This window comes from Rhodococcus aetherivorans (assembly GCF_025722975.1).
GTDB classification, from domain to species: domain Bacteria; phylum Actinomycetota; class Actinomycetes; order Mycobacteriales; family Mycobacteriaceae; genus Rhodococcus; species Rhodococcus aetherivorans.
On the sequence record NZ_CP106982.1, the window covers coordinates 2,344,326 to 2,400,426 of the forward strand.

Below are 56,101 nucleotides of genomic sequence, written 5' to 3' on the forward strand. Positions count from 1 at the left end.
GTCGGGTCGGAAATCCGCCGTGCAGACAGAAAAGGGTGCGCGCACCCGGATCTGTCGAATTCAGCCAGGTCAAGGAGAAGTAAGTGATCCAGCAGGAGTCGCGACTGCGCGTCGCCGACAACACGGGTGCCAAGGAGATTCTCTGCATCCGCGTTCTCGGTGGCTCGTCCCGTCGCTACGCCGGTATCGGTGACATCATCGTCGCCACCGTGAAGGACGCGATCCCCGGTGGCAACGTCAAGCGTGGTGACGTCGTCAAGGCTGTCGTCGTGCGCACCTCCAAGGAGCGCCGCCGGCCGGACGGCTCGTACATCAAGTTCGACGAGAACGCCGCCGTCATCATCAAGGGTGACAACGACCCGCGCGGCACCCGCATCTTCGGCCCCGTCGGCCGTGAGCTGCGCGACAAGCGGTTCATGAAGATCGTCTCGCTCGCTCCGGAGGTGCTGTGATGAAGGTGCACAAGGGCGACACCGTGCTCGTCATCTCGGGCAAGGACAAGGGTGCCAAGGGCAAGGTCATCGCGGCCTACCCGAAGGAGAACCGGGTCCTCGTCGAGGGCGTGAACCGGATCAAGAAGCACACGGCGGTCTCGGCCAACGAGCGCGGCGCCTCTTCCGGGGGCATCGTGACGCAGGAGGCCCCGATCCACGTTTCCAACGTCGCTGTCATCGACTCGGACGGCAACCCCACCCGGGTGGGCTACCGGACCGACGAGGAAACCGGCAAGCGCGTTCGGATTTCCCGGAAGAACGGGAAGGACATCTGACATGACCACCACCGAGAACAAGACCGCACCGCGTCTGAAGACCCGGTACCGCGAGGAGATCCGCGACGCGCTGAACGCGGAGTTCGACTACGCGAACGTCATGCAGATCCCCGGCGTCGTGAAGGTCGTCGTCAACATGGGTGTCGGTGACGCCGCCCGCGACGCGAAGCTGATCAACGGCGCCGTCGCCGACCTGGCCCTGATCACCGGCCAGAAGCCGGAGATCCGCAAGGCCCGCAAGTCGATCGCGCAGTTCAAGCTCCGTGAGGGCATGCCGATCGGTGCGCGCGTCACGCTGCGCGGCGACCGCATGTGGGAGTTCCTGGACCGCCTGGTCTCCATCGCGCTGCCCCGTATCCGGGACTTCCGTGGCCTCAACGGCAACCAGTTCGACGGCAACGGCAACTACACGTTCGGCCTGAACGAGCAGTCGATGTTCCACGAGATCGACGTGGACAAGATCGATCGCCCGCGCGGCATGGACATCACCGTCGTCACGACCGCCACCAACAACGAAGAAGGCCGTGCCCTGCTGAAGCACCTCGGCTTCCCGTTCAAGGAGAACTGAGCCCATGGCTAAGAAGGCACTGGTCAACAAGGCCAACAAGAAGCCGAAGTTCGCGGTGCGCGCCTACACCCGCTGCCAGCGTTGCGGGCGCCCCCACGCGGTGTTCCGCAAGTTCGGTCTCTGCCGCGTCTGCCTCCGTGAGATGGCACACCGCGGTGAGCTTCCCGGAGTTCACAAGAGCTCCTGGTGACGTGAACGGTGGGTGACCGCAGGGTCACCCACCGTCACTACTGTCAGGGGCCGGTCGCATCCGCGTCCGGTCCGCATGAAACCAAGTTCGTCGTAGGCCCACGGCCGGCGCACCGGTGATTCGTCACCACTGCCGGTGTTGCATGGGAACCGCAACGAGAAAGGTGAACAGGTCAGCCATGACCATGACCGACCCCATCGCAGACTTCTTGACGCGTCTGCGCAACGCCAACACGGCGTACCACGACGAGGTGAAGCTTCCCCACTCGAAGATCAAGGCGAACATCGCCGAGATCCTCAAGCGTGAGGGCTACATCGCCGACTTCCGCACCGAGGATGCCGAGGTGGGCAAGACCCTCGTCGTCGACCTCAAGTACGGCCCTTCCCGTGAGCGCAGCCTCGCCGGTGTGCGCCGCGTGTCGAAGCCCGGCCTGCGCGTGTACGCGAAATCCACCAACCTGCCCAAGGTCCTGGGCGGCCTCGGCGTGGCGATCATCTCCACGTCCTCCGGCCTGCTCACCGATCGCCAGGCGGCCAAGCAGGGAGTGGGCGGGGAAGTCCTCGCCTACGTCTGGTAAGGGAGGCCACCACAATGTCGCGTATTGGAAAGCTTCCGGTCACCGTCCCCTCGGGTGTCGAGGTGACCATCGACGGCCAGGACGTCGCAGTGAAGGGCCCCAAGGGCAACCTCTCGCTGACCATCGCCGAGCCGATCACCATCGCCAAGGGTGAGGACGGCGCGCTCAACGTGAGCCGTCCGAACGACGAGCGCCGCAGCCGTGCGCTGCACGGCCTGTCGCGCACCCTCGTGCAGAACCTCATCGACGGTGTCACCCAGGGGTACACCACGAAGATGGAGATCCACGGCGTCGGTTACCGCGTCGCGCTCAAGGGCAAGGACCTCGAGTTCTCGCTCGGCTACAGCCACCCGGTCCCGATCGAGGCCCCCGAGGGCATCACGTTCGCGGTCGAGTCGCCGACGAAGTTCTCGATCTCGGGCATCGACAAGCAGAAGGTCGGCCAGATCGCGGCCAACATCCGCCGGCTGCGCAAGTCCGACCCGTACAAGGGCAAGGGCATCCGCTACGAGGGCGAGCAGGTGCGCCGCAAGGTCGGAAAGACGGGTAAGTGATCATGAGCCAGACCGAGAACCAGAAGGCCAAGCGGATTCCGCTCGGCAAGGACGCGTCCACCCGGCGTCGGCTGTCGAAGCAGCGTCGGCACTTCCGTCTGCGCAAGAAGGTCGCCGGCACCGCCGAGCGTCCCCGTCTCGTCGTGAACCGGTCCTCGCGCCACATCCACGCCCAGCTGGTGGACGACCTGACGGGCACCACCCTGGCGGCGGCCTCGACCGTCGAGCCGGACGTGCGTGCGGTCGAGGGCGACAAGAAGGCGCGCGGCGCCAAGGTCGGTCAGCTGCTCGCCGAGCGTGCCAAGGCTGCCGGCGTGGAGGCCGTGGTCTTCGACCGCGGCGGCCACACCTACAGCGGCCGGATCGCGGCCCTCGCAGACGCGGCTCGCGAAAGCGGGTTGAAGTTCTGATGACCATCTCTTCGAACGGAAGGAACGCCTGATGCCGGGACGTCAGCGGCGTGACGGCGGCAACGGCCCCGCCGGACAGAATGGCCCCAACACCGGGGACCAGCGTGGTGGTCGCGACCGCCGCGATCGTGACTCGCGTGGCGGCGGTGCCGCCGAGAAGTCGAACTACATCGAGCGTGTCGTCTCGATCAACCGTGTGTCGAAGGTCGTCAAGGGCGGCCGTCGCTTCAGCTTCACCGCGCTGGTGATCGTGGGCGACGGCAACGGCCTGGTCGGCGTCGGCTACGGCAAGGCCAAGGAAGTTCCCGCGGCCATCCAGAAGGGTGTCGAGGAAGCGCGCAAGGGCTTCTTCCGCGTCCCGCTCATCGGCTCCACCGTCACCCACCCGGTGCAGGGTGAGGCCGCGGCGGGTGTCGTCATGCTGCGTCCGGCCTCGCCGGGTACCGGTGTGATCGCCGGTGGCGCGGTGCGTGCCGTGCTCGAATGCGCGGGCATCCACGACATCCTGTCGAAGTCGCTCGGTAGCGACAACGCCATCAACGTCGTGCACGCCACCGTGGCCGCCCTCAAGCAGCTGCAGCGCCCCGAGGAAGTCGCGGCTCGCCGCGGTCTGCCCCTCGAGGACGTCGCACCTGCGGGCATGCTGCGCGCCCGGGCACAGGCTGCTGGGAGCGTGAAGTAATGGCAGAGCTGAAGATCACGCAGGTCAAGAGCACCATCGGCGCCAAGTCGAACCAGCGCGACAGCCTGCGCACCCTCGGTCTGCGGAAGATCCGCCAGTCCGTGGTCCGCGAGGACAACGCGCAGAACCGCGGCTTGATCAACGTGGTGCGTCACCTCGTCGTTGTCGAGGAAGTCACTGCTGAGGAGGCCTCCAAGTGACCATCAAGCTGCACCACCTGCGCCCGGCCCCGGGCGCGAAGACGGACAAGACCCGCGTCGGCCGCGGTGAGGGTTCGAAGGGCAAGACCGCCGGTCGCGGTACGAAGGGCACCAAGGCGCGCAAGAACGTCTCGGCGGCCTTCGAGGGTGGCCAGATGCCGCTGCACATGCGGCTGCCGAAGCTCAAGGGCTTCAAGAACGCCTTCCGCACCGAATACCAGGTCGTCAATGTCGGCGACATCGCCCGCCTGTTCCCCGAGGGTGGCCAGGTCGGCGTCGACGAGCTCGTCGCCAAGGGCGCGGTTCGCAAGAACCAGCTCGTGAAGGTCCTCGGCGAGGGCGAGCTCACGGTTGCCGTGCAGGTGACCGCGAACAAGTTCTCCGGTTCCGCCAAGGAGAAGATCGCCGCTGCCGGCGGCACCGCGACCGAACTGGCCTGACCGGTTCGCTCGTGCGTGACGCACAGCTCGAGAACGGCCGCACTGCAGCACGTCCCGCAGTGCGGCCGTTCGGCGTTCGCACCCCACCGCATGCCGCGCGGCGGAGCACATCCGCCGCGCGTGCGAGCCGCCCCGACCCGGCGCCACGGCACCGGTCCGGGGCGCGCTGCTAGAGTTCAAGAGTTGTCGACCGTCGGACCCCGCGCGTCGATCCACAGTCTCCCGTTTCGCCCTGCCAGGAGGATCTTTGCTTTCCGCCTTCGTCTCGGCCCTCAGGACCCCGGACCTGAGGCGGAAGATCCTCGTCGCGCTCGGGTTGGTGGCCCTGTACCGCCTCGGCGCGACGTTGCCGTCTCCGGGCGTCGACTACGGCAATGTGCGCGCCTGCATCGATCAGCTCAGCGGCGGCGACTCCGCCGGGATCTACTCGCTGATCAATCTGTTCTCCGGTGGCGCGCTGCTACAGCTGTCGGTGTTCGCGATCGGCATCATGCCGTTCATAACCGCGAGCATCATCGTCCAGCTGCTGACGGTGGTCATTCCTCGATTCGAGGAACTCCGCAAGGAGGGCCAGGCCGGCCAGGCCAAGATGACGCAGTACACGCGGTACCTCGCGGTGGCGCTCGCCGTGCTGCAGTCCACCGGCATCGTCGCCCTCGCGGCCCGCGGTCAGCTGCTGCAGGGCTGTACCGAACCGATCCTGGCCGACGACAGCATCTTCGGCATGGTCGTGATCGTGCTGGTCATGACGGCCGGTGCGGCACTCGTCATGTGGTTCGGTGAGCTCATCACCGAGCGCGGCGTCGGCAACGGCATGTCGATCCTGATCTTCTCCGGCATCGCCTCGCGGCTGCCGGCCGAGGGCCGCACCATCCTCGAGTCCCGCGGTGGCCTGGTCTTCGCCATCGTCCTCGTCGTCGCGCTGGTGGTCATCACCGGCGTGGTGTTCGTCGAGCAGGGCCAGCGCCGGATCCCGGTGCAGTACGCCAAGCGCATGGTGGGCCGGCGCATGTACGGCGGTTCCTCGACCTACCTGCCCCTGAAGGTCAACCAGGCCGGCATCATCCCGGTGATCTTCGCGTCGTCGTTGCTGTACCTGCCGAACCTCATCGCCCAGCTGACCGGAGCCACCTCGGCCACCGACCCGAGCTGGTGGCAGCGGATCATCAACGAATACCTGGTGAATCCGAACAACCCCGTTTACATCGCGATCTACTTCTCGCTGATCGTCTTCTTCGTCTTCTTCTACGTCGCCATCACCTTCAACCCGGAGGAACGGGCCGACGAGATGAAGAAGTACGGCGGATTCATCCCCGGCATCCGGCCGGGACGCCCCACTGCCGAGTACCTCAGCTACGTCCTCAACCGCATCACGGTTCCAGGTTCGCTGTACCTGGGTCTCATCGCGACGCTGCCCAACTTCTTCCTCTCGGGCAGCCAGACCGCCACCAGCATCTTCGGCGGCGCCGCGGTGCTCATTCTCGTCAGTGTCGCGCTGGACACTGTCAAGCAGATCGAAAGTCAACTCATGCAGCGCAACTACGAAGGGTTCCTCAAGTGAGACTTGTACTCCTCGGTCCGCCCGGTGCCGGCAAGGGCACGCAGGCCGCCATCCTGTCGGAGAAGCTCGGCGTCCCCGCAATCTCCACCGGGGATCTGTTCCGGGCCAACATCGGGCAGGGCACCCCGCTCGGCCTCGAAGCCAAGAAGTACATCGACGCCGGGGAGCTCGTGCCCGCCGAGATCACCAACAACATGGTGCGCGCCCGCCTCGCCGAGCCCGACGCCGCCAACGGCTTCCTGCTCGACGGCTTCCCCCGCAGCGTGGAGCAGGCCCGCGAACTCGAGGCCATCCTGAAGGATCTCGACACCCAACTCGACGGGGTCCTGTCCTTCGACATCGACGAGGACGTGGTGGTGGAGCGGATGCTCGCCCGCGGCCGCGCCGACGACACCGAGGACGTCATCCGCAACCGGCTCCGGGTCTACCGCGAGGAGACCGCGCCGCTGCTCGACTACTACGCCGATTCGCTCGTCACGGTCGACGCCGTCGGCGAGGTCGACGAGATCAACGCGCGCGCCCTCGCGGCCCTCGGCAAGTAAGGACGCAGGAGCAAGAAGATGGGTTTCGGGCGCAAGCGCAAGGTGGTTCCGTTCCGCACCGCCGGCGAACTCGATGCGATGGCGGCGGCGGGTGCCGTCGTCGGCGCCGCTCTCGTGGCGGTACGGAAGGCGGCGAAGCCGGGCGTGAGCACCCTGGAACTGGACCAGGTGGCGGAGGCGGTCATCCGCGACGCGGGGGCCGTCCCCTCCTTCCTGGGCTACCACGGGTTCACCGGCTCGATCTGTTCGTCGGTGAACGACCGCGTGGTGCACGGCATCCCCTCGGCGACGGAGATCCTCGCCGAGGGCGATCTCGTGTCGATCGACTGCGGCGCGATTCTCGACGGCTGGCACGGCGACTCGGCGTGGACCTTCGGAGTCGGTGAGCTCTCCGCCGCCGACGCCGACCTCAGCGATGCGACGCGGCTGTCGATGGAGGCGGGGATTGCGGCGATGCTGCCGGACAACCGGCTCACCGACGTCTCGCACGCCATCGAGCTGGGTACCCGCGCCGCGGAGTCGGCGCACGGCCGGAGCTACGGCATCGTCGACGGCTACGGCGGCCACGCCATCGGCCGCGAGATGCACATGGACCCGTTCCTGCCGAACGAGGGCGCGCCCGGCAAGGGCCCCCGTCTCGTGGTGGGATCGGTGCTCGCCATCGAGCCGATGCTGACCCTCGGCACCTACGAGACCGAGGTGCTCGGCGACAAGTGGACCGTCGTCACGACCGACGGCAGCCGCGCCGCGCACTGGGAGCACACCGTCGCGGTGACCGAGGACGGTCCGCGCATCCTGACCCCGCGCCCGGAGTAGCGGCGGTGGCGGCGAGCGAATGTATCGCTCGCTGCCGTGAAGGAGCTGAACGATACATTCGCTCGGGCCGCGGGCGCCGCCGGTTCACGCCTCGAGCAGGAGGGTGACCGGGCCGTCGTTCACCAGGCTCACCTCCATGTGCTCCCCGAAGACGCCGGTCTGCACGTCGGCGCCCAGGCCGCGCAGCGCCGTCGTGAACTCGTCCACCAGGGGCTCGGCCACCGCGCGTGGCGCGGCCGCCGACCACGACGGACGGCGGCTCCTGCGGGTGTCGGCCATGAGCGTGAACTGGCTGACGACGAGGATCGGTGCGGCCAGATCGGACGCGGACTTCTCGTCCTCGAGGATCCGCAACGTCCACACCTTCCGGGCGAGCGTGGCGGCCTTCGCCGCGTCGTCGTCGTGGGTCACGCCGACGAGCACGAGCAGCCCGTGACCGCCGGCCCGGGGCGAGATGCGGGCGACCTCGCGCCCGTCGACCGCGACCGCGGCACCCGTCACCCGCTGAACCAACGCCCGCACGGCCGTCCTCCTCGCATCTCGGCATTTGGCCCCGGTGGGAAAGTTCCCGTAACATAGATCGATGGTGCGCCCTGCGCGCCGGCCCGCGGTTGTCCGCAGGCCGGTCACGTCGAGCGTCACGGTAACGGAAACCGATGCAACCACACGCCGAACAACACGGATCGCGGAGGATATGGCCAAGAAAGACGGAGCCATCGAGGTCGAGGGTCGCGTGATCGAGCCGCTGCCCAATGCGATGTTTCGCATTGAGCTCGAGAACGGTCACAAGGTCCTGGCTCACATCAGCGGCAAGATGCGTCAGCACTACATTCGCATCCTGCCCGAGGACCGGGTTGTCGTGGAGCTCTCGCCCTACGACCTGTCGCGTGGGCGCATCGTCTACCGCTACAAGTAAGAGCTTCCCCGGCCGCACGGTCGGGGAGAACCATGTCTGCGGCATGCCTCGTGCTCTGCCGCAGGCGTACACACAGGAGATCAGACGCACCGTGAAGGTTCAGCCGAGCGTCAAGAAGATCTGCGAGAAGTGCAAGGTGATCCGCCGTAACGGCCGGGTCATGGTGATCTGCGAGAACCTGCGCCACAAGCAGCGCCAGGGCTAGACCACCCGCTCTTCGAAAGATCGGCTTGGCAACAAGCTAGAGAAGACCTTCCAGCACCAGTCGTTCGGTCACGATTCCCGATTCGTCGGGGAGCCGCGCGATACACCCCCGGTTCGGAGGCCGGGGCCCCACTGTGTTTCGGACTACCGGCGTTCCGGCTTCGGCCGGGCCGCGGGACCACACAGTTTCACGACGCAGGGGACGGGCTGGGAGCAGACCTCCGCACACCGAATAGGAATGCCACATGGCACGTCTCGCAGGTGTCGATCTTCCCCGCGAAAAGCGGATGGAGATCGCACTGACCTACATCTACGGCATCGGCCGTACCCGCTCGAAGGAGATCCTCGAGGCCACCGGCGTGAGCCCGGATCTGCGCAGCAAGGACCTCTCCGACGAGGATCTCGCCAAGCTGCGCGAGTTCATCGAGGAGACCTACAAGGTCGAGGGTGACCTCCGCCGCGAGGTCCAGGCGGACATCCGCCGCAAGATCGAGATCGGCTGCTACCAGGGCCTGCGACACCGTCGTGGTCTGCCCGTGCGTGGACAGCGCACCAAGACCAACGCCCGCACCCGCAAGGGTCCGAAGCGCACCGTCGCAGGAAAGAAGAAGTAATGCCTCCCAAGTCACGCAGCACCGGTCCGAAGAAGACCCAGAAGGCGCGCCGCAGGGACAAGAAGAACGTCCCGCACGGTGCCGCTCACATCAAGAGCACCTTCAACAACACGATCGTGTCCATCACGGACCCGAACGGCAACGTCATCTCCTGGGCGTCCTCCGGCCACGTCGGCTTCAAGGGTTCGCGCAAGTCGACCCCGTTCGCCGCGCAGCTCGCCGCCGAGAACGCTGCCCGCAAGGCGCAGGAGCACGGTGTCAAGAAGGTCGACGTCTTCGTGAAGGGCCCGGGCTCGGGCCGCGAGACGGCGATCCGCTCCCTCCAGGCCGCGGGCCTCGAGGTCGGCACCATCTCCGACGTCACCCCCCAGCCGCACAACGGCTGCCGTCCGCCCAAGCGGCGTCGCGTCTAACGGGAAAGGAAGGTTTGAATCATGGCTCGCTATACCGGTCCCGTTACCCGTAAGTCGCGTCGTCTGCGCGTCGACCTCGTCGGAGGCGACCAGGCGTTCGAGCGTCGCCCCTACCCGCCCGGCCAGCACGGCCGCGCGCGGATCAAGGAGAGCGAATACCTGCTCCAGCTGCAGGAGAAGCAGAAGGCCCGCTTCTCCTACGGCGTGATGGAGAAGCAGTTCCGTCGTTACTACGAGGAGGCCGCCGGCCGGCCCGGCAAGACCGGTGAGGTCCTGCTGGTCATCCTCGAGTCGCGTCTGGACAACGTCGTCTACCGCGCCGGTCTCGCCCGGACCCGCCGTCAGGCCCGCCAGCTGGTGAGCCACGGCCACTTCCTGGTGAACGGCAAGAAGGTCGACATCCCGAGCTACCGCGTCTCGCAGTACGACATCATCGACGTCCGCGAGAAGTCGCTGGGCACGCTGCCCTTCCAGGTGGCCCGTGAGACCCAGGGTGACCGCCCGATCCCGGGTTGGCTGCAGGTCGTCGGCCCGCGTCTGCGGGTGCTGGTCCACCAGCTCCCCGAGCGCGCGCAGATCGACATCCCGCTGCAGGAACAGCTGATCGTCGAGTACTACTCGAAGTAAGGCGCTTCGCGCCGTGGTGTCCTTCCGGTCCTCCCGAGGTCCGGGGGGACACCACACCCCGACCAGGGCGTCATATGGCGGACGCCCACAAGGAGGCACTCCATGCTCATCTCGCAGCGACCCACCCTCAGCGAAGAGGTCATCGCCGACGACCGCTCGAAGTTCGTCATCGAACCCCTCGAGCCCGGTTTCGGGTACACCCTCGGCAACTCGCTTCGTCGCACCCTGCTGTCCTCGATTCCGGGCGCGGCCGTCACCAGCATTCGCATCGACGGCGTGCTCCACGAGTTCACCACGGTCCCCGGGGTCAAGGAGGATGTCACCGACATCATCCTGAACCTCAAGGGCCTCGTGGTCAGCTCGGAAGAGGACGAGCCGGTCACCATGTACGTCCGCAAGCAGGGCCCCGGCACCGTGACCGCGGGCGACATCGTGCCCCCGGCCGGTGTCACCGTCCACAACCCGGACCTGCACATCGCCACCCTGAACGACAAGGGCAAGCTGGAGATCGAGCTCGTCGTCGAGCGCGGCCGCGGCTACGTCCCCGCTGTTCAGAACAAGGCATCCGGCGCCGAGATCGGCCGCATCCCGGTCGACTCGATCTATTCGCCGGTGCTCAAGGTGACCTACAAGGTGGAGGCGACCCGCGTCGAGCAGCGCACCGACTTCGATCGGTTGATTCTCGACGTGGAGACCAAGAACTCGATCACCGCGCGGGACGCGCTCGCCTCGGCGGGCAAGACCCTGGTGGAGCTCTTCGGTCTGGCCCGTGAGCTGAACGTCGAAGCAGAAGGCATCGAGATCGGTCCCTCGCCCGCCGAGGCCGACCACATCGCCTCCTTCGGACTCCCCATCGAGGACCTCGACCTGACGGTCCGGTCCTACAACTGCCTCAAGCGCGAGGGTGTGCACACCGTCGGTGAGCTCGTGGCACGCACGGAGTCCGATCTGCTCGACATCCGCAACTTCGGTCAGAAGTCCATCGACGAGGTGAAGGTCAAGCTGCACTCGCTCGGCCTCTCCCTCAAGGACAGCCCCGCGTCCTTCGACCCGAGCACCGTCGCCGGCTACGACGCCGCGACCGGTACCTGGAGCGACACGGACGCCGGTTCCTTCGGCGACGCCGAGGGGAACGAGGACTACGCCGAGACCGAGCAGCTGTAGCAGCTCACGGTCCGTTACTAGGAGATTCATCATGCCCAAGCCCAAGAAGGGTGCCCGCTTCGGCGGGTCGGCCTCGCACCAGAAGGCGCTGATGGCCAACCTGGCCACCGCGCTCTTCGAGCACGGCCGCATCACCACCACCGAGGCCAAGGCCAAGGCCCTGCGGCCCTACGCCGAGAAGCTCGTCACGCACGCGAAGGCCGGCACGCTGGCCAACCGTCGTGAGGTGCTGAAGGTCATCCGCAACAAGGACGTCGTCCACACGCTGTTCGCGGAGATCGGCCCGTTCTACGAGGACCGCAACGGCGGCTACACCCGCATCGTCAAGACGATGCCGCGCAAGGGTGACAACGCTCCCATGGCGATCATCGAGCTCGTCAAGGAGAAGACGGTCACGTCCGAGGCCGACCGCGCCCGGCGCGTCGCCGCCTCGCAGAGCGCGCCGGCCACCGAGGCCCCGGCCGAGGAGAATGTGGTCGAGGCCGTCGAGGCCGACGCCACCGACGCGCAGGTCGAGAACGCGGACGCCGTCGTCGACGCGATCGAGGACGAGAACGCCACCGCGGCCGACGCCAAGGACGCCGACGAGGCCAAGAAGGACTAGTCCACTTGGTTTCGGCATCCGCTGAAGCGAACGAGCCCGTCGCCCCCCACGGAGGCGGCGGGCCCGTTGCTTTCGAGAACCCTTCCGCCGCCGCCGTGGACACCACCCGGCTGCGGCTCGACATCGCCTACGACGGCACCGACTTCTCCGGCTGGGCGCGTCAGCCCGGACGGCGGACGGTGTGCGGGGAGATCGAGGAGAAGCTCGGTGCGATCGTGCGCGCGCCGGTGCAGCTCACCGTCGCCGGCCGCACCGACGCCGGGGTGCACGCCTCCGGTCAGGTCGCGCACGTCGACGTCCCCACCGCCGCGATTCCGGACGACCTCGTCCGCCTGGTGCGCCGTCTCGCCCGGTTCCTGCCCCGCGACGTCCGCATCACCGGCATCTCCGTCGCCCCGCCGCACTTCGACGCCCGCTTCTCGGCGATCCGCCGGCACTACGAGTACCGGCTCACCACCGCCGTGTACGGGGCGGACCCCCTGCGGGCCCGCGACACCGTCGCCTGGCCCAAGCCGGTGGACGTGGACGCGATGCGCGCGGCGTCGACCTCGCTGCTGGGCCTGCACGACTTCGCGGCCTTCTGCAAGCGGCGCGACGGGGCGACGACGGTCCGCGAACTGCAGCGCTTCGACTGGACGGTGTCCGGCGGTCGCGCGGCGGGCGCCGGTCCGGACGTCGGCGTGATCCTCACCGCGCACGTGAGCGCGGACGCGTTCTGCTGGTCGATGGTGCGCAGCCTCGTCGGCGCGGCGCTGGCCGTGGGGGAGGGGCGGCGCAGTGTCGACTGGATGACCGCACTGCTCGACGAACGGGAGCGTGCCGCGGCGGTGGCCGTGGCCCCGGCGCACGGGCTCAGTCTCGTCGGCGTCGACTATCCCGCCGACGACGACCTCGCGGCGCGCAACGCGGCCACCCGCGAGATGCGCGGGCCCATCAGCCCCGGCTGCTGCTGACCTGCGGCCGGGCCGGCCGGTGATATGTTCCGACGAGCACGTCCCCCGGCCGGCCCGGCCGGGGGATCGGCGTGTGAGAGGGAGGCACCCATTGCTGGACTTGCCCGCGATCCGGCGACGGGGTGCGACGGTGGCGGTGGCACTGCTCGCCGCGACGTCGCTGCTGACGGCACCGGCGCTCGCCCAGCCGGCTGCGGATGCGGACCCGGCCGGTGCCTACGTCGATCACGTGGAGGAGCGGACCGCGCGCGACTGGGTGCTGCACGTGTACTCGCCGTCCATGGACCGGGTGATCCCGGTCGAGGTGATCCGGCCCGCGGACACCTCCGCGGCGCGACCGACGTTCTACCTGCTCAACGGCGCCGGTGGGGGTGAGGACGCCGCCAACTGGCGGGACCAGACGGACGTCCGCGAGTTCTTCGACGGCAAGAACGTCAACGTCGTCACTCCCGTGGGCGGCGCCTTCGCGTACTACACGGACTGGATCCGCGACGACCCGAAGCTCGGCCGGCACCGGTGGGCGACGTTCCTGACGTCGGAGTTGCCGCCGGTCGTCGACGCGGTGCTGGGCGCCGACGGCCGCAACGCCGTCGCGGGGATGTCGATGTCGGGCAGCTCGGTGCTGGCCCTCGCCCAGCAGTCGCCGGGGCTGTACGAGGCGGTGGCGTCCTACAGCGGGTGTGCACAGACGAGCAGCGACCCGGGGCGCAGCTACGTGGAGGCCGTCGTCACCCTCGGCGGCGGCGACGTCGAGAACATGTGGGGGCCGATCGGCGGACCGGGGTGGATCGCCAACGATGCGGCGCTGAACGCGGAGAAGTTGCGCGGCACGACGCTGTACATCTCGTCCGGCGGCGGTCTGCCCGGCCCGCACGAGGCGGCGTTGGGCGGGCAGGTGGATCCGGTCGACCTGGTCGTCCTCGGATCCATCGAGGCGGCCACGGCCCAGTGCACCGAGCGGCTGCGGCGGACCTTCGACGAACTCGGGATCGAGGCGACCTTCAGCACGGGCGCGCAGGGCACGCACTCGTGGGGTTACTGGCAGGACGCGCTGCACGAGTCCTGGCCGATCCTCGCGGAGGCGATCGGCGCGTAGCGCGGCCCGGCACGCGTGACGGAAACAGCAAGGGGGCGAGGTCGGATGACCTCGCCCCCTTCGCTACGCGTCGAGGCGTCTCTCAGATCAGCCAGCTGAGGAAGGAGAGCACGTGGTCGATCAGGGAGCCGAGCGAGCCGAGCAGCATGGGAATTACCTCCGATGTCGATGTACAAATCCTGGACGTACGTCCAACAAGATCTAAGTACAGGCTGTCCGCTTTGCCCAGAAAATGTGACGCAGGATACCGAGGGGAACGGCGAGGGGTCGGAGGTCAGTCCGCGATCATCCGGAGCAGCGCCGCCACCGCGCGGAACGGCAGCGACAGGAGCCGCAGGAACAGGACGCCGAGCTCGGCGAGTGTCGCCACCGTGTCGGCGGCGTCGGCCGCCCACTCCATCCGGTCCGCGGCTCTGCGGCCACGCCTACGGCGTCTGTCCACCGGCGCACGGTAGCAGGTGGTTCGCGAAATCTGACAGGAGGATGTTTCAGATTCCACGGCAGGAGTTATCCGGGCGGTGTCGGGGTGCGCGAGCCGCCGGGGAGGACGGCCGCGCGCCCCGACGCCGCCGGGAGTGCGCGCCCCGGGGCTGCCGGGAGTTCACACCGTCAGCCGGCCAGGTGCCGCGCGATGACCAGCCGCTGGATCTGGTTCGTGCCCTCGAAGATCTGGGTGATCTTCGCGTCCCGCATGAAACGTTCGACGGGGAAGTCGCGGGTGTAGCCGTAGCCGCCGAGCACCTGCACGGCGTCGGTGGTCACCTTCATCGCCGCATCGGTCGCGACGAGCTTGGCGACCGACGCCTGCCGCGAGTAGGGCAGGCCGGCATCCTTGCGGCGCGCGGCGTCGATGTACGTCGCGCGGGCCGAGTCCACCGCGGCGGCCATGTCGGCGAGGACGAACCCGAGTCCCTGGTGGTCGATGATCTTCTTGCCGAAGGCCTTGCGCTCCTTGGCGTATGCGGTGGCCTCGTCGAGCGCGGCCTGCGCGAGACCCACCGCGACGGCCGCGATGCCGAGCCGGCCCGAGTCGAGCGCGCTGAACGCGATCGGCAGGCCCTGGCCCTCGGCGCCGATGCGGCGCTCGCCGGGCACGAACGCGTCGTCGTAGTGGGCGGTGGTGGTCGGGATGGCGTGCAGACCCATCTTCTCCTCGGGCTTCCCGAAGCTCAGGCCCTCGGTTCCGGCCGGCACGAGGAAGCAGGAGATGCCCTTCGAGCCGGCGTCGGAGGTCCGGGCGAACAGCGTGTAGAAGTCTGCCTTGCCGCCGTTGGTGATCCACGCCTTCGATCCGGAGATCCGGTAGCCGCCGTCCACGGCCGTCGCGCGGCAGGCCAGGGCCGCGGCATCGGACCCGGCCTGCGGCTCGGAGAGGCTGTAGGCGCCGATCGTGTCGCCGCCGAGCATGTCCGGCAGCCACTTGTTCTTCTGCTCGTCGGTGCCGTGGGTGGCCAGCGCGAAGCACGACAGCCCGTGCACGCTCACCGCGACGGCAACCGCCGCCCAGCGGGCGCCGAGCTCCTCGAGCACCTGCAGGTACACCTCGTACGGCTGGTTGCCGCCGCCGAATTCCTCCGGGTACGGCAGGCTCAGCAACCCCGCCGCGCCGAGGGCCGGGAAGACCCCCTCGGGGAACGTCTCGGTGCGCTCGTGTTCGACGACCCGCGGGGCGAGAACCTTGTCCGCGACGTCGCGGGTCAGTTCGATGAGGTCGTAGGCCTCGGGGGTGGGCAGCAGGCGCTCGACAGGCACGGCAGACTCCTCGATCGGAAATAGTACTGAGAACGATACTGCAGTACTGTATGAAGTATGACAAGAGCGGGGATCCGACGCGGCACGGCACGTCAGGCGCAGCTGTTCGACCAGCTCGTCGCCCTGTTCCTCGCCGCGGGCTTCGCCCACTTCACCCTCGACGACATCGCCGCCCGCCTGCACTGCTCGAAGTCGACGCTCTACACCCTCGCCGAGAGCAAGGACCGCCTCGTCCGCGCGGCCACCGTGCACTTCTTCCGTGGCGCCACCGAACGCGTCGAGGCCGAACTCGACGGCCACACCGGCGCCGCCGACCGCATCCGCGCCTACCTCGAAGCCGTCGGCCGGCAACTCGAACCCGCCTCCGCGCAGTTCATGGAGGACATGGCCGCCGCCCCCACCGCCCGCGAGGTCTACGAACGCAACACCCGCCTCGCCGCCGAACGCGTCCGCGACCTCATCGCCGACGGCGTCGCCGCCGGCGAACTGCGCGACGTGCACGCCGCGTTCGTCGCCGACGTCGTCGCCGCTGTCATGGTCCGCATCCAGCAGCGCCACGTCGCCGAGGCCACCGGCCTGCCGGACGCCCAGGCCTACCGCGAACTCGCCGCCCTCCTGACCCACGGCCTCACCGCCTGAGCCGCCTACCATCGGCCCATGGACGCCGAAGCCCCGATTCGTCTCGAGATCGTCGTCGCCAGCGTGCGCGCCGGACGGATCGCCCCCGTCGTCGCCGACTGGTTCGCCGCCACCGCACGGCAGCGCCCCGAGTTCGGCGTCGGCGTGCTCGACCTCGCCGACACCCCGCTGCCGCAGGATCTCTCCGGCGGCCCTGAGGCCGAGGCGTTCACCCGGCGGATCGAGGCGGCCGACGCATTCGCCGTCGTCACCTCCGAGTACAACCACGGGTACCCGGCCGCCCTCAAGACCGCCATCGACACCGTCAAACGCGAATGGCGCACCAAGCCGATCGGATTCGTCTCCTACGGCGGGCTCTCCGGCGGGTTGCGCGCCGTCGAGCAACTCCGGCAGGTCGTCGTCGAGGTGCACATGGTCCCGGTCCGCGAATCGGTCAGCTTCCACCGCGTCAAGCACGCCTTCGCCGCCGACGGCACCACCACCGACGGCGCCGCGATCGACGCCGCGCAGCGCATGTTGAACCAGCTCGCCTGGTGGGCGCGGACCGTGCGCGCCGGGCGGGCCGCCCAGCCCTACCCCGGCTGAGGGACCCGGCTCAGCGTGCGGGCGCCGGCTGCGCGGCACGCGGACGGCCGATGTACGCGGCCTCGGCGTCGATGCTCACCAACGACAGCGACAGCCGTCGGCCACCCACCGCCAGCACCACCCGATCGCCGGCCGCTCCGGGCTGCAGGATCGACACGTCCGGGCGCTCGCGCGGCCACCGATCCGGGTGTGCGTGCACGTGGATCGCGGTCGTCCCGGCCGGGACCGTCGCCGGCCGCACGCCGTCGTACACGATCGTGTCGAAGCCCCGATCGTCGCCGGCCAACCGCAACCGGTCCGGACCCGCCGCGGCCAGCAGGGGACGCCAGGCCAGGGCGCGATCGGTGTGGATCACCACGCGGGCGCCCGTCGCCACCGCCCGGAACACCACCTGCTGCGCCAGATACAGCTCCCCGGCGACATACACGGTGCGCACCCCCCGGCCGGTCAGGCGGACGGACACGGCCGCACCGGACTCGTCCGCGCCGAGCAGCTGCCCGCATCCCGTCACCGGCAGCGCCAGGGCGTCGACGTCGGCGAGGTGCATGGTGCGCAGCGGGATCAGATCCTCGAGCCCCACCTCGGCCGTCGGGATCGACGCCAGCAACCCGTCCAGTTCGCGGCTCCACAGCCGTCGGGTGCCCGGCATCCGGATCCTCGGCTCGGGCGTGCGGCTCGTGCCGCGCACCGACGCTCCCACCCGCACGGCTCCCGGCTCGGCGCCGGGGCGCAGCCGAACCGCGATCGTCGCCGACGACAGTGACTCGGACCAGACCCGGGTCATGATCGCCCGGTCGAGGTGCCCCGGCTCCACCACCGTGGCGCGACTGTAGCCGCCGGGAAGCCGTACTGCGCCCCGATCCTCCTCGAGCAACGCCGGATCCGCGCACCCGGCGACGGACTCCACCGCCCCGGCGATCTCTCCCGCGCCGAGGATCCTCGCGGTGTGATGCTGCTCCGCCAACGCGCGCACGACGCGCCGCGCCGCGGCGGTCACCGCGCGCGCCGCGCCCTCCGAGCCGCCGCCACGGCGGGCCACCGCGGCCGGGCAGGCGACGGAGTCGAACCGCAGCGCGAGCCACACGGTGCGCGTCGCGGCGGCGGGCAGCGGCCCGATCAGGCGCTCGTACGCCGCACCGGCGGCGGTCTCGTCGCACACCCGGCTGCCGTGCACGATGACGTCGATTCCGTCGAGGCCGACGTCGTGCGTGGCGAGGCACGCGGCGATCGCGGCCAGCGGAAGCCGGCGCAGCGGTTCGGCCCGATCTCGTGTCAGCCGGGTGAGCTCGCCGGCCGTCGGTACCAGCTCGACCACCGCCACGACGGCGGTGCCGTCCCAGCACACCCCGACCGGTCGATCGTCGCCCGCCGCGACGTCGACGATCACCGGGCCGGACCGCAGCGAACGGCGCCGGAACCGCCACCACAGCCGCCCCCATTCGACGGCGTCGAGTCCGTGGACAGGCACCGCCACCGCCAGCGCGGCCAGTACCGCCACGGTCACCGCAGCGGGAAGCGGAGCGCCCGTCGCCGCCGCCGTCGTCGCGCCGATCACCGCCGCGCACTGCGCCCGCACCACCGTCACCACGCAGCGGCGCCGCGGCCGCCGGAAGATCCCATCCTGCACGACGATTCCCCCGTTCCCACCCGAGCGACGGCCCGGCCCCCCCGACGTTCCCGGGCGGAACTGTACTGTGTTGCGGCGGAGGGGGCGTCGTACGGGGGAGGATCGATGGGAGCGCAGCCGACCACGCGCTGGCAGGTCAACGGCTACCGATTTCTGGTGCGCCGCATGGAACATGCACTGGTGCGGCGAGACGTGCGGATGATCCACGACCCGATGCGGTCGCAGTCGCGTGCCCTGGCGGTGGGCGCCGTCCTCGCCTGTGTCGGCCTCGCCGGCTGCGCCGCGCTCGCTCTGCTCCGCCCGCAGGACAGGATCGGTGACGCGGCGATCGTGGTGGGACGCGATTCCGGCGCGATGCTGGTCGCGATCGACGGCGCCTTCCACCCGGTACTCAACCTGGCCTCCGCCCGTTTGGTGCTCGGGCGGCCCGAGGCCCCCGCCGTCGTCGCCGACGGCGAATTCGAAACCCGGCCCCGGGGGCCCCTCGTCGGTATCCCCGGTGCGCCGTCCGCGCTGGCACACGTCGCGGCACCGCTGCCGTGGACGGTGTGCGACACCGTGACGACCGACGGAAGTCGTTCCGTCACAACGACCGTCACCGGGGGAGAGCCGGCCTACGGCGAGCGCGTGCGGCCTCTCGCCGACGACGAGGCCCTGCTCGTCGCGGCCGACGGCAGGCACCATCTGGTCTACCGAGGCTCCCGCGCCGAGGTGGATCTGGCGGACCAGGCGCTCACCCGCGTCCTCGGCATCGATGCCGGCATGGCACGTCCCGTCGGGCCGGGCCTGCTCGCCGCGATCCCGGAGGTGCCGCGGCTCGAGGCCCCGCGGATCCCCGGTGCTGGCGGCGAACCCGGCTATCCGATCGGATCGCTGACCGTCGGTTCGGTGGTCCGCGTCGCGGTGCCCGACGGGAAGAGGTTCTACGTCGTGCTGCGCGACGGCGTGCAGGAGGTGTCCGAGGCGACAGCGCAGATCGTCCACTTCACCGACTCGCAGGGCGCCGCGGAGATCCCGGCCGTCGCGCCGGACGTGCTGCGCGATGCTCCGACCGTGCGGGGTCTCGCGGTGGACACCTTTCCCGCCACCGTGCCCACCGTCGTCGATGCCCGCGACCGTCCCGTCGCCTGCCTGACGTGGATCCCGGGGGTCGGCGCGGCCGAACGGTCGCGGTCCGTCGTCGAGGTGTCGGCGGGGTCCGCGCTGCCGCTGCCCGACGGCGCGGTGCCCGTGTCCCTGGCCCAGGCGGACGGCGCCGGGCCCGAGGCCGACAGCGCCTACCTCGCGCCCGGCCGGGGGGCGTTCGTGCAGACCACCTCCGTCGCGCCGGACAGCGCGCGGCGCGGCGCCCTCTTCTACGTGGCCGACACCGGCGTGCGCTACGGGATCGTCGACGCGGAAGCCGCGACCGCCCTGGGATTCTCCGAACCGGTGCCCGCGCCGTGGCAGATCGTCGAACTGTTCGCGCCGGGACCTGCACTCGGGCGGGCGGAGGCACTCGTCGCCCACGACGGTGTCGCGCCGGATCACGACCCGGCGCCGGTCGGCGCCGGCCGCTGACGACGGCGCCGCAGCGGCGCGGTCGCCGACGCCGCCACCCCCAGGACCGCGAGCACCACCGCCGCCACGACGACCGCGACGTCCCTGGGCCGGTGATCCGGCGGCGTCCGCGGTATCGGCGCCGCGACGGCCACCGAGGCCGGCGCCTGCGGACGCCGCTCCCTCGGCGGGGCGGTCACCGCCGCGACGGGGTCGATCACGCCGTGGCCCACCCGCGGATTCCAGCCCTCCGCCGGTGCGTGCGCCGTGGCCTCGATCCGCATCGCCACGGTGCGGGCATCGAGGTGCGGAAACCGCGCCCGTACCAGCGCGACGGTCGCGGCCACCAGCGGCGCGGCGAAGCTCGTGCCGGACACCGGCACCGGGCCCTCGGCTCCCCGGTAGGCGTCGACGAGGCCATCGGCGGTGGGATGCAGGGAAACCACCCCGCTGCCGGGCGCGGCGACGTCCACCCACGGCCCCGGCAGGCTGTAGCTCGACGGTGACCCGTCCGGCTCGACCGAGCCGACCGTGAGTACGTAGTCGTCGTACCAGGCCGGCGAGGCCACGGTCGTGACCGCGCGCCACGGATCGTCTCCCGGCCGGAGAGGATCGAGCCCCTGCGGGTTCGACCCCTGGCAGCGGTCCTCCACGTTGCCGGCTGCGGCCACGACGACGGCGTCCTTCACCTCGGTCGCGTACCGCACCGCCGCCCCGAGTTCGGGGTCGTCGATGCCCTCCGCGGCCGGCGCGCAGGCGACCTCGGAGATGTTGATGACGGTGGCGCCGAGGTCCGCGGCGCGGCGCACCGCCATCGCCATCGTGCGCACGTTGCCGTAGCCGGGCGACGTGCGCGCATCGTGGTCGGCGGGATCCGACCGTCGCGCCGAGAAGTGGCGGCTGGACTGGCGCACGGTGAGGATCCGCGCATCCGGGGCGCCACCGGCGAACCCCGACCCGGGGACCGGCTGCGCCGCGACGAGCCCCGCCACCAGGGTCCCATGGGCGTCGCAGTCCTGCGTCCCATCGCCCGAGGAGACATAGTCGCCCCCCGGTACCAACCCGGGCAGCCGCGCATTGCGGCCCACCCCGGTGTCGATCACCGCCACGAGCTGCCCCGCCCCGCGACTCAGCGGCCACACGGCCGGAAAGTTCAGCACGCGCTGTGGTTCCGGGATCGAGGCGCTGTCGCCGGCGACGTCGACCGTGGTACACGGCGAACGCTGCCCGGTGTCGTCGACGGGCCCGGGTTCCCCGGGCGGGGGCAGGCGCCCGGCATCGACGGGCGGAGGTTCCGCCGCGGCGGACGGGGCCGTTCCGAAGGACGAGGCCGTCAGAACCAGGGCGACGACAACGAGGCGTGCGCCGCGGGCCACGTCAGAACCCGCGGACGGCGGCGTAGAGCCCGGTGACCCAGCAGGCCAACGGCACGATCGTCGCGATCACCGCGTACTCGACCACTTCGGCGGCGCGGCGCTGCACCGGCGTGAACGATCGTCGCGGCGCGACCACGCCGAACACCAGCGCTGCGGTCGCGACGGCAAGGGCGAGGGCGAACACGACGACGGGCGGCGCGGATCCGCCGACCGCGGCCGCGCCGAGCAGGCCCACCGGCACGGTTGCGCCGCCTGCCACCAGCAACGTCGCCTGGCGCGCATCGGTGTAGGTGCGGCCGCGCAGCATGATCACCGCCGCCGCGGCGACGGCGAGGGCGGTGCCGGGCAAGCGGAGACCGTCGCCGGACAGCGGCGCCGCGGCACACCACGCGCCCGCGACGACGAGAACGGCTCCCGCACCGATCAGCCCGGTGAGGTGGTCGCGTGCCCGCGCGGCGGCCGCCGCCAGCTCGCTGGGATCGGGCAGTGACCGGTCCCCGCCGTCCGGGGAGTCCGGTCCGTCCCTGCCGTCTTCGGTCTGCGGCGCGGGGGTCCCGGTCCCGGTCCCGGGACCGGGCACCGGCGGCAACGGCAGGTCGGCGAATTTCATGGCGAGGCGGGGTGCGAATGTCACCGTCAGCAGGGCCGTGACGACGACACCGGCGCCGACCGCGGAGGCGGAGATCCCGGTCGAGGCGGCGACGAGAAATGCGGCCGCGGCGGTCGCGGCGACGGCGGCGACCGCGGCGAAGGGCGCCCTTCCGACGGCGGTCAGCAGCAGGACCAGGGTCGCCACCGCCCCCGACAGGACCGCCCCGAGCATGGGGTGCGCCGGTCCGAAAGAGCCGGGCACCACGAGAATTCCGGTGACGAAGGCGGCCGGGACCGCGCAGGCGCACAGGAGCGCCGCGGTGCGGTGGTCGTCGCGGGCCCGCCCGAGCAGGATCCCGGCGAGCAGGAGCAGGGCGGCGAGCGCGGCGCAGCCGGCACCGGCGGCCGTCCGGCCGTCCGGGGAGGCAAGTCGCAGCAGGGCCCCCACCCCGACGACCGTCGCGGACAGGGCGACGACCGCCGCGACCGCGGCCGCCGCACGCGGCGACCAGCGGCCCGCGCCGGCCTCGTCCGCCGTCGCGACGCTGTGGGTCACGTCGTCGAACAGCGGGGGTGGCGCAGGTGCCGACGCGTGCTCGAGCACCAGCAGGTCCCCGTCCCGGACGCCGTGCTCGTGCAGGCTCAGCGCGGCGGCGAGACGCGACGATCCGAGACGGGCCAGCGCCCACGCCTCGGGCTCGACCCGCTCGGAGGAGGCGTCGAAGTCGTTGTGGGACCGGTGGGCGGTGATGAGATCGACGACCCCCGGCACGAGCAGCGCGACAGGGACGTCCGCGGGTAACGCGAGGTCGACCTGTGTGTGCTGGGCCAGCACGGTCACGCGGCAGAGTTCGGGCGCGCCGATCCGCCCCGGTTCGGTGTGCGCAGCCGTCATCGTCCATCCCCCCGTCGTCCCCCGACCGTGCTGCGGTCCGGGCCGGGCTCGCCCGCCCGGTGTCGCCCGGACCTCGCGGAGACGATACGACATCGCTTCGCGCAGGCCGTCTTCGCGCCCGCCTGCGTGCCGATGTCGCAGGGGTGCGTTACCCTTCGTCGACCGTGGGGGGACGGCCGTCGTGAGGACGGCCGGCACGGTGCGGGTCGGGGGTGGGGTGTGAGCGCGGTGCGGGTCGGGGGTGGGGTGTGAGCACGGTGCGGTTCGTGCGCAGGCCGCGGCGCGAGGTGCCACGCGTGCCGGCGGGTGAGGTGAGAATGCAGGCCCCGCCGGAGATTCCGCGTTCGACGCCGGGAAATCTCCTGGCGAAGCTGCTGCCCGTCGTGATGGTCGCCGCGATGATCGGCATGGTGGCGCTGATGTTCGGTTCGGGGATGGCGCGAAGTCCGATGTCGCTCGTCTTCCCGCTCATGATGATCGTCTCGATGGTGGGCATGCTCGCCGGCGGCGGCCGCGGAGGCGGGGCGAAAGCGGCCGAGGCCGACGAGGACCGCAAGGACTACCTGCGGTATCTCGATCAGCTCCGGCGGGAGGTCCACGACACCGCAGACCGGCAGCGGAGGGCCCTGGAGTGGACGCACCCCGACCCGGCCGTGCTGTGGACGCTCGCGGGAACGGTGCGCATGTGGGAACGCGACGGAGCCGACGCCGACTTCTGCCACGTGCGGGTCGGGCTCAGCGGCCAGCGCCTCGCAACCCGGCTGATCGCCCCCGACACGGGTCCCGTCGAGGACCTCGAACCGGTGGCGGCCGTGTCGCTGCGCCGGTTCGTGCGCGCGCACTCGGTCGTACCGGCCCTGCCGACCGCGGTGTCGTTGCGGGGGTTCGCGGCGGTGTCGCTCGGCGGCGATCGCCCCGCGGCCCGTGATCTGGTGCGGGCGATGCTGCTGCAACTGTGCACCTTCCACAGCACGGACGTGCTGCGGATCGCCGTGGTGTGCGGTCCGGACACCGCCCCGGAGTGGGAGTGGGTCAAGTGGCTGCCGCACGCCCAGAACCCCGAGATCGCCGACGGTGCGGGCAGCGCCCGCACCGTGTTCGGCTCGGTCCGGGATCTCGAGACCGCGTTCGCCGACCGCCTGACGGGCCGCGGCCGGTTCGTCCGCAACACCCCACCGGTCGACGGTGTGCCCCAACTGGTGATCGTGATCGACGGTGGCGTACCCGGCCCCGGGTCGGGGATCCTCGACGACGGGCTCGACTCCGTCACGGTCCTGGACCTGTCCGCGTCGATGCCCCGGCTGTCGGCCACCCGCGGGCTCGAACTCGTCGTCGGTGAGGGCCGATTGGGTGCGCGCGCCGGCGAACGCGTGGAGACCTTCGCGGTCCCGGACGGAGCGAGCGTCGCGCAGGCGCAGACGGCGGCGCGGCGCCTGGCACCGTACCGCGCCGCCCAGCGGGTCGCCGAGTCCGGCAACGGGGAGAATCGTTCGGCGCCATGGGAAGACCTGCTCGGTCTCGGTGACGTCGCACAGTTCGATCCGGAGCGGGCGTGGTCGCCGCGGCGGGGCCGCGACCGGCTGCGCGTGCCGATCGGAATCGGAACCGACGGTGCACCGGTCGAACTGGATCTGAAGGAGGCTGCCGAGGGCGGGATGGGGCCGCACGGACTCTGTATCGGCGCCACCGGGTCCGGGAAGTCCGAACTGCTGCGGACCCTGGTGCTCGGTCTGATCGCGACGCATCCCCCCGATGCACTGAATCTCGTCCTCGTCGACTTCAAGGGCGGCGCAACCTTCCTCGGGCTCGAGTCGGCCGCGCACGTCGCGGCGGTGATCACCAACCTCGCCGACGAACTGGCCATGGTCGACCGGATGAAGGACGCCCTCGAGGGCGAGATGAACCGAAGGCAGGAACTGCTGCGCGCGGCAGGGAACTTCGCGAATGTGGGCGACTACGAGCGCGCCCGGGCCGGCGGTGCCGCGCTGGCTCCGTTGCCGGCGTTGTTCGTCGTCGTGGACGAGTTCTCCGAGCTGCTCACGCAACAACCGGAATTCGCGGAACTCTTCGCCGCGATCGGACGGCTGGGACGATCCCTGCACATGCATCTGCTGCTGGCCAGTCAGCGGATCGACGAGGGCCGGCTGCGCGGACTCGACAGTCACCTCTCCTACCGAATCGGCTTGAAGACCTTCTCGGCCAACGAGTCCCGAAGCGTTCTCGGAGTCCCCGACGCCTACCATCTGCCGCCGTCGCCGGGCACCGGGTACCTCAAGTGCGACTCGGCGGAGATCGTGCGGTTCGCGGCTGCCTACGTGTCGGGTCCCTACGAGCCCCGCCGCTCGGGCCGGTCGGTGATCAGGCCGGGCACGGCGACCTCCCGGCCGCGGCTGTTCACCACGGCCGAAGTACCCCTCGCGCACCTCGAACCGGGTCCCGGGCCGGCCGAGCCCGGCGTGGATCCGGTCCCGGCGGAGGAGAGCCGTTCCGTGCTCGATGTCCTGATCGGCCGGGTGCGGGGTCACGGCACCCCCGCGCACGAGGTCTGGCTGCCGCCCCTCGACGCGGCGCCGAGCCTGGACCGACTGGTCCCGCGGTCTCTGCTCACCGGCGACGTGCTGCCGCGGAGCACCCTGCGCACGCCGATCGGCATCGTGGACCGCCCGTTCGAGCAACGGCGGGATCCGCTGCTGGTGGATCTCGCCGGCTCGGCGGGCAACGTGGTCGTCGTCGGAGGGCCGCGCTCCGGTAAGTCGACGGTGCTCCGCAGCCTCGTCCTGTCGATGGCGATGACGCACACTCCCGAGCAGGTCCAGTTCTACTGCCTGGACTTCGGGGGCGGATCCCTCGCCGGGCTCGCGGGCCTTCCGCACGTCGGGTCGGTCGCCAACCGGCTCGACGCCGACCGGGTGCGCCGGACGATCGCCGAACTGACTGCCCTGCTGCGGCGCCGGGAGGGTCGTTTCGGCGCGCTGGGCCTGGAGTCGATGGCCGAACTGCGCCGCCGCCGGGAGGGCGGCGGTCCGGCCGCGGACGTCGATGCCTTCGGCGACGTGTTCCTCGTGATCGACGGCTGGCCCAGCATCCGGCAGGATTTCGAGGCGCTGGAGCCGCAGGTCGGCGTGCTGGCGGCGCAGGGGTTGTCCTTCGGCATCCACGTGGTGCTCACCGCACCGCGGTGGGGCGACGTGCGGCCGGCGATGCGGGACCATCTCGGGACCCGCCTCGAGCTGCGCCTCGGCGACCCCGCCGATTCCGAGTACGGCCGCAAGAAGGCGGCGGCGGTGCCGGAGGGCCGCCCGGGCCGGGGCATCGACCGCCACGGACTGCACGTGCTGTCCGCGCTGCCGCGTGTGGACGGCAGCTCCGAGGTCGTCGACCTCGCGGCGGGACTGGCCGACGCGGTGGCCGCCGTCGCCGCGGCCGCACCGGGCCGCCCCGCCCCGCCCGTGCGCATGCTTCCCGATCGCGTCGATCGGGCCGGGGTGCTCGCGGCGCTCGCGGACCGATCGGCTGCCGGTGGCGCGCCCGGGGAGCGGCGGTTGTTCGTGCCCGTCGGCATCGACGAAGCCGAACTGGCCCCCGTGGGGATCGACTTCTCCGAGCAGCCTCACCTGCTCGTTTTCGGTGACTCGGGTTGCGGCAAGACGACCGTGCTGCGCGGCATCTGCCGCAGCCTCGTGGAGTCCCACACCGGCGCACAGGCCCGCATCATCGTCGGGGACTATCGGCGTACCCTGCTCGGCGTCGTCGAGGGTGAGCATCTCGGCGGATACGCGCCGTCCGCGGTGACGTTGTCGGCGATGGCCCGCGACCTCGCGGCGGTGTTCGAGCGGCGGATGCCCGGTCCCGACGTCACCCAGCAGCAACTGCGTGAGCGCTCCTGGTGGTCGGGACCCGAGGTGTTCGTCGTCGTCGACGACTACGACCTCGTCTCCGCGGCGAGCCAGTCGCCGCTGACGCCCCTGCTGGAGTATCTGCCCCAGGCCAAGGACGTCGGGCTGCACCTCGTCCTGGCGCGCCGCTCCGGGGGAGCCGGGCGGGCTCTCTTCGAGCCGGTCATCGCGCGGCTGCGGGAATTGTCGGCGGCCGGCCTCGTGATGAGCGGCAATCGAGAGGAGGGAGCGCTCGTGGGCACCGCGCGTCCGCGCCCGATGCCGCCCGGACGGGGCATCCTCGTGCAACGCGACGGGGAGACGCTCGTGCAGACGGCGTGGCTGCCGCCGCAATGAGCGACGTCCACGCGCTGCACCTGCAGGTCGTCCCGGGTCGGGTGTACGCGCGGCGGTCCGATCGGACCGTGACGATTCCCGCATCGGCTCCCGGCCGTGTCCCCACGGACGACGATGCGCCGCTGGCGACCCTGCTCGGGTACGTCGCGGCGACGGCAGGCGCGCCGGCCGGCCTCGACACGGTGGTGGTGGTCCATCCCACCGAGTGGGGCGAACGTCGGCGGGAGGAGTTGCACACGGCCGCCCGGCAGGTCGCGCGAAATGCCGTCCTCCTGACCGCCGCGGTGGCCGCGCGCCGCGCCGCGCCTGTGGGCGACGGCGAGCGATGCGCGGTCGCGGAGGTCGACGGCGCCGGCGTGACAATGGCGGTGCTGAGCGCCCCCGACGGCGGCGACGTCGACCGCATCGCGCGGGACCCCGACCTCGACGAGGGACTGCTCGACTCGCCGGCGGGAGCCGAGCGGCTGGACCGGCTGATGCGAAACGTGTGCGGTTCCGTCGATCCGGATGTCGTCCTCGTGACGGGGATTCCGGGCGAGCCGCCCGGAATTCCGCTGTGCGAGCGGATCGCCGAGCGGCTCGGCCGCGGCATCCGGGTGATACCGGTCGCCGCGTCCGAGGTGCTGGCCGCGGTGCCGGAACCCCCGGCCGTCCCGTCGGGGGACACGGAGCCGCTCCCACAGTGGCTGCACACCGTGCCGGCCTCCCGGTCGACCCGGCCCGTCCGCCGGATCCGTTGGGCCGTCGTGGCCGTCGTGGCCGTCGTGGCCGCGACGGCCGGCTGGGTGTGGACTGCAGGACAGGGCGCGGACATGCCCGCGGTGGGCGCGGAGGTTCCCGTCGCCGGCGACTCGGCCGATGAGTCCTCGGCGACGAGACAGCCCATGCCGCGCCCACCTTCGGTTCGTCACGAACTCGGGCCCGTCCGGCTGGAACTGCCGGGGGACTGGAGGGTCCGCGACCCTGTGCCTGCCGGGGCCGAGCGCGTCGAACTCGTCCCCGCCGGCGGGAGGGATCGGCGAATAGTGCTGGTGCACAGTCTTCTTCGTGAAGATATGGACTTGGCCGGCGTGGGGGAGGTGCTGGCCCGGCGCGCGGACGAACGTTCCCCGGTGATCCGTGACCTCGACCCCGACACCACCTTCGCGGACCGCCCGGTGATCGCCTACGTGGAGGCGCCGGACGAATTCTCGCTCGTGCGTTGGTTCGTCGTGGTCGAGTCCGGCATGCAGGTGGCGGTCGGATGCCAATTCCTCGTCGACGAATGGGCGGGAATCAAGAACGAATGCGAGCAGGCCGTCCACACTGTGACGGTGGAGTAGCGGATCGCCTCGTTCGCCGAGCAGGGGAACCCGGCGGACAGGCGCTGCGTCCAATCGGATGTAGGCGCGAACCGGCTTCGGCCACGGTGGGCCGGAGGGATACGGGACGCGGGACGACGGAGGAGACAGGCGTGACGCAACCAGGGCAGGGCAGTTCGAATCGGGTGGCGACCGACGTCGCGACCATGGAGACGGCGGCGCGGCAGATCGAGGACTCCCACGGAGAACTCGAGCAACTGCTCGGTGCGCTGCGCACCACCGTGTCGTCGTCGCCGGACGTATGGCAGGGCCGGTCGGGGATGGCGTTCACCGACGTGATGTCGCGATGGGACCGCAGCGCCCTCCAGCTCAACGAGGCACTGGCCGCGATCGTCGCCGGCATCCGTACCAACGGCCGGGCGTACGAGGACACCGTCCAGGCCCAGGCGCAGTCGCTGGACGTCCTCGGCGACAGCCTCCACGGCAGCTACTGACGCCGCTGCGGGCGGGCCGGTGCGGAACCGCGCATCGGCCCGTGCACACAACACGACTCACGACTCGAGGAGAACGAACGAATGAGTGGACCCGATGTGATCCGGCAGGACTTCGGTGGCATCGACGACCTGCACACCCGCGTCGTCGGACTGCAGCGCGGCATGAACGACACGCTCGACCGGATCAGGTCACAGGTCGAGCCGCTGGTGCAGACCTGGGACGGGCAGGCCCGGTCCGAATACCACGTCACCCAGCAGAAGTGGGATCGGGCATCCGCCGAGCTGAATCTGCTGCTCGACCAGATCGCCGTCGCCGTGGCGCGGGGCAACGACGAGATGCGCAGCGTCGAATCCGAGCTGGCACGGAGGTGGCAGGCCTGAAGCGACACGAGTAGCGAGCGACGTCCCGGTGGTGGAGAGGCCGCCGGGACGTCGTGCTGTTTTGACCGTGCACACACCTCCCCGGTATCGTGTGCCGTTGGCGTGTCGTCCGTCGTCGTTGCCTCGTGCGCGGCGAACGTCGCTTCTCGGGTCCCAACTGGCCGCCGGAAGCGATCATCGGCGGCGCGCGGGCCAGCAGCGAAACGATAGACGAGGAAGATCTGTGTCTACGTACACACCGAAGGCCGGCGACGTGACCCGCCAGTGGCACGTCATCGACGCCACCGACGTGGTGCTCGGCCGCCTCGCGGTGCAGGCGGCGAACCTGCTCCGCGGCAAGCACAAGCCCACTTTTGCCCCCCACGTGGACGGTGGCGACTTCGTCGTCATCATCAACGCGGACAAGGTTGCCATCTCCGGCAACAAGAAGCAGGACAAGCTCCTGTACAACCACTCCGGCTACCCGGGCGGCCTCCGGTCCCGCACCGTCGGTGAGGTTCTGGAGAAGAACCCGGACCGTCTGGTGGAGAAGGCCGTCACCGGCATGCTCCCGAAGAACAAGCTCGGTCGCGCGATCGCGAAGAAGCTGAAGGTCTACGCGGGCCCGAACCACCCGCACACCGCGCAGCAGCCGGTGCCGTTCGAAATCAAGCAGGTGGCGCAGTGACCGAGAACGTGAACGAGAACTACAGCGACGAGTACACCGACGCCGAGAACGTCGAGGTCGCCGCGGACGAGTACGTGGCCGAGGAGGCCGCTCCGGCTCCCGCGCCGATCGTGTTCGACCGCCCGGTGCAGACCGTCGGCCGCCGCAAGGAGGCCGTCGTCCGCGTCCGCCTCGTGCCCGGCACCGGCAACTTCGTGCTCAACGGCCGCACCATCGAGGACTACTTCCCGAACAAGGTGCACCAGCAGCTCGTCAAGTCGCCGCTGGTCACGGTCGAGCGCACCGAGCAGTTCGACGTGCATGCCCGCCTGCACGGCGGCGGCCCGTCGGGTCAGGCCGGCGCCCTGCGCCTGGCCATCGCCCGCGCGCTGATCGAGGTCACCGCCGAGGATCGCCCCGCGCTCAAGCGCGCCGGCTTCCTCACGCGTGACCCGCGTGCCACCGAGCGCAAGAAGTACGGCCTGAAGAAGGCCCGTAAGGCACCGCAGTACTCCAAGCGCTGATGTGCCGCCGACGCTGACCTCGTCAGCCTCGGCTCCTGTTCGACCACGAGAGCAGGCGCCGGTAGAGAATTCCCTACCGGACGCCTGCTCTCGTGCATCGACGTACTTTTTGCGACAGCAGGCGGCGCCCGCGGACGGCGGAGACCGCATTTCTCGACGTGGAGGACTTTGCTCGATGGGTCGGATGTTCGGCACCGATGGCGTGCGAGGCTTGGCGAACGCCGAGCTCACGGTCGAACTGGCGGTACGGCTCGCCGGGGCGGCCGCGACCGTGCTGGCAGGCGGTGCCGAGGGCCGGCGCCCCGTCGCGGTGGTGGGCCGCGACCCCCGTGCCAGCGGGGAGATGCTCGAGGCCGCCGTGACCGCGGGCCTGACCGCGGCCGGCGTCGACGTGTTGTCCGTCGGGGTGCTGCCCACCCCGGCTGTCGCGTTCCTGACCGGGGCCTACGACGCCGACCTCGGCGTGATGATCTCCGCGTCGCACAACCCCATGCCGGACAACGGCATCAAGATCTTCGCGGCCGGCGGTCACAAGCTCGACGACGCCGTCGAGGACCGTATCGAGGCCATGCTGCACGGTGCGGGCGGGGTCGCCCGCCCCACCGGCGCGGGCATCGGCCGGGTGCGGACCGCCGACGACGCCGCCGACCGCTACCTCGCCCACCTCGCGACGGCGGTGCGCATGCCGCTGACGGGCCTGACGGTCGTGGTGGACTGCGCCAACGGCGCCGCGTCGCGCGTCGGGCCGGCCGCGTACGCCGCGGCCGGGGCCACGGTCGTCGCGCTGCACGCCGACCCGGACGGGCTCAACATCAACGACGGCTGCGGTTCGACGCATCTCGACGGCCTCCGGGCCGCGGTCGTCGAGCACGGCGCCGACCTCGGTCTCGCGCACGACGGCGACGCCGACCGGTGCCTCGCGGTCGATGCGACGGGCACCGTGGTGGACGGCGACGCGATCATGGCGATCCTCGCCCTCGGGATGCGCGAGGCCGGCGAGCTGCACGCCGACACGCTCGTCGCCACTGTGATGAGCAACCTCGGCCTGCACCTGGCGATGCGCGAGGCCGGGATCACGGTCGTGACCGCCGGCGTCGGCGACCGATACGTGCTCGAGGAGCTGCGCCGCGGCTCGTTCAGCCTCGGCGGCGAACAGTCCGGCCACATCGTGCTGCCGGCCCTGGGAACCACCGGCGACGGGGTGCTCACCGGCCTGCGCCTCATGGAACGGATGGTCGCGACCGCTTCGCCCCTCGCGGAGCTCGCCGCGGTCATGCGCACCCTGCCGCAGGTGCTGGTGAACGTGCCCGTGTCGGACAAGGCCGCGGTGGCCAAGGCTTCCGTCGTCGCGGACGCCGTTGCCGCCGTGGAGCGGGAACTGGGGGAGACCGGGCGGGTGCTGCTGCGTCCGTCGGGCACCGAACAACTGGTCCGGGTGATGGTCGAGGCCGCCGACGACGCGGTGGCCCGTGCTCTCGCCGATCGTCTCGCGGGAGCGGTCGCCTCCGTCTGACGGCACCGATCCGACGGCCTCCATCTGTCGGCCTCCATCTGTCGGCCTCCATCTGTCGGCCTCCATCTGTCGGCCTCCATCTGTCGGCCTCCATCTGTCGGCTCTGCCCCGCCGGGGAACCGATCCGCCTCCCGCTGCGTCGAACCACCCGGGGGGACGAGGGAGGGGGCGGCGCGGTGCGTGACGGGGTGGGGCTCGACGGTGCGGCGGTCCGGGTGATCGCCGAGGGCCTGGCGGACTCGGCCGCCGAGATCGACTGGCATGCGCGTGCGTGCCGCGCCGTCGGCTTCGGTCCGGACGCGGCCGGCGACCGCTACCGGTCCGAGGCCGAGGTCGTGCGAGCGCGCTACGACGGGCTGCATCGGGCGGTCGCGGAGTGGTCGGCGGCGACGGCCGCCCGCGCGGAGGCGCTGCGGCGCGCGGCCGGGGGGTACGCGTGGCTGGAGCGGGAGTCCGAGTCGGTCCTGCGGGCCGTCGACCTGCCGCCGACGGGGCACCGGTGACCGGAGGAGGCCGGTGACCGGGGGCGGGCAGCGGCTCGACCTGGTGCTCGACGGGGGCCGCGTCGGGTTGCGCTTCTTCGCCGAGCATCTTCCCCGCGCCGAGCGCTGCGCCCCCGGCCTGCCGTCCTGTGCGCAGTTGCGGGAACGCTACGACGAGCAGCGCGGCACGGATCCGGCCGTCCTGCTCGCGGACGCCGACGTGTTCGCCCGGCTCGAGGGTGCCCTGGGTGCCGAGGTCGCGCGGCAGCGCTCCTACGTCGACGCCTTGGCGGCGGCCTGGACCGGAGGCGGGGCGGTGGGTGCGGCCGACGCGCTCGCCCGTCATGTGGCGGTCGGCGAGGACCTGCAGGCACGGCTCGGCGCCGCACGTCGCGCGCTGACCGACGCGGCGGCCGCGGTGCTCGCAATCGTCGAGGAGAAGTCCCGGGCGGCCGCCGAGTTCGCCGACACGACCGTCGGCGGGCGCACCGTCGAGGAGATCGACGCGATTCTGGCCGGCGCCGCGGGCGGCGACGGCCCGACGACAGCCCAGCTCGCCGCCTGGGATTCGGCGCTGGGCCCGGCCCCCGAACGCGCGGCTGTCACGCAATGGTGCGGGCGGTGGCGCGACGAGGTGTTCCGGCCCGGGGTGGAGACGGCCGTCGAGTCGTTCCTCGACCTGTGCGACGACACCGACCGAGCGGTGCGGGCGGTACTCGCCGAACTCGCCGCGACGCTGGCGCCGCCGGATCCCGGCCCGCGGAGCGTGGCTCCGGTGACCGATCCGTGGTCGCCGTGTGGGGCGGCGACGGACCTGGTGGCCGCGGGGCTGCGGCTGGCGACGGCCGTGGGCGAACTCACAGGCGCGGTCCTCGGTCTGGCCACGACCGTGGTGGAAGAGGTTTCCGAGGCCGTCGAGCCGGCCGGCCCGCCGCAACCGCAGCCGGAGCGTCCGCTGTCGTCGCCGCCGCCGGATCCGGCACACCCGCCGTCGCGCACACCCGCCCCCGAGACCCCGGCCCCCGCCGCCGGAGGGACGGGAACGGACCCCGACACACCCGGCGCCGGTGTGGGCGACGACACGCCGCCCACACCGCCCGACGAGCCGCGGCGACCGGACGAACCAGGTCACGGCGGAGCGCTCGGTCCCGCACCGCCCGACGAGCCGCGGCGACCGGACGAACCAGGTGACGGCGGAGCGCTCGGTCCCGCGCCGGCCGGGATGCCCGGCACGCGGGCGGACACCCCCGCGCGGCGGCCCGCGTCGGCGGAACCTGCTGGTGAGAGCGTCGAAGCGGGCCCCGAGGAGGAGCCTGCCGACGGCGTGGTCCTGGCGGAGGCGGGGCCGCTGTGACCGGACGGTTCGAACACATCGTCGCCGAGCACCGGGACGCGGTCGAGCGCCGGCTCGAGAACCTGCGGCGCCTCCGGGAACCCCGTGAACTCGCCGCCGGCGCGACGCGCGGGCCGGCGCCGGCCGTCGAAGAGGAGTTCTATCGCCCGAGCAGCTGGTTGATCTGAGTGCCGAGCTCGCGGTCGATCGCGTCGGGCTCGGTGAGCACCTCCGAGCCGGGAAGCTCGGCCTCGGGGTCGGCGAACGGCGCGTAGGTCTTGTCGCCGGCGAGCCGGTACAGCAGATATCCGGTGAGCAGCGCGCGGGTGACCTTCTGGGTGTTGCGCTGGGCGCCGCCGACGCCGAGGAAGGCGAGCAGGCGGCGGCCCTCGATCATGCCGTCGTCGGTGGCCTTGTGGACGGACCGCATCAGCATCTCGCCGCCCCAGGCCTGGGCGACGGCGACGGCATCACTGCCCATCGAGCCGAGGTCCTTCTCGGCGGCGAGCACGAGCCCGGGCGCGTGCACACGCGCGGCCAGGACCGAGGCCGGCGGCGACGTCGGGGCCGGGTAGAGCGCGGCGACGGCGGCCACGTCGCGCCGGGACGCCGCAAGTACCGCAGCTCCCGCGCCCATGCCGTGGCCGATCAGGCCGAGACGGTCGGGGTGCACGCTGATCCGTCCGGTGCCCAGGCGCACGCCCACGCAGATGTCGAGGGTGGTGCCGAGGTCGGCGGCCAGGCCCAGGTGCGACGGGATCGGCCCGCGTTCGGTGCTCGGGGCGGCCACGACGATGCCCCACGAGGCGAGGTGTTCGAACAGCGCCGAGTACTTGTCGAGACCGGTCATCCAGCCGTGGCCGAACGCGACGGCGGGCAGGCCGAAGCCCTCGGCGGGGGTGTAGACGATGCCCGGCTGACCTGCGAGAGCGAGGTTGCCGCGCAGCACCGTGTGCGGTCCGCGCTTCGAGAGCCGCTGGGCCAGGGATTTCGGTTTCGCCGCCACGGCGTGAACGTTAGCCGATGATCAGCTTCGAGCGTGCCACCCGCCGGGACGTGGACGAGTTGTTACCGGCGGGTCGCGGACCAGTACCCTGCTAACCATGTGCGGAATCGTGGGGTACGTCGGGCATCGCCCGGCTCTCGATGTCGTGGTGGAGGCACTGCGGCGGATGGAGTACCGGGGCTACGACTCGGCCGGTGTGGCGGTCCTGGACGGTGCGGGCGGCCTGGCCGTCGAGCGCAAGGCGGGCCGGCTGGCCAATCTCGAGGCCGAGCTCGACGAGGTGGGGGTGGAGCACTTCGCCGGCACCACCGGCATGGGGCACACCCGGTGGGCCACGCACGGTCGTCCCACCGACCGCAATGCGCATCCGCACCGGGACGGGTCGGGGAAGGTGGCGGTGGTGCACAACGGCATCATCGAGAACTTCGCGCCGCTGCGGGTGGAGCTCGAGAAGGCCGGGGTGGAGTTCGCCAGCGACACCGACACCGAGGTGGCGGTGCATCTGGTGGCCCGGGCGTATGCGGACGGGCCGACCGCGGGGGACTTCGAGGCCAGTGCGCTGTCGGTGCTGCGCCGGCTCGAGGGGGCCTTCACGCTGGTGTTCACCCATGCCGACCATCCGGACACGATCGTCGCGGCGCGCCGGTCGACGCCGCTGGTCGTCGGGGTCGGCGACGGCGAGACGTTCGTGGCCTCGGACGTGGCCGCGTTCATCGAGCACACCCGGCACGCGGTGGAGCTGGGCCAGGACCAGGTGGTGGTGATCACCGCCGACGGGTATCAGGTGTCCGATTTCGACGGCGGCACCGACGTGGTGACCCGCCCGTTCGAGATCGACTGGGATCTGGCGGCCGCCGAGAAGGGCGGCCACGACTATTTCATGCTCAAGGAGATCGAGGAGCAGCCCGCCGCGGTGGCCGACACGCTGCTCGGGCACTTCGCCGGGGGCCGCATCGTGCTCGACGAGCAGCGGCTGTCGGATCAGGAGCTGCGCGACGTGGACAAGGTGTTCGTCGTCGCGTGTGGCAGCGCCTACCACTCGGGTCTGGTGGCCAAGTACGCGATCGAGCACTGGACGCGGTTGCCGGTGGAGGTCGAGCTCGCCAGCGAGTTCCGGTACCGGGATCCGGTGCTGGACCGGTCGACGCTGGTGGTGGCGATCTCGCAGTCCGGGGAAACCGCCGACACCCTCGAGGCGGTGCGGCACGCGAAGGATCAGAAGGCACGGGTGCTGGCGGTGTGCAACACCAACGGCGCGCAGATCCCCCGGGAGGCCGACGCGGTGCTCTACACCCGGGCCGGCCCGGAGATCGGGGTGGCCTCGACCAAGGCGTTCCTGGCGCAGGTCGCCGCGAACTACCTGGTGGGGTTGGCGCTGGCGCAGGCCCGCGGCACCAAGTACCCGGACGAGGTGGCCCGCGAATACGCCGATCTGGCCGCGATGCCGCACCTGATCGCGCGGGTGCTCGAGACGGTCGAGCCGGTGCGGCGCCTGGCGCGGGAGCTGGCGGCGTCGTCGACGGTGCTGTTCCTGGGCCGGCACGTGGGGTATCCGGTGGCGCTCGAGGGTGCGCTCAAGCTCAAGGAGCTGGCGTACATGCACGCCGAGGGCTTCGCCGCCGGCGAGCTCAAGCACGGTCCGATCGCGCTGATCGAGGACGGGCTGCCGGTGATCGTGGTGATGCCGTCGCCGAAGGGCCGGGCGGTGCTGCACTCGAAGCTGCTGAGCAACATCCGGGAGATCCAGGCCCGCGGTGCCCGCACCGTGGTGATCGCGGAGGAGGGCGACGAGGCGGTGCGGCCGTTCGCCGACCACCTCATCGAGATCCCCGCCGCGCCGACGTTGCTGCAGCCGCTGCTGTCGACCGTGCCGCTGCAGGTCTTCGCCGCCGAGGTCGCCCAGGCGCGCGGCTACGACGTCGACAAGCCACGCAACCTCGCCAAGTCCGTGACGGTGGAATAGCGACCCCGGCGGGAGGCCCGATGCGCAGCTACTACCCGTGCGAGCAGGTGCGGGCGGCGGAGGCGCCGCTGCTCGCCGCCCTGCCCGAGGGCACGCTGATGCGCCGCGCCGCGTTCGGGCTCGCCCGGGTCGCGGCGGCGGAACTGCGCTCGCGCACCGGCGCCGTCGCCGGTCGTCGCGTGACCCTGCTCGTCGGATCGGGCGACAACGGCGGCGACGCCCTGTGGGCGGGCGCGTTCCTGCGCCGCCGCGGGGTCGCGGTCACGGCGCTGCTCCTCGACCCCGAGCGGGCGCACCGGGCGGGACTGGCGGCGCTGCGCGCCGCCGGCGGGCGCGCCGTACCGGCGGATCCGGACCGGATCGGTGACCCGGACCTCGTGCTCGACGGCGTTGTCGGCATCTCCGGCCGGGGCCCGCTGCGCCCGGCCGCGGCCGCGGTGGTCGAGCAGATCACCGCCCCGATCGTGGCCGTGGACACCCCGAGCGGCGTCGACCCGGACACCGGCGCCGTCGACGGGCCGGCCGTGACCGCGGCCGTGACCGTCACATTCGGCGCCTACAAGCCGGTCCACGCCCTCGCGCCCACCCGGTGCGGGCGGGTCGAGCTCGTCGACATCGGTCTCGAGCTGCCGCCGCCGTGCATGGTGGCGGCCGAGCCCGCCGAGATCGGAGCAATCTGGCCGGTCCCGGGCGCCGACGACGACAAGTACAGCCAGGGCGTCGTGGGCATCGTCGCGGGTAGCGCCCGGTTCCCGGGCGCCGGCGTGCTCTGCGCCGGCGCAGCGGTGGCCGCGACGTCCGGCATGGTCCGCTACGCCGGCAGCGCCGCCCCCGTCGTGCTGGCCCGGTTCCCCGAGGTGGTGGCCGCGCCGTCGTTCGCCGAGGCGGGCCGCGTCCAGGCATGGGTGATCGGGCCGGGCGGCGGCACCGATCACCAGGCGGCCGACACGTTGCGCGACGTGCTGGCCACCGATCTTCCCGTCCTCGTCGACGCCGACGGGCTGACGCTGCTGTCGCGGCAGCCGGACCTGGTCCGCGGCCGGCGGGCTCCGACCCTGCTGACACCGCATGCCGGGGAGTTCGCGCGGCTCACCGGACGCCGGCCCGAGCCGGACCGGGTGGCGGCGGTGCGGGCACTGGCCGCCGACTGGCGGGTTCACGTACTGCTCAAGGGCCGGTCGACGCTGATCGCGAACCCGGACGGGCACGTGTTCGTCAACGAGGCGGGCGGGTCGTGGGCGGCCACCGCCGGCGCGGGCGACGTGCTGTCCGGGATGATCGGGGCACTGATGTCCGCGGGGATGGCTCCGGATCTCGCGGCCGCGGCGGGCGCGCGCGCCCACTCCACCGCCGCGGATCTCGCCGCTCGCGGCGGGCACGATCTCGCCGCTCGCGGCGGTCGCGATCTCGCCGCTCGCGGCGGTGAACCCGGTTGGGCCGCCCCCACTTCGGCGAGCGCGATCCTGGATCGGGTGCCCGCGGCGGTGCGGAGCCTGCGGGGCATGGCCGAATCGTGATCCCGACACCTGCCACCGTGCTGCGGGCCACTTCGTCCGCAGTGGCAGGATCGAGATTCATGACCACGGCCGAACCCCGACCCCGCAACCACCTCCACCACGACCTGCCGCAGGCCGAGGCGTTGATCGACCTCGACGCCGTGGCCGAGAACGTGCGGCGGCTGCGGGAGTACGCAGGGGAGGCGGCGGTGATGGCCGTGGTCAAGGCCGACGCGTACAACCACGGTGCCGTCCCGGTGGCCCGGGCCGCGCTCGCCGCCGGCGCGCGGGAGCTGGGGGTGACGACCCTGACCGAGGCGCTCGAGCTGCGCCGCGCGGGGATCGACGCGCCCGTGCTGTCGTGGCTGCACACCGTCGACGCCGACTTCGCCCCCGCCATCGCCGCCGGCGTCGAGCTGGGGGTGTCGTCGACGCGGCATCTCGCGTCGATCGTCGCCGCGGCTCGGGAGACGGGTGTGACCGCGGTGCTCACCGCGAAGATCGACACCGGCCTCAACCGCAACGGCGTGGCACGGGACGAGTGGCCGGCGTTCCTGCGGGATCTGGGCCGGGCCCGGGCGGAGGGGGCGATCCGGCTGCGCGGCGCCTTCTCCCATCTCGCACACGCGGACGAACTCGACCACCCCGAGATCGACTGCCAGCGGGACCGGCTGCGCGAGGCCGTCGCCGACCTGAGCCGCCACGGCATGAAGCCCGAGGTGGTGCACCTGTCGAACTCGGCAGCGACCGTTACCCGCCCCGACCTGCGTTTTGACATGGTCAGACCGGGTATAGCGATGTACGGGTTGTCCCCGATCCCCGAGGTCGGGGACTTCGGGTTCCGGCCCGCGATGACGTTGCGAACGAGGGTGGCGCTGGTGAAGAAGGTGACTGCAGGGTCCGGAGTGTCCTACGGGCATCGCTGGGTGGCGCCCGCCGACACCACCGTGGCCCTGCTGCCGATGGGATACGCCGACGGAATCCGGCGTAATCTCAGCGGCCGGTTCGAGGTGCAGCTCGGCGGACGCCGCCGACCGCAGCTCGGCCGCGTGTGCATGGACCAGGTCGTGGTCGATCTCGGACCGGACGGGGACGGAGTAAAAGAAGGCGATACCGCGTTCTTCTTCGGTGACGGTAGCCATGGCGAGCCCGCCGCGCAGGACTGGGCCGACCTACTGGACACCATCAATTACGAGGTGGTCACCGGCGTGGGCGGGCGCACCGTCCGCACCTACGTCGGTGGCGGAGGAGGCGAGCAGCGATGACGCTGTTGGGCAGTTTGGGGCTGTTGGGTGCGAGCCTGGCCACGCTCGGCTCGAACGCGGGGCTGTACGCGGTGCGCACCGCGGGCCTGCCCGCGCACGAGATCTACGGCGAGGAAGACTTCGACGCGATGCTCGCGCTGCCCAAGCGCACCGTGCGTACCGAGGACGGCGTCGACCTCGCCGTCCGGGAGGTGGGTTCGGCCCTGGCGCCGCTGACGATCGTGTTCGTGCACGGGTACTGCCTGCGCATGCAGTCCTGGCATCTGCAGATGCGCCACCTGCAGGAGCGGTGGGGCAAGGACGTGCGGATGGTCTTCTACGACCAGCGCGGCCACGGGGAATCCGCCGTGTCGACGTCGAAGTCCTGCACCATCGCTCAGCTCGGCCGCGATCTGGGCACCGTCATCGACACCGTCGTCCCCACCGGCCCGGTGGTCGTGGTCGGGCACTCGATGGGCGGGATGACGACCATCGCCCTGGCCGCCCAGCGCCCGGAGTTGTTCGACGAACGCATCGTCGGGGTGGGCCTGCTCGCCACCACCGCCGCCGGGCTGACCAAGACCGGCATCGGCCGTAACCTCGAGAACCCGGTGATCGACGCGTTCCGGCATCTGGCCCGCACCGCGCCGGGGTTCGTGCAGTACGCCCGTGGGGCCGCCAAGGCGATCATCGCGCCGATCCTGCGCGCCGCGTCCTACGGGACGGTGGTCAGCCCGAAGCTGGTGGAGTTCTCCGACCGGATGCTGGCGGAAACCTCGGTGCTGACCATCGTGAACTTCCTGCGCACCCTCGAACTGCACGACGAGTCGGCGGCGTTGCCGGTGCTCGGACAGGTGCCCGTGCTGGTGCTGTGCGGGGACGCCGACATGATCATCCCGTTCTCCGGCTCCGAAGAGCTCGCGGCGGCGTTGCCGGACGTCGAGCTCAAGCGGGTCCGCGGGGCCGGGCACCTGGTCCAGCTCGAGTTCCCCGAGGTCGTCGTCGGTGCGCTGGACCGGCTCATCCAGCGCGGGTTCGCCCACGACGCCGGCAGGAGGCGCGCCGCAATTGGGTGACGATCGCTCCACCGGCACACGCACCGAGCAGTATGCCGAGCTGCCCACGGTCGAGGACACCGAGGCGTTGGGCCGCCGCCTGGCACGCGAACTGCACGCGGGTGATCTCGTCGTCCTGGACGGTCCGCTCGGTGCCGGGAAGACCGCCCTGACCCGCGGAATCGCCGCGGGCCTGGGGGTGCAGGGCCGGGTCACCTCGCCGACCTTCGTCATCGCGCGCGAGCATCGCCCCGGCGATCGCGCCGGTGGCGAACCCGTGGGGATGATCCACGTCGACGCCTACCGCCTCGGGGACGGTCCGAACGCCCTCGACGAACTCGATGCCCTGGACCTCGACACCGACCTGACCGCCGCCGTGGTCGTCGTGGAATGGGGTGAGGGGCTGGTCGAGACACTGACCGAGCGGCACCTGCGGGTGCGGCTGCGCCGCGAACCGGACTCGGACGTGCGCACCGCCACCTGGTCCTGGGTGGGGTGACCGTCGCGCTCGGCGGTACTCTGGATACTCGTGCTCGTTCTCGCCGTGGATACCGCCACCCCCGCTGTCACCGCAGGTCTCGTCCGGGTAGACGACGGCGGTGAACGCGGGGGCGTCGACATCGAGACGTTGGCCGTGCGGGTCACGGACAATCCACGCGCCCACGCCGAGGTGCTGACTCCGCAGATCCTCGACTGCCTGTCGTCCACCGGCCACACGCCGGCCGACCTCGACGCCGTCGTCGTCGGTGTCGGCCCCGGCCCGTTCACGGGCCTGCGTGTCGGTATGGCGACCGCCGCGGCCTTCGGCGACGCCCTCGGCGTGCCGGTGCACGGCGTGTGCAGCCTCGACGCGATCGCGGCCGACGTCCACGGCACGGACGGCGACGGTGATCTGCTCGTCGTCACCGACGCCCGTCGCCGCGAGGTGTACTGGGCGCGGTACTCCGGTGGCCACCGCGTCGAGGGGCCGGGCGTGTGCAAGCCGGCGGAGCTGAAGGCGGAGCCGTCGCTGCGGATCGCCGGGTCCCGCCCGCACACCGACCTGTTCGCGCTGCCCGCACATCCGGTGGCCACACCGTCTCCGGCGGGCCTGGTCGCCGTCGCCGTCGCGGACCTGCTCGCCGGGGTGGAGCCCGAGCCCCTGGTGCCCCTCTACCTGCGCCGGCCCGATGCGGTGGAGACGGCGGACCGGAAGAAGAAATGAGCCCCCACGACCCGCTTCCCCTCGTCGACGCGCTGCAGCCGTCCGACGTCGCACGGTGCGCCGAGCTGGAACGGATCCTGTTCCCCGGCGACGACCCGTGGAGCGCCGGCGCCTTCCGCGCCGAGCTGGCGGCGCCGCAGAACCACTACGTCGCCGCCCGCGACGACGAAGGCCGGCTGATCGGCTACGCCGGTCTCGCCCGTCTCGGCACCGGAATCCATCCGGAGTCCGAGGTCCACACCATCGGTGTGGACCCGCAGCAGCGGCGCCGCGGCGTCGGTGGCGCGCTGCTCGCCGAGCTGTTGCGGGCGGCCGACGCCTGGGGCGGCCCCGTGTTCCTGGAGGTGCGCACCGACAACGACGCGGCGATCGCGCTGTACCGCCGGGAGGGTTTCGAGATCGTCGGGACCAGAAAGCGGTACTACCAGCCGAGCGGCGCCGACGCGTACACCATGTGCCGGCCGGACCGGCGGAAGGAGTCACAGTCGTGATCGTGATGGGCATCGAGAGCTCGTGCGACGAGACGGGCGTCGGCATCGTCCGGTGGGTCGGCGACGGCACCCTCGAACTGCTCGCCGACGAGGTGGCCTCCAGCGTCGACGAACACGCCCGGTTCGGCGGCGTCGTCCCGGAGATCGCGTCCCGCGCACACCTCGAGGCGATCGTCCCGACCATGCGACGGGCGCTCGCCGCGGCCGGGATCGCCAAGCCCGACGCCGTGTGCGTGACGATCGGTCCCGGCCTCGCCGGTGCGCTGCTCGTCGGTGTCGCCGCAGCCAAGGCCTACGCGGCGGCGTGGGACGTGCCGTTCTACGCGATCAACCACCTCGGCGGGCACGTCGCGGTGGACACGATCGAGCACGGGCCGATGCCGCCGTGCGTGGCGCTGCTGGTCTCCGGCGGGCACACGCACCTGCTACACGTCGAGGACCTCGGCCGCACGCCGATCGTCGAGCTCGGCACCACGGTCGACGACGCGGCCGGGGAGGCCTTCGACAAGGTGGCGCGTTTGCTCGGGCTGGGTTTTCCGGGCGGTCCGGCGCTGGACCGGGCCGCGCAGGACGGCGACCGCACCGCGGTGGTGTTCCCGCGGGGGATGACGGGGCCGCGCGACGCCCGGCACGACTTCTCCTTCTCCGGGCTCAAGACGGCCGTCGCGCGGTTCGTCGAGGCGCGCGAGCGCGCCGGCGAGCCCGTCCCGCTCGCGGACGTGGCGGCCGGTTTCCAGGAGTCGGTGGCCGACGTGCTGACGATGAAGGCGGTGCGGGCCGCGCAGGATGTGGGCGTGGACACCCTGGTCCTCGGGGGTGGGGCCACCGCCAATTCCCGCTTGCGGGAACTCGCCGAGGAGCGCTGCGCCGCCGCGGGGATCACGCTGCGGGTGCCGCGGCCGCGGTTGTGCACCGACAACGGGGTGATGATCGCGGCGCTGGGGGCGCACCTGATCGCCGGAGGTGCGCAGCCGTCCGCGCTCACCGTCGGGACCGACCCCGGGCTGCCGGTCGAGATCGCCCAGGTGCCGGCCTGACCGTCCGCTGCGGGGGATCGGCCGGTGCGGCTCAGCCGACCGGCGACGGTTCGATGCGCAACGGGGACGAACTCGTCGTTCCCTCCGCCGGGGCGGCGGTCGAGGAGGTGTCGGTCGTCGTCTCGGCGGGTGCGGACTCGGTCGTCGGCGCGGACGTCGTCGGGCTCGGTGTCGTGCTCTCGGGCGGTGTCGTACCGGGCGGTGTCGGCAGCGGGACGGTCGGCAACGAAACGCTCGGCAGGGTTCCCGGGAACTGCCACGGCCGGTCGGTGCCCGGGGCCTCCGGGGGCGACTCGGGCCGGTCGGTGGTGGTCGACTCCGGCGTGCTGGGCGGCGTGGTCGTCGCCGAGGTGCTCGTCGGGGGTAGCGACCCGGTGGGGTAGGGGTCCGGCGCGGGCGTGCGTGCGTAACCGTTGTCCGGAGCCGTCGTGGTGACGGTGGCGTGAGGATCCTCGGAGGGGATCTGCGTGTGTCCGGTGTCGGGAACCGCCGCCGCAGGCTGGGTGGTGGCCTGGTCGCTGGTGCCGGCGGGGGAGACGGGCGTGTCGTCGGACGCGATCCGGTCGGTCGCGTAGCCGGCGACGAGCGCACCGACGACCAGCGCCCCGGCGAGTGCGCCGGATACCTTGCCCCCGGGGGTGCTCGGCGTCGGCGCCGAGGCGCCCACCGGCGGATACGACGCGAGGCGTGACGACGCGGCGAGCAGCGCGGCACCGTGGGCCGCTGCCGTGGCCGGTTCCGGCACCGTCACGGCGGTCCCCGCGAACGCGGAGGTCACGGCTCCGGCGAGAGCCGGCATGGCCGCGGCGCCGCCGACGAGGGCGAGCATCTGCGGCCGCGGCTCGGTGCCGCCGCAGATCCGTCGCGTGAACGCCGCGGCGGTGTCGGCGAGATCGGCCACCATCTCGTCGAGTTCGGCGCGGGTCAGGGGCACCGCGGGGCCGGCGTCACCGAGTTCGACCCTGGTGGCCGACGCGGAGCCGAGGGCCTCGAGGGCGCCCTGGCAGCGCACCGTCAACAGGGCGGTGTCGATCGGAATGCGGCCGCGGGTGCGGCCGATCTGGCGGCGCACGTGGTCGTAGACGCGGCCACGGACGGCGTCGCCCCCGACGTCCCCGGTCCGGGCCGAGCGCAGCACCGATCCGGACCGTCGGTCGAAAACGGAGACGGTGAATCCCGATGCCCCGAGGTCGGCGACGGCGAGGGTGTCGGCGGTGTCGACGAGGCCGGTGCCGTGCAGGTAGGCGAAGACGGCGGTCGTCTCCGGAACCAGGTGGACGATGTGGCCGTCGCGCACCGCCGCGGAGCGGATCGCCTCCGCGTGCTCGGGCGTGCGGTAGGCCACCGCCACGGCGTCGGGGACGGCGTGGCCGTCGATCTGGGTGCTCATGAGGGAGAGGGCATCGATGACGAGGTCGCCCAGATCCCCGGCTGCGTCGGGATCGGCGGCGAGAAATCGGTACTCGGTGGTGCGATCCCCGGACCCCTCGACGACGAGGGCTGAGCCCACTCCGGAAGCGCCGGTGGAAATCCCCAGCGACGTGCGCATAGTTCCCCTCCCGTGCGTGACCGGCGGACAGTGACGCGGACGAGGCCGCAATGTCACCGAATGGTCACGCGTTCGGTCTCCGTTATCCGAACGTAACAGACGGGTGGCCGCGAGCGCTCGTCGAAAACCGGCGATCCCCGTCCGTCCGGCCGCGCCGCAGGCCCGGCTACCCCGCCCGTGGACAGGCCGCCGGACGTCGGTGGCGGAGGCGGGCCGAGTCCGGCAGCTCCGCTGTTGTGCCAGCTCGGAGGCGTTCTTCCGGCTCGCAGGGCGAGCACAGTGGCGGGGGAGTGGGCTGTGAGGGGACCGCTGCCCGGCGGGGTGGCCGACCGGGCATCTCCCGGATACGAATGGTCACGATTCGGTCTCCTCGGTTGCGGACGGGCCCGGCTCATGGGCGGACGGGGGCCGGCCTCCGGCCGTCGTTGCCGGGCGGGCGCGGTCGACCGGAGGGCCGCCCGGGGCCGAGGGGCCTTCGATGGCAGCATGGGGCGCCCGGGGCGACACGGGGACATTCAGCACCCGCTGCCCTTGAGCGCTGGCACTCGCGTGTATAGAGTGCTAGTCGACGCCGAGCGAGTTCCGGCACCCGCGACGACGGGACTGCGCGCGGAGTCACCGTGGTGACTGAACAAACCCTGTCCGAGGACGACAAGAGGCCTCGGACCATCGAACCCCTGAAAGTGGAGGGCTCATCGTGGCGAGCGTGAACATCAAGCCGCTCGAGGACAAGATCCTCGTCCAGGCCAACGAGGCCGAGACGACGACTGCCTCCGGCCTGGTCATCCCGGACACGGCGAAGGAGAAGCCCCAGGAGGGCACCGTCGTCGCCGTCGGCCCCGGCCGCTGGGACGACGAGGGTGAGAAGCGCATCCCCCTCGATGTCAAGGAAGGCGACGTCGTCATCTACAGCAAGTACGGCGGAACCGAGATCAAGTACGCCGGCCAGGAGTACCTGATCCTGTCGGCTCGCGACGTGCTGGCCGTCGTCGCCAAGTAAGCCGCACGCATTCCGCCCCGGAGTTCCGTCTCGGACCCGGGGCGGAATCCGTTCCGGATCCTTCGTTCCAGGAGTAGTCGGAGAACATGTCCAAGCAAATCGAGTTCAACGAGACCGCGCGGCGGGCACTCGAGCGTGGCGTCGATCAGCTCGCCGACGCCGTCAAGGTCACCCTCGGCCCGCGTGGGCGGCACGTGGTGCTCGCCAAGGCGTTCGGCGGTCCGACCGTCACCAACGACGGTGTCAGCATCGCCCGGGAGATCGAGCTGGAGGACCCGTTCGAGAACCTCGGCGCCCAGCTGGTCAAGAGCGTTGCCACCAAGACCAACGATGTCGCCGGTGACGGCACCACCACCGCCACGGTGCTCGCTCAGGCCATCATCAAGGCCGGCCTGAAGAACGTCGCGGCCGGCGCCAACCCCATCGCGCTCGGCAGCGGCATCGCCCAGGCCGCCGAGAAGGTGTCGGAGGCGCTCCTCGCCGCCGCCACCCCGGTCGAGGGCAAGGAAGCCATCGCCCAGGTCGCCACCGTCTCCTCGCGCGACGAGGAGATCGGCACCATGGTCGGCGAGGCCCTGAGCACCGTCGGCAAGGACGGCGTCGTCACCGTCGAGGAGTCCTCGACGCTGCAGACCGAGCTTGTCGTCACCGAGGGCGTCCAGTTCGACAAGGGTTTCCTCTCGCCGTACTTCATCACCGACATCGACGCACAGCAGGCGGTGCTCGAGGATGCCGTCATCCTGATCTACCGCGACAAGATCGGCTCCCTGCCCGACTTCCTGCCGCTGCTCGAGAAGATCGCCGAGAACGGCAAGCCGGTCCTGATCATCGCCGAGGACGTCGAGGGCGAGGTGCTGTCCACCCTGGTGGTCAACTCCATCCGCAAGACCCTCAAGGCCGTCGCGGTCAAGGCGCCGTTCTTCGGTGACCGCCGCAAGGCGTTCCTCGACGATCTCGCCGTCGTCACCGCCGGCACCGTCATCAACGCCGACATCGGGTTGACCCTGAAGGATGCCGGTCTCGACCTGCTCGGTTCGGCCCGACGCGTGGTGGTCACCAAGGACAGCACCACCATCGTGGACGGTGCCGGCACGCAGGAGGACATCCAGAACCGCGTCGCGCAGCTGCGCCGCGAGATCGAGGCCACCGATTCCGACTGGGATCGCGAGAAGCTCGAGGAGCGGCTCGCCAAGCTCTCCGGCGGCATCGCGGTGATCAAGGTCGGCGCTGCCACCGAGACCGACCTCAAGGAGCGCAAGTTCCGTGTCGAGGACGCCGTCAACGCGGCCAAGGCAGCGGTCGAGGAGGGCATCGTGCCCGGCGGCGGTTCGGCGCTGGTGCAGGCCGCCCGTGAGCTGGACGCGCTCGAGAACTCGCTCTCGGGCGACGAGGCCACCGGTGTCGCCGTGCTGCGCGCGGCCCTCACGGCCCCGCTGTACTGGATCGCCAGCAACGCCGGCCTCGACGGGGCGGTCGTGGTGAACAAGGTCGGCGAGGCTCCGGCCGGATCCGGCTTCAACGCGGCCACCCTCACCTACGGCGACCTGATCGCCGACGGTGTCGTGGACCCGGTGAAGGTGACCCGGTCCGCGGTCGTCAACGCCTCCTCGGTGGCACGGATGGTGCTGACCACCGAGAGCGCGGTCGTCGAGAAGCCGGAGGAGGAGGCCGAGGCCGGTCACGGCCACGGCCACGCGCACTAGGGATCCGAACGCCCGGGCCGGCCGCGCGTAACGGTGGCCCGGGTGGCACGAAGCCCCGCACGGAACTTCCCGTGCGGGGCTTCGTCGTCCCGGGGGTCGCGGCCGGTCAGACCGCGACCCTCCGTCGTCGGTGCCGCGCGTACATCTCCCGCTCCGTCTCGGACATGCCGCCCCAGATGCCGTACGGCTCGGACACGGCCAGAGCGTGTTCCCGGCACTGCACGATCACCGGGCACTGCCGGCACATCTCCTTGGCCCGGCTCTCGCGCTGCGCCCTGGCCCGGCCACGCTCCCCGTCCGGGTGGAAGAACATCGAGGAGTCCACCCCACGGCACAGTCCGTGCATCTGCCAATCCCAGACGTCCGCGTTGGGTCCGGGCAAGTGGTTCGGTGCAGGCATGGGGCACTCCTTTGCAGCGTGCTCGCCTGGGGCGAGCGGACCGTGGGCGGAAGGTCTTTCCCCCCAAAGCAATTATTCAGGCTTCGTAACCGTAAAGGGGCCGCCGAAATGGAGTCAACAGTTTCGCGGAGTGGCAATTTCCATATCCCGATCCGCGAGAATTAACCACCGAAATATTTACATCGGGGTCGATTCGTGATTGTGTCTTGATGTTGTGCGCCTCGACCGCTCGAGGCTCCGTCCGGTGCCCGGAACAGCCCGGATCAGGGACTATATGCCCTGCAGTCGGCGCGGAAGGGCACCCGTCCGGGCCTCGGGGGCAAGAATGCCGGGGTCGGCGGGCCCGGCGTGCGCGGGTTTGCGTACAGGCGCCATGTCCGCAATTAACAGGCCGTAAACCCAATGTTCAACCGGATGCAGCACAAGTGTCGTGCGGAGTAATTCATGCGCCCCCGGTGCATATTTCCCGGAATGCGGACCACCTCCGCGTCGGGAGGGGGAGATGCGGTGCGATCATGAGCGCGTGCCCGACATCGCCCTTCCGTCCGACGCGTCCGCACTCGCCTCGGCGGCATTCGGCGCCCGGCCCGGCCTGTTCCCCCTGCCCCTCACCGGCGATCCCGTCGCGTCGTGGCACCGGGCCGTCGCGCTGGGCGGGCAGGGCCGCTACAGCGCGGCCCGGGCGGAACTGACCCGGCTCCGCCGCGCCACGGGCCCCGGCGGAGCGCTCGCGTCCCTCGCGACGAGCACCGAGGCGTCGCTGTTGCGTCAGCTCGGCCGGCATCGTGAGGCATCCGTCCTCGACGGCCGGGCGGTCGCGGCGCTCGCCGGCGCGCCGGCGGACTGCCCGTGGGCCGTCGAGGCTCACTGCGACGCCCTCACGGGCCTGGCGGCGGACGCGCTCGGGTGCGGCCGGCTCCGGCTCGCCGCCCGGCTGCTGGACCGCTGCGCCGCACGTCTCGACGAAGCGGGGGGCGTCCACCCCGAGGCGTTCCGGCGCCAGCGCGTGCGCCTGCACTGGGTCACCGCCGAGACCGCGCTCGCCTCCGGGGACTTCGCCACCGCCCGCCGTCATTCCGCTGCCGCAGCGGCAGGTGCCGAGCGCAGCGGTTCGGTCCGGCACCTGATCAAGTCCGACCTGTTGCAGGCCGCCTCGTGGACCGGCGAGTCCGATCCGACCCCCGCCCGCGACCTGTGCCTGGACGTGCTCGATCGCAGCACCGCGCACGGTCTGGTCCCGCTCCGCTGGGCTGCTTCGATGCTGTGGGACGGACTGGGGGGCGGTGATGCGGCCCGGCGCGTGCGCGACGAGTCGGCCGCCCTCATCGTCCGGCGCGGCGGGAGATTCGCAACGATCCGGGCCTAGAAGTCATCCGTGCGTCCGTTCCGTCCGGTCGTGTCGTTAGTCTGGGGGTGTTCCACTGCGAGTGGAAGCACACCCGGCCGGGGGGTCGTGTCACTTTGTAACGCCAGGACTTGCGCAATCGATGACTGTCATGGGTGAGGAGTTGGACTCCGCTGTCGCTGCGGCTGCGCAGGGGGATCGGACGGCTCTCGCTCAGGTTCTGAGGACCATCCGGCCCTTGGTCGTCCGGTACTGCCGGGCGCGGGTCGGATCCGCGGAGCGTGGCCAGCTCTCCGCGGACGACGTAGCGCAGGAGGTGTGCCTGGCCGTGATGACGGCGTTGCCGCGGTATCAGGACCAGGGACGCCCCTTCATGGCATTCGTGTACGGGATCGCGGCACACAAGGTCGCCGACGCGCACCGCAGCGCCGCCCGCAACCGGGCGGACCCGGTCGCGGAGGTACCCGAGTCGATGTCGCTGGACGACAGTCCGGAGGAGCAGGCACTCAACTCGGAGACGAGCCGGCAGATGAAGAAGCTGCTGGGCACGCTTCCGGAGAAGCAGCGGGAGATCTTGATCCTGCGGCTCGTGATGGGCCTGTCCGCGGAAGAAACGGCAGCAGCGGTGGGAAGTACGGCAGGGGCCATTCGAGTGGCGCAGCACCGTGCCATCGCCCGACTGAAGAAGGAAGTGACGAGAGCAGGTGAGAGAAATGGGTAGGAAGCACGGCGCGGATGACGATTTCTTCGCCGATCTCGCCGACGACGGCACCCCCGTGGACATTGCGGCAGTGCGCCGTGACGATGCCCTCATCGACGCGATCTCCGGGGACGGACCGGTGCCCACCGAGACGACCGAGGAATACGAGCTGGCCACGCTCCTCGCGGGCTGGCGTGCCGAGATCCTCGCCGACCCTCTTCCTTCCGAACCGGACCTGGACGAGATCGTCGCCGCGGTCAACCGAGAGATCGGTGCCCGCGACGCGCTCGCCGAGCGCCGGTCCCGCTCCCGCACCCAGCTTCGCCTGATCCGTCCCATCGCCGGTGCCGCCGCCCTGATCGCCATCGCCGTGGGCGGCGCGACCGCCGTCTCCTACCAGGCCGAACCCGGCGACCCGCTGTGGAGCGTCAAGCAGGTCGTCTTCAGCGAGCAGGCAGAGTCGACGGTCGCCCGGATCGACACCGCCTCGACACTGCAGGAGGCCGAGCAGCGGCTCGCCGTCGGCGACACCGAAGGCGCCCAGGAACTGCTCCAGTCGGCACAGGAGCGTTCCGGGTCGGTCACCGACGCCGGCCAGCGGGACCAGCTGGGCGACTGGATGCAGCGGCTCACCACCGAGCTGAGCCAGCTCCTTCCGCCGCCGCCCCCGCCCGTGCTGCCCATCCCCCCGGCCCAGTCGGCGCCGGTGGTTCCCGCGCCGGTGCCGACCACTGCGACCACCCCGTCGACGGTGGATCCCACGATCGCCGGCACGACGCCCGGGACGGGAACCGTGCCGCCGACGTCCACCGAGGAGCCCAGCGTCGATCTCCTGCCGCCGCCGACGTCGTCGCAGCCGGTGCCCACCCAGGAACCGCTGCCGGTCACGACAGAGCCGACAACCGGACCGACGAGCGCTCCGGTGACGACGGAGCCGACCACCGTGCCGACGGCCTCGCCGACGACGACCGCGTCGGCCTCGGCGCCGGCGCCGTCGAGTTCACTCGAACAGCAGTCGATCAGCCAGACGATCACCGTCGTTCCCCCGCCTTCCACGGTCGTTCCCCCGCCCTCCACCGTCGTTCCCCCGCCTTCGCCGTAGGCACGACGGGAAGGGCCCGCCAGGACATTCGTCCCGGCGGGCCCTTCCCGTCGTGCGGAGGCTTCTTCTAGGAGTCGAGGCCGTATGGGTCGACCGGCAGCGCCTCGTTCATCGAGGCGTCCGCGTAGCCGCGGCAGTAGTCCCACGTCACGTAGGCGTCGGGGGAGGGATCGTAGGCCGGCTCGTGCGGCCGGACCGTACCGTCGACGAGCAGCTGCAGCAGGTTCGCCCGCAGCATGTCCCAGTCGTGGTAGTGGTCCTGGTGGCAGTCCTCGCAGCACACCACCAGACCGCGGATGCCGCGCGGCGACAGCAGCGCTTCGTAGACCGCGAGGTCGGCGAGATCCTCCTCGACGGCCAGCCGTTCGGCAGGGTCGAGTGGCTGACCCGGCTCGATCGCGTCCAGTGCGGCGGACGGATCGTCGGGATCTCCAGCGAATGGGTCCGGTGGCAGACCGGGAGGCAACTGATCACGCACGACTCCACGGTACGCAGTCCGACGGGGTCTGCGCCAGCCGTCACACCGTGGACTTCCCGCGGGGCTTCGTGTACGCGGGCGGATCCACGCGTGCGGATGCGCGTGTGTGCCTGTTCCGGTAAACCGATACGATAGTCCACGAGCAGGGCATCGTTGCTCGGAGCGTCCGGGGAATGTGCGCACCGCTCACGCCATTGTCTTTCACGACATTGTGTTCCGTAATCACCGTTGCCGGGCCGGGGCCCACCCGCCCGCACCGTATCGACGCGTCATGGAGGGTCCGAACCGCATGAGTAGTACCGGAGGGCACGTGCATACCGGCGGTGACGACCCCAACAAGGTCGCCATGCTGGGTCTGACCTTCGACGACGTGCTGCTGCTTCCGGCCGCGTCGGACGTGATCCCGAGCCAGGTGGACACGTCGAGCCAGCTGACCCGGGACATCCGCCTCCGCGTTCCGCTGGTCAGTTCCGCGATGGACACCGTCACCGAGTCGCGCATGGCCATCGCCATGGCCCGCGTCGGCGGCATGGGCGTCCTGCACCGCAATCTCTCCGCCGAGGCGCAGGCCGCGCAGGTCGAGACCGTCAAGAGGTCCGAGGCCGGCATGGTCACCGATCCGGTCACCTGCAAGCCGACCGCCACGCTCGCCGAGGTCGACGCCATGTGCGCGCGCTTCCGCATCTCGGGGCTGCCCGTCACCGACGACGACGGCCAGCTCGTCGGCATCATCACCAACCGGGACATGCGCTTCGAGGTCGACCAGAACCGCCCGGTCTCGGAGGTCATGACCAAGGCGCCGCTGGTGACCGCGCAGGAGGGGGTCACCGCCGAGGCCGCCCTCGGGCTGCTGCGCCGCCACAAGATCGAGAAGCTGCCGATCGTCGACGGACAGGGCCGCCTGACCGGCCTGATCACCGTCAAGGACTTCGTCAAGACCGAGCAGCACCCCAACGCCACTAAGGACCGTGACGGTCGCCTGCTCGTCGGCGCCGCGGTCGGCGTGGGCGACGACGCGTGGACCCGTGGCATGACCTTGGCCGACGCCGGGGTGGACGTGCTCGTGGTCGACAGCGCCCACGGTCACTCGGCGGGTGTGCTCGGCATGATCGCCAAGCTCAAGGCCGAGGTCGGCGACCGAGTCCAGATCATCGGCGGCAACGTCGCGACCCGGGCGGGCGCCGCGGCGCTCATCGAGGCCGGCGTGGACGCCGTGAAGGTGGGCGTCGGACCCGGCTCCATCTGCACCACCCGCGTCATCGCGGGTGTCGGCGCCCCGCAGATCACCGCCATCCTCGAGGCCGTCGCGGTCGCCAAGCCCGCGGGCGTCCCGGTCATCGCCGACGGCGGCCTGCAGTTCTCCGGCGACGTCGCCAAGGCTCTCGCCGCCGGCGCCTCCACGGCCATGCTCGGCTCCCTGCTGGCCGGCACCGCCGAGTCGCCCGGCGAGTTGATCCTCGTCAACGGCAAGCAGTTCAAGAGCTACCGCGGGATGGGTTCGCTCGGCGCGATGCAGAGCCGGGGCGCGGCCAAGTCGTACTCGAAGGACCGCTACTTCCAGGACGACGTGCTCTCCGAGGACAAGCTGGTGCCCGAGGGCATCGAGGGCCGCGTGCCGTTCCGCGGTCCGCTGCAGCAGGTGACGCACCAGCTGATCGGTGGTCTGCGCGCCGCGATGGGCTACGCCGGTGCCGCCAGCATCGAACAGCTGCAGGAGGCACAGTTCGTGCAGATCACGGCGGCGGGTCTCAAGGAGAGCCACCCGCACGACATCACGATCACGGCCGAAGCACCGAACTACGTGGTTCGCTAGAGCACCGAGTCCGCGATCGGGCCCCCGCCGGAGTGTCCGGCGGGGGCATCTACCTGAGAAGAAAGGGACGCGCGTGCGCGACCTGGTTGAAATCGGCATGGGGCGGACCGCCCGACGCACCTACGAGCTGGACGACATCAACATCGTGCCGTCCCGCCGGACGCGCTCCTCGAAGGAGGTGTCGACGGCCTGGCAGCTCGACGCGTACCGATTCGACATCCCGCTGCTCGCCCATCCCACCGACGCGCTGGTCTCGCCGTCCTTCGCGGTGCAGCTGGGCAGGGCCGGCGGTCTCGGCGTCATCAACGGTGAGGGCCTGTGGGGCCGGCACGCCGACGTCGACGCCGAGATCGAGAGGCTCGTCGGCATCGCCGAGTCCGACGCGGACCCGGCTGCGGCGATCGCCCACCTGCAGAAGCTCCACGCGGCCCCGCTGCAGCCCGACCTGCTGGCCGCCGCCGTCGCGCAGGTGCGCGACGCGGGCGTGACCGCGGCCGTGCGGGTCAGCCCGCAGAACGCGCGGGCGCTGACCCCGCACCTGGTGAAGGCGGGCATCGACCTGTTGGTCATCCACGGGACCATCATCTCCGCGGAGCACGTCGCCCACGGCGAGAGCGAGCCGCTGAACCTCAAGACGTTCATTTCCGAGCTGGACGTGCCCGTCGTCGCGGGCGGTGTGAGCGACCACCGCACCGCGCTGCACCTGATGCGCACGGGCGCGGCGGGCGTCATCGTCGGCTACGGCTCGACGGCCGGGGCCACCACCACGAGCGAGGTGCTGGGCATCGGCGTGCCCATGGCGACCGCGATCGCCGATGCCGCCGCCGCCCGTCGCGACTACCTGGACGAAACCGGTGGCCGGTACGTGCACGTCATCGCTGACGGCGACATCGAGACCTCGGGCGATCTGGCCAAGGCCATCGCCTGCGGTGCCGACGCCGCCGTGCTCGGGGCCCCGCTCGCGGTCTCGGCCGAGGCGCCGGGCCGCGGCTGGTACTGGCCGTCGGCGAGTGCGCACCCGTCCGTGCCGCGGGGCGCGCTGCTGCAGGTCGCCTACGACGAGCGCCCGGGCCTGGACCGGGTGCTCGCCGGTCCGTCCGACGACCCGTTCGGCTCGCTAAACCTGGTCGGCGGCCTGCGTCGCGCGATGGCGAAGTCGGGCTACTCGGATCTCAAGGAGTTCCAGAAGGTGGGCCTGACCGTCCGCGCGTAGCCGTCCCCCTCTTCCGCTGTGGCCGAATGTCACATCACGTCGATCGGATCGAAGCGATGTGACATTCGGCCACAGCCGTTTTCGGCGCCCACCTGCGGTTTCTAGAACTCGAGGTTACAGTTAGGGCACCCTTGTGGCAGTGGTCACAGCGAGTCTGTGCATACTGGTGAGTAACAACCAGCGTCATGGAGGTGTTTCGGTGGGTGAGCAGCGCGCGACGGACTACGACGTCCTCATCGTCGGATCGGGGTTCGGCGGAAGTGTGACGGCCCTGCGGCTCGTGGAGAAGGGGTACAAGGTCGGCATTCTCGAGGCCGGCCGGCGCTTCGCCGACGCGGACTTCGCCAAGACCAGCTGGGATCTCAAGCGCTTCCTGTGGGCGCCCAAGCTGGGGTGCTTCGGCATCCAGCGGATCCATCTGCTGCACGACGTCCTCATTCTCGCCGGCGCCGGCGTCGGCGGCGGATCCCTCAACTACGCCAACACCCTCTACAAGCCGCCTGCCCCGTTCTTCCAGGACAGCCAGTGGGCGCACATCACCGACTGGAACGACGAGCTCAGCCCGTTCTACGACCAGGCCCGTCGCATGCTCGGCGTGGTGCAGAACCCCCACATGACCCCCGCCGACGAGATCGTCAAGTCCGTCGCCGAGGACATGGGCGTCGGGGACACCTTCATCCAGACCCCGGTGGGCGTGTTCTTCGGTGAGCCCGGCCGCACCGTCGCCGACCCGTACTTCGGTGGTGTCGGCCCCGACCGCACGGGCTGCATCGAATGCGGCGAGTGCATGACCGGTTGCCGGCACGGTGCCAAGAACACGCTGCTGAAGAACTACCTCGGGCTCGCCGAGCGCGCCGGCGCCGAGATCGTCCCCCTCACCACGGTCACCGGCCTGCGCCGGGCCGCCGACGGCACATGGGACGTCGACACCGAGCGCACCGGCGCATGGAAGCGGAAGAACCGTCGCACCTACACCGCCGGGCACGTGGTGCTGGCCGCCGGCACCTGGGGCACCCAGCACCTGCTGCACCACCTCAAGGACACCGGCGGCCTGCCGCAGCTGTCCGACCGGCTCGGGCACCTGACCCGCACCAACTCCGAATCGATCGTCGGTGCCGGCAAGATGCGCGTCGATCCGGAACTCGACCTCACCCGCGGGGTGGCGATCACCTCGTCGTTCCATCCCACCGCGGACACCCACATCGAACCCGTCCGCTACGGCAAGGGCTCCAACGCGATGGGTCTGCTGCAGACCCTGATGACCGACGGCGGCGGCCGTGTCCCGCGGTGGCTGAAGTTCCTCGGCCAGGCCGCGCGGAACCCGGTCCAGATGGGGAGGATGCTCAGCGTCAAGGACTGGAGCGAGCGCACCATCATCGCCCTGGTCATGCAGAACCTGGACAACTCGATCGTCACCTACACCAAGAAGGGCCTGCTCGGCCGCCGTAAGGTCACCAGCCGGCAGGGCCACGGGCACCCCAACCCGACGTGG

Annotated in this window: 61 protein-coding genes (1 of these 61 running past the window's edge); 51 read left to right on the forward strand and 10 right to left on the reverse strand. The window is 71.2% G+C overall.

Features of this window, described 5'->3' with window-relative positions; translation table 11 throughout:
- Positions 1–83 precede the first annotated feature (83 nt).
- The 13 genes from rplN to map all read left to right on the forward strand — a co-directional run bounded on the left by rplN (position 84) and on the right by map (position 7,309).
- Positions 84–452, forward strand: coding sequence for a 50S ribosomal protein L14 (gene rplN, locus OCS65_RS10530; RefSeq protein ID WP_006947156.1), 369 nt, complete (start codon positions 84–86; stop codon positions 450–452).
- Positions 452–769, forward strand: coding sequence for a 50S ribosomal protein L24 (rplX, locus tag OCS65_RS10535; RefSeq protein ID WP_006947157.1), 318 nt, complete (start codon positions 452–454; stop codon positions 767–769). The genes rplN and rplX overlap by 1 nt, the downstream gene beginning before the upstream one ends.
- Before the next feature lies 1 nt (position 770).
- Entirely contained in the window at positions 771–1,337 is a 567-nt protein-coding gene (rplE, locus tag OCS65_RS10540) for a 50S ribosomal protein L5 (protein WP_006947158.1), read from the forward strand.
- A gap of 4 nt (positions 1,338–1,341) precedes the next feature.
- Positions 1,342–1,527 (forward strand): type Z 30S ribosomal protein S14, encoded by a 186-nt coding sequence (locus tag OCS65_RS10545; protein ID WP_006947159.1) that lies wholly within the window; start codon positions 1,342–1,344, stop codon positions 1,525–1,527.
- A gap of 178 nt (positions 1,528–1,705) precedes the next feature.
- Positions 1,706–2,104: a 30S ribosomal protein S8 gene (gene rpsH / locus OCS65_RS10550; RefSeq protein WP_017681442.1), complete on the forward strand. Its 399-nt coding sequence runs from the start codon at positions 1,706–1,708 to the stop codon at positions 2,102–2,104.
- Between the two features lie 14 nt (positions 2,105–2,118).
- Positions 2,119–2,658 (forward strand): 50S ribosomal protein L6, encoded by a 540-nt coding sequence (gene rplF / locus OCS65_RS10555; RefSeq protein WP_006947161.1) that lies wholly within the window; start codon positions 2,119–2,121, stop codon positions 2,656–2,658.
- 2 nt (positions 2,659–2,660) lie between these two features.
- A complete protein-coding gene (gene rplR, locus OCS65_RS10560; protein ID WP_029544906.1) occupies positions 2,661–3,068 on the forward strand; it encodes a 50S ribosomal protein L18 in 408 nt (135 codons plus the stop codon).
- Between the two features lie 31 nt (positions 3,069–3,099).
- Entirely contained in the window at positions 3,100–3,750 is a 651-nt protein-coding gene (gene rpsE / locus OCS65_RS10565) for a 30S ribosomal protein S5 (protein WP_006947163.1), read from the forward strand.
- The gene (gene rpmD, locus OCS65_RS10570) at positions 3,750–3,950 is read left to right on the forward strand and encodes a 50S ribosomal protein L30 (RefSeq protein ID WP_006947165.1); all 201 of its coding nucleotides are present in this window, start codon (positions 3,750–3,752) and stop codon (positions 3,948–3,950) included. The genes rpsE and rpmD overlap by 1 nt, the downstream gene beginning before the upstream one ends.
- Positions 3,947–4,390, forward strand: a complete 444-nt coding sequence (gene rplO / locus OCS65_RS10575; protein ID WP_006947166.1) for a 50S ribosomal protein L15 — start codon at positions 3,947–3,949, stop codon at positions 4,388–4,390. The genes rpmD and rplO overlap by 4 nt, the downstream gene beginning before the upstream one ends.
- 247 nt (positions 4,391–4,637) lie before the next feature.
- Positions 4,638–5,951 (forward strand): preprotein translocase subunit SecY, encoded by a 1,314-nt coding sequence (gene secY, locus OCS65_RS10580; RefSeq protein ID WP_006947167.1) that lies wholly within the window; start codon positions 4,638–4,640, stop codon positions 5,949–5,951.
- Positions 5,948–6,493: an adenylate kinase gene (locus tag OCS65_RS10585; RefSeq protein WP_006947168.1), complete on the forward strand. Its 546-nt coding sequence runs from the start codon at positions 5,948–5,950 to the stop codon at positions 6,491–6,493. Before secY ends, OCS65_RS10585 begins: the two co-directional genes overlap by 4 nt.
- 18 nt (positions 6,494–6,511) lie before the next feature.
- On the forward strand, positions 6,512–7,309 hold the full coding sequence (gene map, locus OCS65_RS10590; protein WP_006947169.1) for a type I methionyl aminopeptidase: 798 nt from the start codon (positions 6,512–6,514) through the stop codon (positions 7,307–7,309).
- Between the two features lie 84 nt (positions 7,310–7,393).
- On the opposite strand, the gene dtd is transcribed toward map, so the two are convergent.
- On the reverse strand, positions 7,394–7,831 hold the full coding sequence (gene dtd, locus OCS65_RS10595) for a D-aminoacyl-tRNA deacylase (protein WP_006947171.1): 438 nt from the start codon (positions 7,829–7,831) through the stop codon (positions 7,394–7,396).
- A gap of 172 nt (positions 7,832–8,003) precedes the next feature.
- On the opposite strand from dtd, the gene infA reads away from it, so the two are divergent.
- The 9 genes from infA (at position 8,004) to OCS65_RS10640 (ending at position 13,900) form a co-directional block, all read left to right on the forward strand.
- Positions 8,004–8,225 (forward strand): translation initiation factor IF-1, encoded by a 222-nt coding sequence (gene infA, locus OCS65_RS10600; protein WP_003886926.1) that lies wholly within the window; start codon positions 8,004–8,006, stop codon positions 8,223–8,225.
- 91 nt (positions 8,226–8,316) lie between these two features.
- Positions 8,317–8,430, forward strand: coding sequence for a 50S ribosomal protein L36 (gene rpmJ / locus OCS65_RS10605; RefSeq protein ID WP_003938068.1), 114 nt, complete (start codon positions 8,317–8,319; stop codon positions 8,428–8,430).
- Positions 8,431–8,674: 244 nt separating this feature from the next.
- Positions 8,675–9,043, forward strand: coding sequence for a 30S ribosomal protein S13 (gene rpsM / locus OCS65_RS10610; protein ID WP_003938067.1), 369 nt, complete (start codon positions 8,675–8,677; stop codon positions 9,041–9,043).
- Complete coding sequence (rpsK, locus tag OCS65_RS10615) at positions 9,043–9,456, forward strand: 30S ribosomal protein S11 (protein ID WP_003938066.1); 414 nt, start codon at positions 9,043–9,045, stop codon at positions 9,454–9,456. Before rpsM ends, rpsK begins: the two co-directional genes overlap by 1 nt.
- A gap of 21 nt (positions 9,457–9,477) precedes the next feature.
- Positions 9,478–10,083, forward strand: coding sequence for a 30S ribosomal protein S4 (gene rpsD, locus OCS65_RS10620; protein ID WP_006947173.1), 606 nt, complete (start codon positions 9,478–9,480; stop codon positions 10,081–10,083).
- A gap of 102 nt (positions 10,084–10,185) precedes the next feature.
- Positions 10,186–11,247, forward strand: coding sequence for a DNA-directed RNA polymerase subunit alpha (locus OCS65_RS10625; RefSeq protein WP_006947180.1), 1,062 nt, complete (start codon positions 10,186–10,188; stop codon positions 11,245–11,247).
- A 31-nt stretch (positions 11,248–11,278) separates the two neighbouring features.
- Positions 11,279–11,851: a 50S ribosomal protein L17 gene (gene rplQ, locus OCS65_RS10630; RefSeq protein ID WP_029544902.1), complete on the forward strand. Its 573-nt coding sequence runs from the start codon at positions 11,279–11,281 to the stop codon at positions 11,849–11,851.
- Positions 11,852–11,856: 5 nt separating this feature from the next.
- Positions 11,857–12,804 (forward strand): tRNA pseudouridine(38-40) synthase TruA, encoded by a 948-nt coding sequence (gene truA, locus OCS65_RS10635; protein WP_161996289.1) that lies wholly within the window; start codon positions 11,857–11,859, stop codon positions 12,802–12,804.
- A 91-nt stretch (positions 12,805–12,895) separates the two neighbouring features.
- The gene (locus OCS65_RS10640) at positions 12,896–13,900 is read left to right on the forward strand and encodes an alpha/beta hydrolase (RefSeq protein ID WP_006947192.1); all 1,005 of its coding nucleotides are present in this window, start codon (positions 12,896–12,898) and stop codon (positions 13,898–13,900) included.
- A 274-nt stretch (positions 13,901–14,174) separates the two neighbouring features.
- On the opposite strand, the gene OCS65_RS10645 is transcribed toward OCS65_RS10640, so the two are convergent.
- Both OCS65_RS10645 and OCS65_RS10650 read right to left on the reverse strand, forming a co-directional pair.
- Complete coding sequence (locus OCS65_RS10645) at positions 14,175–14,342, reverse strand: hypothetical protein (protein ID WP_155948273.1); 168 nt, start codon at positions 14,340–14,342, stop codon at positions 14,175–14,177.
- A 167-nt stretch (positions 14,343–14,509) separates the two neighbouring features.
- On the reverse strand, positions 14,510–15,652 hold the full coding sequence (locus tag OCS65_RS10650; protein ID WP_006947196.1) for an acyl-CoA dehydrogenase family protein: 1,143 nt from the start codon (positions 15,650–15,652) through the stop codon (positions 14,510–14,512).
- Between the two features lie 57 nt (positions 15,653–15,709).
- Here OCS65_RS10650 and OCS65_RS10655 point away from each other — a divergent pair, with 57 nt between their 5' ends.
- A complete protein-coding gene (locus OCS65_RS10655; RefSeq protein WP_006947198.1) occupies positions 15,710–16,291 on the forward strand; it encodes a TetR/AcrR family transcriptional regulator in 582 nt (193 codons plus the stop codon).
- 18 nt (positions 16,292–16,309) lie between these two features.
- Positions 16,310–16,876 carry an NADPH-dependent FMN reductase gene (locus tag OCS65_RS10660; protein ID WP_231772659.1) on the forward strand — a complete coding sequence of 189 codons (567 nt, stop codon included), beginning with the start codon at positions 16,310–16,312 and terminating at the stop codon, positions 16,874–16,876.
- Between the two features lie 10 nt (positions 16,877–16,886).
- On the opposite strand, the gene eccE is transcribed toward OCS65_RS10660, so the two are convergent.
- Positions 16,887–18,503 (reverse strand): type VII secretion protein EccE, encoded by a 1,617-nt coding sequence (gene eccE / locus OCS65_RS10665; protein WP_231772660.1) that lies wholly within the window; start codon positions 18,501–18,503, stop codon positions 16,887–16,889.
- Between the two features lie 105 nt (positions 18,504–18,608).
- On the opposite strand from eccE, the gene eccB reads away from it, so the two are divergent.
- Entirely contained in the window at positions 18,609–20,063 is a 1,455-nt protein-coding gene (eccB, locus tag OCS65_RS10670; RefSeq protein WP_044476574.1) for a type VII secretion protein EccB, read from the forward strand.
- On the opposite strand, the gene mycP is transcribed toward eccB, so the two are convergent.
- Together mycP and eccD are read right to left on the reverse strand one after the other, a co-directional pair.
- Positions 20,030–21,418, reverse strand: a complete 1,389-nt coding sequence (gene mycP / locus OCS65_RS10675) for a type VII secretion-associated serine protease mycosin (protein ID WP_050035524.1) — start codon at positions 21,416–21,418, stop codon at positions 20,030–20,032. The two genes, eccB and mycP, sit on opposite strands and share 34 nt — an antisense overlap.
- A gap of 1 nt (position 21,419) precedes the next feature.
- Positions 21,420–22,904, reverse strand: a complete 1,485-nt coding sequence (gene eccD, locus OCS65_RS10680; RefSeq protein ID WP_263510143.1) for a type VII secretion integral membrane protein EccD — start codon at positions 22,902–22,904, stop codon at positions 21,420–21,422.
- Positions 22,905–23,152: 248 nt separating this feature from the next.
- Between eccD and eccCa the strand changes: the two genes are divergently transcribed.
- From eccCa to OCS65_RS10730, 10 genes are all read left to right on the forward strand, one after another.
- A complete protein-coding gene (eccCa, locus tag OCS65_RS10685) occupies positions 23,153–27,136 on the forward strand; it encodes a type VII secretion protein EccCa (protein WP_263510144.1) in 3,984 nt (1,327 codons plus the stop codon).
- The gene (locus OCS65_RS10690) at positions 27,118–28,458 is read left to right on the forward strand and encodes a type VII secretion-associated protein (protein ID WP_235194125.1); all 1,341 of its coding nucleotides are present in this window, start codon (positions 27,118–27,120) and stop codon (positions 28,456–28,458) included. Before eccCa ends, OCS65_RS10690 begins: the two co-directional genes overlap by 19 nt.
- Before the next feature lie 131 nt (positions 28,459–28,589).
- On the forward strand, positions 28,590–28,931 hold the full coding sequence (locus OCS65_RS10695) for a WXG100 family type VII secretion target (RefSeq protein WP_263510145.1): 342 nt from the start codon (positions 28,590–28,592) through the stop codon (positions 28,929–28,931).
- An 81-nt stretch (positions 28,932–29,012) separates the two neighbouring features.
- Positions 29,013–29,312, forward strand: coding sequence for a WXG100 family type VII secretion target (locus tag OCS65_RS10700; RefSeq protein ID WP_006934921.1), 300 nt, complete (start codon positions 29,013–29,015; stop codon positions 29,310–29,312).
- 223 nt (positions 29,313–29,535) lie between these two features.
- A complete protein-coding gene (rplM, locus tag OCS65_RS10705; RefSeq protein WP_006934922.1) occupies positions 29,536–29,979 on the forward strand; it encodes a 50S ribosomal protein L13 in 444 nt (147 codons plus the stop codon).
- A complete protein-coding gene (gene rpsI / locus OCS65_RS10710; protein WP_006934923.1) occupies positions 29,976–30,482 on the forward strand; it encodes a 30S ribosomal protein S9 in 507 nt (168 codons plus the stop codon). The genes rplM and rpsI overlap by 4 nt, the downstream gene beginning before the upstream one ends.
- Positions 30,483–30,657: 175 nt before the next feature.
- Positions 30,658–31,995, forward strand: coding sequence for a phosphoglucosamine mutase (glmM, locus tag OCS65_RS10715; protein ID WP_006934924.1), 1,338 nt, complete (start codon positions 30,658–30,660; stop codon positions 31,993–31,995).
- 176 nt (positions 31,996–32,171) lie between these two features.
- Positions 32,172–32,498 carry a hypothetical protein gene (locus tag OCS65_RS10720; RefSeq protein ID WP_006934927.1) on the forward strand — a complete coding sequence of 109 codons (327 nt, stop codon included), beginning with the start codon at positions 32,172–32,174 and terminating at the stop codon, positions 32,496–32,498.
- 13 nt (positions 32,499–32,511) lie between these two features.
- Complete coding sequence (locus OCS65_RS10725; protein ID WP_263510146.1) at positions 32,512–33,831, forward strand: hypothetical protein; 1,320 nt, start codon at positions 32,512–32,514, stop codon at positions 33,829–33,831.
- On the forward strand, positions 33,828–33,998 hold the full coding sequence (locus OCS65_RS10730) for a hypothetical protein (RefSeq protein ID WP_006934931.1): 171 nt from the start codon (positions 33,828–33,830) through the stop codon (positions 33,996–33,998). Before OCS65_RS10725 ends, OCS65_RS10730 begins: the two co-directional genes overlap by 4 nt.
- On the opposite strand, the gene OCS65_RS10735 is transcribed toward OCS65_RS10730, so the two are convergent.
- Positions 33,971–34,816: a dienelactone hydrolase family protein gene (locus OCS65_RS10735; RefSeq protein ID WP_006934933.1), complete on the reverse strand. Its 846-nt coding sequence runs from the start codon at positions 34,814–34,816 to the stop codon at positions 33,971–33,973. The genes OCS65_RS10730 and OCS65_RS10735 overlap by 28 nt on opposite strands.
- Positions 34,817–34,913: 97 nt before the next feature.
- On the opposite strand from OCS65_RS10735, the gene glmS reads away from it, so the two are divergent.
- The 8 genes from glmS to tsaD are packed head-to-tail and all read left to right on the forward strand — an operon-like array spanning position 34,914 to position 43,306.
- Positions 34,914–36,779, forward strand: a complete 1,866-nt coding sequence (gene glmS / locus OCS65_RS10740) for a glutamine--fructose-6-phosphate transaminase (isomerizing) (protein ID WP_029544805.1) — start codon at positions 34,914–34,916, stop codon at positions 36,777–36,779.
- Positions 36,780–36,799: 20 nt separating this feature from the next.
- A complete protein-coding gene (locus tag OCS65_RS10745) occupies positions 36,800–38,296 on the forward strand; it encodes an NAD(P)H-hydrate dehydratase (RefSeq protein ID WP_006934938.1) in 1,497 nt (498 codons plus the stop codon).
- Positions 38,297–38,355: 59 nt separating this feature from the next.
- Complete coding sequence (gene alr, locus OCS65_RS10750; protein WP_029544801.1) at positions 38,356–39,540, forward strand: alanine racemase; 1,185 nt, start codon at positions 38,356–38,358, stop codon at positions 39,538–39,540.
- Positions 39,537–40,595: an alpha/beta fold hydrolase gene (locus OCS65_RS10755; RefSeq protein ID WP_029544798.1), complete on the forward strand. Its 1,059-nt coding sequence runs from the start codon at positions 39,537–39,539 to the stop codon at positions 40,593–40,595. Before alr ends, OCS65_RS10755 begins: the two co-directional genes overlap by 4 nt.
- Positions 40,588–41,073 (forward strand): tRNA (adenosine(37)-N6)-threonylcarbamoyltransferase complex ATPase subunit type 1 TsaE, encoded by a 486-nt coding sequence (gene tsaE / locus OCS65_RS10760; RefSeq protein WP_006940019.1) that lies wholly within the window; start codon positions 40,588–40,590, stop codon positions 41,071–41,073. The genes OCS65_RS10755 and tsaE overlap by 8 nt, the downstream gene beginning before the upstream one ends.
- A gap of 30 nt (positions 41,074–41,103) precedes the next feature.
- Positions 41,104–41,778: a tRNA (adenosine(37)-N6)-threonylcarbamoyltransferase complex dimerization subunit type 1 TsaB gene (gene tsaB / locus OCS65_RS10765; protein WP_029544796.1), complete on the forward strand. Its 675-nt coding sequence runs from the start codon at positions 41,104–41,106 to the stop codon at positions 41,776–41,778.
- A complete protein-coding gene (gene rimI, locus OCS65_RS10770) occupies positions 41,775–42,269 on the forward strand; it encodes a ribosomal protein S18-alanine N-acetyltransferase (protein ID WP_006940023.1) in 495 nt (164 codons plus the stop codon). The genes tsaB and rimI overlap by 4 nt, the downstream gene beginning before the upstream one ends.
- Entirely contained in the window at positions 42,266–43,306 is a 1,041-nt protein-coding gene (gene tsaD, locus OCS65_RS10775) for a tRNA (adenosine(37)-N6)-threonylcarbamoyltransferase complex transferase subunit TsaD (protein WP_006940025.1), read from the forward strand. Before rimI ends, tsaD begins: the two co-directional genes overlap by 4 nt.
- Before the next feature lie 31 nt (positions 43,307–43,337).
- Here the strand turns inward: tsaD and OCS65_RS10780 are convergent, their stop codons facing one another.
- Entirely contained in the window at positions 43,338–44,855 is a 1,518-nt protein-coding gene (locus OCS65_RS10780) for an Hsp70 family protein (RefSeq protein WP_029544794.1), read from the reverse strand.
- A 697-nt stretch (positions 44,856–45,552) separates the two neighbouring features.
- Here OCS65_RS10780 and groES point away from each other — a divergent pair.
- Both groES and groL read left to right on the forward strand, forming a co-directional pair.
- The gene (gene groES / locus OCS65_RS10785; protein WP_003938034.1) at positions 45,553–45,855 is read left to right on the forward strand and encodes a co-chaperone GroES; all 303 of its coding nucleotides are present in this window, start codon (positions 45,553–45,555) and stop codon (positions 45,853–45,855) included.
- 86 nt (positions 45,856–45,941) lie between these two features.
- Positions 45,942–47,558 carry a chaperonin GroEL gene (gene groL, locus OCS65_RS10790; RefSeq protein WP_006940029.1) on the forward strand — a complete coding sequence of 539 codons (1,617 nt, stop codon included), beginning with the start codon at positions 45,942–45,944 and terminating at the stop codon, positions 47,556–47,558.
- A 106-nt stretch (positions 47,559–47,664) separates the two neighbouring features.
- Here the strand turns inward: groL and OCS65_RS10795 are convergent, their stop codons facing one another.
- Complete coding sequence (locus OCS65_RS10795; RefSeq protein WP_029544792.1) at positions 47,665–47,958, reverse strand: WhiB family transcriptional regulator; 294 nt, start codon at positions 47,956–47,958, stop codon at positions 47,665–47,667.
- A gap of 523 nt (positions 47,959–48,481) precedes the next feature.
- Here OCS65_RS10795 and OCS65_RS10800 point away from each other — a divergent pair.
- The 3 genes from OCS65_RS10800 to OCS65_RS10810 all read left to right on the forward strand — a co-directional run bounded on the left by OCS65_RS10800 (position 48,482) and on the right by OCS65_RS10810 (position 51,105).
- On the forward strand, positions 48,482–49,324 hold the full coding sequence (locus OCS65_RS10800) for a hypothetical protein (protein ID WP_006940032.1): 843 nt from the start codon (positions 48,482–48,484) through the stop codon (positions 49,322–49,324).
- A 121-nt stretch (positions 49,325–49,445) separates the two neighbouring features.
- Positions 49,446–50,024 (forward strand): sigma-70 family RNA polymerase sigma factor, encoded by a 579-nt coding sequence (locus OCS65_RS10805; protein WP_029544787.1) that lies wholly within the window; start codon positions 49,446–49,448, stop codon positions 50,022–50,024.
- On the forward strand, positions 50,017–51,105 hold the full coding sequence (locus tag OCS65_RS10810; protein WP_043802547.1) for an anti-sigma-D factor RsdA: 1,089 nt from the start codon (positions 50,017–50,019) through the stop codon (positions 51,103–51,105). Before OCS65_RS10805 ends, OCS65_RS10810 begins: the two co-directional genes overlap by 8 nt.
- A 67-nt stretch (positions 51,106–51,172) precedes the next feature.
- Here the strand turns inward: OCS65_RS10810 and OCS65_RS10815 are convergent, their stop codons facing one another.
- Positions 51,173–51,583: a DUF5319 domain-containing protein gene (locus tag OCS65_RS10815; protein WP_006934975.1), complete on the reverse strand. Its 411-nt coding sequence runs from the start codon at positions 51,581–51,583 to the stop codon at positions 51,173–51,175.
- A gap of 289 nt (positions 51,584–51,872) precedes the next feature.
- Here OCS65_RS10815 and guaB point away from each other — a divergent pair, with 289 nt between their 5' ends.
- From guaB to OCS65_RS10830, 3 genes are all read left to right on the forward strand, one after another.
- Entirely contained in the window at positions 51,873–53,396 is a 1,524-nt protein-coding gene (guaB, locus tag OCS65_RS10820) for an IMP dehydrogenase (protein WP_029544783.1), read from the forward strand.
- A gap of 73 nt (positions 53,397–53,469) precedes the next feature.
- A complete protein-coding gene (locus tag OCS65_RS10825) occupies positions 53,470–54,609 on the forward strand; it encodes a GuaB3 family IMP dehydrogenase-related protein (protein ID WP_050035516.1) in 1,140 nt (379 codons plus the stop codon).
- A gap of 199 nt (positions 54,610–54,808) precedes the next feature.
- Positions 54,809–56,101, forward strand: partial view of an FAD-dependent oxidoreductase gene (locus OCS65_RS10830; protein ID WP_029544781.1) — the 5' portion only. Its footprint extends 441 nt past the window's final position; only the first 1,293 of its 1,734 coding nucleotides appear in the window; the start codon lies at positions 54,809–54,811; its stop codon lies beyond the right edge, outside the window.

Excerpts from the sequence above, each read along its gene's own strand:
- OCS65_RS10655 (WP_006947198.1), top strand. The coding sequence starts at position 15,710 with ATGACAAGAGCGGGGATCCGACGCGGCACGGCACGTCAGGCGCAGCTG.
- map (WP_006947169.1), top strand. The coding sequence starts at position 6,512 with ATGGGTTTCGGGCGCAAGCGCAAGGTGGTTCCGTTCCGCACCGCCGGC.
- OCS65_RS10660 (WP_231772659.1), top strand. The coding sequence starts at position 16,310 with ATGGACGCCGAAGCCCCGATTCGTCTCGAGATCGTCGTCGCCAGCGTG.
- rpsK (WP_003938066.1), top strand. The coding sequence starts at position 9,043 with ATGCCTCCCAAGTCACGCAGCACCGGTCCGAAGAAGACCCAGAAGGCG.
- OCS65_RS10780 (WP_029544794.1), bottom strand. The coding sequence starts at position 44,855 with ATGCGCACGTCGCTGGGGATTTCCACCGGCGCTTCCGGAGTGGGCTCA.
- rpmD (WP_006947165.1), top strand. The coding sequence starts at position 3,750 with ATGGCAGAGCTGAAGATCACGCAGGTCAAGAGCACCATCGGCGCCAAG.
- eccD (WP_263510143.1), bottom strand. The coding sequence starts at position 22,904 with ATGACGGCTGCGCACACCGAACCGGGGCGGATCGGCGCGCCCGAACTC.
- OCS65_RS10625 (WP_006947180.1), top strand. The coding sequence starts at position 10,186 with ATGCTCATCTCGCAGCGACCCACCCTCAGCGAAGAGGTCATCGCCGAC.
- OCS65_RS10755 (WP_029544798.1), top strand. The coding sequence starts at position 39,537 with ATGACGCTGTTGGGCAGTTTGGGGCTGTTGGGTGCGAGCCTGGCCACG.
- OCS65_RS10745 (WP_006934938.1), top strand. The coding sequence starts at position 36,800 with ATGCGCAGCTACTACCCGTGCGAGCAGGTGCGGGCGGCGGAGGCGCCG.
- OCS65_RS10700 (WP_006934921.1), top strand. The coding sequence starts at position 29,013 with ATGAGTGGACCCGATGTGATCCGGCAGGACTTCGGTGGCATCGACGAC.
- rplR (WP_029544906.1), top strand. The coding sequence starts at position 2,661 with ATGAGCCAGACCGAGAACCAGAAGGCCAAGCGGATTCCGCTCGGCAAG.
- glmS (WP_029544805.1), top strand. The coding sequence starts at position 34,914 with ATGTGCGGAATCGTGGGGTACGTCGGGCATCGCCCGGCTCTCGATGTC.
- OCS65_RS10805 (WP_029544787.1), top strand. The coding sequence starts at position 49,446 with ATGACTGTCATGGGTGAGGAGTTGGACTCCGCTGTCGCTGCGGCTGCG.
- rplX (WP_006947157.1), top strand. The coding sequence starts at position 452 with ATGAAGGTGCACAAGGGCGACACCGTGCTCGTCATCTCGGGCAAGGAC.
- OCS65_RS10795 (WP_029544792.1), bottom strand. The coding sequence starts at position 47,958 with ATGCCTGCACCGAACCACTTGCCCGGACCCAACGCGGACGTCTGGGAT.
- groL (WP_006940029.1), top strand. The coding sequence starts at position 45,942 with ATGTCCAAGCAAATCGAGTTCAACGAGACCGCGCGGCGGGCACTCGAG.
- guaB (WP_029544783.1), top strand. The coding sequence starts at position 51,873 with ATGAGTAGTACCGGAGGGCACGTGCATACCGGCGGTGACGACCCCAAC.
- alr (WP_029544801.1), top strand. The coding sequence starts at position 38,356 with ATGACCACGGCCGAACCCCGACCCCGCAACCACCTCCACCACGACCTG.
- OCS65_RS10545 (WP_006947159.1), top strand. The coding sequence starts at position 1,342 with ATGGCTAAGAAGGCACTGGTCAACAAGGCCAACAAGAAGCCGAAGTTC.
- rplE (WP_006947158.1), top strand. The coding sequence starts at position 771 with ATGACCACCACCGAGAACAAGACCGCACCGCGTCTGAAGACCCGGTAC.
- rpsM (WP_003938067.1), top strand. The coding sequence starts at position 8,675 with ATGGCACGTCTCGCAGGTGTCGATCTTCCCCGCGAAAAGCGGATGGAG.
- rplQ (WP_029544902.1), top strand. The coding sequence starts at position 11,279 with ATGCCCAAGCCCAAGAAGGGTGCCCGCTTCGGCGGGTCGGCCTCGCAC.
- rpsE (WP_006947163.1), top strand. The coding sequence starts at position 3,100 with ATGCCGGGACGTCAGCGGCGTGACGGCGGCAACGGCCCCGCCGGACAG.
- rpsH (WP_017681442.1), top strand. The coding sequence starts at position 1,706 with ATGACCATGACCGACCCCATCGCAGACTTCTTGACGCGTCTGCGCAAC.
- OCS65_RS10810 (WP_043802547.1), top strand. The coding sequence starts at position 50,017 with ATGGGTAGGAAGCACGGCGCGGATGACGATTTCTTCGCCGATCTCGCC.
- rpsD (WP_006947173.1), top strand. The coding sequence starts at position 9,478 with ATGGCTCGCTATACCGGTCCCGTTACCCGTAAGTCGCGTCGTCTGCGC.
- rimI (WP_006940023.1), top strand. The coding sequence starts at position 41,775 with ATGAGCCCCCACGACCCGCTTCCCCTCGTCGACGCGCTGCAGCCGTCC.
- glmM (WP_006934924.1), top strand. The coding sequence starts at position 30,658 with ATGGGTCGGATGTTCGGCACCGATGGCGTGCGAGGCTTGGCGAACGCC.
- eccB (WP_044476574.1), top strand. The coding sequence starts at position 18,609 with ATGGGAGCGCAGCCGACCACGCGCTGGCAGGTCAACGGCTACCGATTT.
- infA (WP_003886926.1), top strand. The coding sequence starts at position 8,004 with ATGGCCAAGAAAGACGGAGCCATCGAGGTCGAGGGTCGCGTGATCGAG.
- rplF (WP_006947161.1), top strand. The coding sequence starts at position 2,119 with ATGTCGCGTATTGGAAAGCTTCCGGTCACCGTCCCCTCGGGTGTCGAG.